We start from the raw sequence: 44,960 nt of genomic DNA, 5'->3' as shown, positions 1-44,960 counted from the left end.
CCCGAGACGGTCCCGGGCTGACAATTTCGACTGTAATGGACGTTCTTAAATGACTAGTCGACACAAGGAGTGTCCCCAAATGCCGGCACATAAGGAACGTCCCTAAGTGCCGCTCGAACATAATAAGTTTGGTACCTTGACATTTATTTACCGTGCTCCTAAATTGGTTAGGCACAAAACAATTCAACTACCTAACTAAAGAAAGGAGCGAAGCTTAGATATGTGTGTTGAACCACTCGTCCTTCCGCATGAGCCCGGCGGTGACCCGTCGCAACCGGTAGACATACCCGAAGCGGTCAGCGCCGAAGACAAACTCGCCAAGCGCATCCTGAGCGGCCTGGGCTTTTGCGGCCATTACATGCATTTTCATGGCGGAGGCGTGTCCGGCAAGGCGCCCATCATCTGCCTGCTGGCCAAGCAGCCCGGCGGCGAGATGTCGCAGCAGGAGCTCGGCATGCACTTTGACCTCAAGCCGGGATCGCTTTCCGAGATCCTGTCCAAGCTCGAGCTCAACGGCCTCATCGAGCGCAGCCGTAACCCCAAGGATCGACGGCAACTCACCATTCGCCTGACCGAAACCGGCCGGGAAAACGCCCGCATCGACCAGGCAGCCCGCATCCGCTTTAGAGAACGGGCCTTTAGCGCGCTCACCCACGACGAGCGCGAGGACCTCGCCGAAATGCTCGATAAAATCCGCGTAACCTGGGAGGAACTGGATGATTAAAACCCTCATGGGCAGCATCCGCGACTATATGAAAGTCACCGTTGCTACGCCGTTGCTCGTGCTTGGCGAGGTGCTCTGCGAGATGCTGATTCCATTTATCACTGCCAACCTGATCGACGCCATCAAAGACGGCGCCACCGTAGCCGAGATGCTTCCCACCGCAGGCTTTTTGGTGCTCATCGCGCTGACGTCGCTTGCTTTTGGCGCCGCGGCAGGCGTCACCTGCAGCCATGCGAGCTGCGGCTTCGCCAAGAACCTGCGTCACGACCTGTTCTACAAAATCCAGACGTTCAGCTTTGCCAACATCGATGAGTTCTCGAGCTCCTCGCTCGTCACGCGCCTGACCACCGACATCAACAACGTGCAGCAGGCCTTTATGATGATCATCCGCATCGCCGTGCGCGCGCCGCTGGTATTGATCTTCGCCTTTACCATGGCGTTTATCATGGGCGGCAGTGTTGCCATGGTCTACCTGGTCATCATTCCGCTGCTGGGCTTTGGACTGTTCTTTATCATCTTTAAGGTGCGCCCCATCTTCTCGCGCGTGTTCCACAAGTACGATGCCCTTAACGAGTCCGTCGAGGAAAACGTCACCGGCATGCGCGTGGTCAAGAGCTATGTGCGCGAAGACTTTGAGAAGGAGAAGTTCGCGACCGCCGCGCGCGACGTCCAGATGGACTTCACCCGCGCCGAGAAGCTGCTCGCCTTTAACAACCCCATGATGAACATCTGCGTCAACGGCGCGTTTGTCGTCATCATCTACCTGGGCTCCAAGCTCATCATCACGAGCCAGGGCACGCTGTTCGACGTGGGCCAGCTCTCCTCGACCTTTACCTATGGTTTCCAGATTCTCATGAGCCTGATGCAGCTGTCGATGATCTTTGTCATGGTGACCATGGCCGACGAATCGGCACACCGCATTGCCGAGGTGCTGGCCGCCGAGCCCACGATCGCCGATCCCGCCGAGCCCGTGCTCGAGGTTGCCGACGGTTCCATCGACTTTGACCACGTGAGCTTTAAGTATTCCGCGCATGCGAAACGCCAGGCGCTCGACGATATCGACCTGCACATTACGAGCGGCGAGACCATCGGCATCATCGGCGGCACTGGCTCGGCCAAGTCCACGCTCGTTAACCTCATCGCCCGCCTGTACGACACCACCGAAGGCGCTGTGCGCGTGGGCGGCGTGGACGTGCGCGACTACGACCTGGATGCGCTGCGTCACCAGGTCGCCATGGTGCTGCAGAAAAACGTGCTGTTTAGCGGCACCATCGCCGAGAACCTGCGTTGGGGCGACCCGAACGCCACCGACGAGGAAGTCCGCGAGGCAGCGCATCTGGCCTGCGCCGACGAGTTTGTCGACGGTTTCCCCAAGGGCTACGACACCTGGATCGAACAGGGCGGCTCTAATGTTTCGGGCGGTCAGAAACAGCGCCTGTGCATTGCACGCGCCCTGCTGCGTCGCCCCAAGATCTTGATCCTGGACGACTCCACCAGCGCCGTCGACACCAAGACTGACGCCAAGATTCGCGCAGGTCTGGCAAGCTATCTGCCCAACACGACCAAGATCATCATCGCCCAGCGCATCAGCTCCGTGCAGGACGCAGACCGCATCATTGTCATGGAGGGCGGCCGCATCGCACAGATCGGCAACCACGAAGAGCTGCTCAAGACGAGCGAGATCTACCGAGAGACCTTTACCTCGCAAAACAAGATGTCTGCCGAAGGTACGCAAGACGCCGACGACGTCTCTGGCGACGCGAACACGGCGGCAGACAACACCGACATGACCGCAACGCAAGCTCAGACCCAGGAAGGAGGCGAGGCACATGAGTAAGGCAACGACCGCCGAGCGCGCGCTCAACCGTAAGGGCGGCACCATGTCGCGCCTCATCAAGACGCTCTTTGGCTTCTATCCCGTGCTTTTGCCCCTTGTCGTCGCCGGCGTGGTGCTCTGCGCCATCATCAACTCCATCGGCGCGACCTTCCTGCAGAGCGCCCTGCAGATTATTAGCGAATCGTGGCAGTCGGGCGATTGGGAAGCCGCACGGCCCAAGATTCTGCAGCTCGTGACCACCCTCGCCTGCATTTACGGCGTCGGCGTCCTGTCCTCGCTCTTCTGGAACCGCGCCATGGCTATCGTCACGCAGGGCTCGTTGGAGAAGCTTCGCGAGATGATGTTCAACCGCATGCAGGACCTGCCGATCCGCTACTTTGACACGCACCAGCGCGGCGATACCATGAGCCACTACACCAACGACATCGACACGCTGCGTCAGATGATCAGCCAGTCGCTGCCCAACCTGCTCATGACGATCATCATCATCGTCACGGTGTTCTTTATCATGCTGTACTACAGCGTGTGGATGTGCCTGGTCATCATCGCCGGCGTCGTCTTTATGACCTTTATGACCAAGCTGCTCGGCTCCAACTCCGCGCGCTTCTTCATTGCGCAGCAGACCGAGCTCGGCGTGGTCGAGGGCCATATCGAGGAGGTCATGAACGGCCAGAAGGTCGTCAAGGCGTTCTGCCACGAGTCTGCCGCCGAGGCCGATTTTGACGAGCGCAACGAAAAGCTCTTTGAGGTCTCCCAGAAGGCCAACATGTACGCCAACATCCTCATGCCCATCCTTATGAACCTGGGCAACCTGCTCTACGTGCTGGTGGCCCTTGCCGGCGGCATTTTCCTTGCGCTGGGCGTGCCCAACCTGAGCATCTCGGGCATGGCGCTGTCCATCTCCGTCGTAGTGCCGTTCCTCAATATGACCAAGCAGTTCTGCGGACAGATTGGCCAGATCTCGCAGCAGATCAACGCCGTGGTCATGGGCCTTGCCGGCGCCGACCGCATCTTTGAGCTCATCGACGAGGAGCCCGAGGCCGACGAGGGCTACGTGACGCTCGTCAACGCGCAGGTGAACCCCGAGACTTGGGAGTTCGAGGAGGCGGACCACCACACCGGCATGTGGGCGTGGAAACATCCGCACCGCGCAACCGGCGAGATCGAGTACGTACCGCTGCGCGGCGACCTGGTCATGGACAACGTCGACTTTGGCTACACGCCCGACCACGAGGTGCTGCACGGCGTGTCCGTGTTTGCCAAGCCGGGCCAGAAGGTCGCGTTTGTCGGCGCCACCGGTGCCGGCAAGACGACCATCACCAACCTCATCAACCGCTTCTACGACATCGCCGACGGCAAGATCCGCTACGACGGCATCAACGTCAACAAGATCCGCAAGGCCGACCTGCGCCGAAGCCTGGGCGTCGTGCTGCAGGACGTGAACCTGTTCACCGGCACCGTGATGGATAACATCCGCTACGGCAACCTGGATGCCACCGACGAGGAGTGCATCGCGGCGGCCAAGCTTGCCGGCGCGGACGACTTTATCACACGCCTGCCCGACGGCTATGACACCATGCTCACCGGCAACGGCGCCCAACTGTCGCAGGGCCAGCGTCAGCTAATTTCGATCGCACGCGCCGCCGTCGCCGATCCGCCGGCGATGATCCTGGACGAGGCCACGAGCTCCATCGACACCCGCACCGAGGCCATCGTACAGGCGGGCATGGACAAGCTCATGGAGGGCCGCACGACGTTTGTCATCGCACACCGCCTGTCCACCGTGCGCAACTCCGACGCGATCATCTGTCTGGATCACGGCCGCATCATCGAGCGCGGCAACCACGACGAGCTGATCGCCAAGCGCGGGTATTACTACCAGCTGTACACGGGAGCGTTTGAGCTGGAGTAGGAACGGTTACTGACGGAGGGTTCCCCGGGGCGTCGGGGTAATTCCTCCGTGCTCAAACATTCTCGCTTCGCTGCGAAACTGCGCGCGGAGGAAATACCCCGCCGCCCCGGGGCACCCTCCTGCGCGCAATCAGCCCGTTGTTTAAAACGGAATAAAGGTTAGTGAGGCCCTGGCCGTTTGGCCAGGGCCTCGTTTTGTAGCCGTCCTCTGTTGCAGGCTTACCGGCCATCGCGTTGCGGACCGGCTGCCTCGGCCGTCTTTATGCGGTTCTTGTCGATGTACATGTTTTTGTCGGCCTGTGAAAAGAGCTCGCGCATCGTGGGCAGCTCATCAAAATCACTGGAAAGCGCATAGCCCACCGCGTAGCTGATAGGCATGTCGGAGTGAGCCTCGGAATACTCGTTCACGTTCGCACGGACCCGAGCGAGACGGGACTCCACGGCAGCTCGATCGGCATCCCACAGCACCGCGATAAACTCATCGCCGCCGTCGCGGCCCACAAAGCAGGCCTCGGACGCCACGCGCCCCAGCTGCTGGGCAAAAGAACGGATGTATTCGTCACCCTTCTCGTGGCCAAAGCGGTTATTGACCGTATGCAGATTATTAAGATCGAAGACACACAGCGCAACGGGCGCTTCAGCGGAAACGGGATGCTCCTGACCCAAGATTTCCTCGCATTTGTTCTTGTTGGGCAGTCCCGTAGCTTCGTCGAGATAAACTTTGCTCTGCAGCTCGCGATTGAGTGCGGCAGTGCGCACCGCGCGAACAAGTTCGACCGCAAAGGTCGTCACCAAGCCCACGATGTCGATGATCACCAAGCCCTCGAGATAGTTGAGCGCCGACGCCTTCTCCTGAGAGTAGTCCTCTGCGAGTCGCGTAGCATCGTCGCAAATACCAAAGAACTCCTCGCTCATGGCGATGATGTCGGTGTTCTCGTAGCCGACTTCGCGCACATGGATGATCTCGGCGCAAAGCTCATCATAATAGTTTGCAAGCTCGGTCATCTTTGCCTGATACTCGTCGTCGTCGAGACGGACGAGGTTGAGGTCATCACTTCCGTAACGCAAACCGTTGATGTATGAATCAACGGCTCTGAGCAGGTCATCTCGAGGCTGGCCCGCGTCCTCGAGCTTAACGATTCGCTGCGTAGTGCCGCGCACCAGACCGGCGTAGTTGACCACGCGCGCTGTGCCCTGGATATCGGAGACGAGCAGCATAACATTGATGAAAAAGAAGATGAGAACTGCCGTGAGCACCATCATGAGCAGGCGCACCGCCCGGCTGGCTTTCTTGGCGACAGAAGGATTCACAAGTTCACTCCTCAAATGACAAAAGTGCAGGTAGCACACAGTGTGCTGAAATTCACGTGAGGTCAACTCTACCAGATGATTTTTCTAGGACGGGGATTAAAGAATCATCGACACGATAGCTATTTGAGAAGTTGGACCATGGCGTTGACGAATTTTTGGACTTGGAGGGTGGGCTCAAGCGGGTAGTGCAAATAGACCGGCACCTCGCGGCCACATAGGAACGGTACGCCCACAAAGGCCGGGTGCACGCCCGACCACGCTCCGCAGGTGAGCACCGCATCGCCCTTTTCCTCCGCTTCGTTAAAGAGCGCAAAGTCAAAGCTGTCCACGTCGATCACGTCCACGCCGCCGTCGGCCAACAGGTCGATGCGCAGGCTGTCCATGGCGTCGTTGCCGTGACGAAGCACGCGCAGGCGCATGCCCTCCAAGTCGGCAACCGTGATGCGCGTCTTGCGCGCAAGCCGGCTTGTGCGCGGCACGTCGATATAAAACGGCACGGTAACGATGCGGAGCTTTTGGCAGGCGTCACCCCAGCGCGGGGTCGAAAAACTCGACTGCACTACATCCACCTCGCGCCCCAAGCTGCGCATGACGGATTCACGCTCGTCATAGAGGTCGTTCACCGGCACGATCTCGAAGCGCAGCGATGGTTCCAGCTCGTGTACGCCCGTCCACATCGACAGCGTCTGACGCCCCGGGCACATCATCGACACGCCCAGGCGCACGGCGCCGCCATCGCCCGCCGCGCGTCGGGCGCGACGCAGGGCATCCTCGGACTGGCGCATAATCGAGCGCGCGTCGTCCACCAGAAGCGCCCCCGCCGGCGTCACCTTGACGCCCGAATGCGAGCGCTCGAACAGCGTGATGCCAAACTCGGCCTCGAATCTTGACACCTGTTTGACGAGTGCCGGGGTCGACACGCGCAGTTTTGCCGCGGCGCGCGAGAAGCTTCCCAGCTCAGCGGCGGCCGCTATGGCCTCGAGTCGTCGATCGTACACGTCAATCTCCCGTTTCCAGACGTATGGACATGCGCTGCCGAAGGGGGTCGTTTTGGCAGGTCACACACTCAATTAAGAACAAATTGCCTTGCGTGCTGTAAACCATAGGTTTACGCCATTCTAACAAATATGCAATTCACCTGCGCAAATGCAAAGCATACGATAACCAGCGAAAACCACGTGGGTCGATTAATGGGAGCGACCCACCGGGAGGCACAAGAAGGGAAGTTCCTATGAGCAACTGGCTTAAGCTCGAGGGCGATGTCTGCGCTGTGACCGGCGCACTCGGCGGCATGGGCGTCGAGATCTGCCGCGAGTTCGCCCGCAACGGCGCCAACGTCGTCCTGCTCGACCTGGACGAGGAGAAGGTCAAGGCCGCGGCCGCCGACCTCGCCGCCGAGTTTGGCATCCACGCCGAGGGCTACAAGATGAACGCCACCGACGAGGCCGAGGTTCAGGCCGCTGTCGATGCCACCATCGCCGACTTCGGCCGCGTCGACGTCCTCGTCAACACTGCCGGCATCCTGCGCTTCGCAGCCATGGAAGACCTGCCGCTGAGTGACTGGAACGAGGTCCTCAACGTCAACCTCACCGGCTACTTCATCACCTCGCAGCGCTTTGGTCGCGAGATGATCAAGGCCGGCCATGGTCGCCTGGTGCACATCTCGACCGTTGCCAGCCACTCCCCCGAGACGTTCTCGGGCGTGTACAGCTCCACCAAGGCGGGCGTCAACATGATGTCGAAGATGTTGGCTGCCGAGTGGGGTCCCTACGGCGTGCGTTCCAATTGCGTCGAGCCCTGCTTTGTTAAGACCCCCATGTCGGCGAGCTTTTACGCCGACCCCGAGGTCGAGAAGAGCCGCAGCCGTCTCATCGCCACGCGCCGCATCGGCGAGGTCAGCGATATCGCCAACGCCGTCATGTTCCTGGCGTCCAAGCGCTCGGACTTTACCACCGGCGACGCCATCAAGGTCGACGGCGGCTTCTCCAATATGATGGGCGACCTCACCGCCAAGCCCGGCGGCCGTCGAGCCTTTGCCGACAACTACCTCAAGAACAAGGGTGTCGAGCTTTGGTCCGACGAGTCTGGCGTCGCAAAGCCCACTGACCAGTAAACCAGCCCGACAGGGAGGCCCCGCGGACGTGTCCGCCCCTCCCCCGCATCGATTAGAAAGAGTCCAATGGCTTCCACCAACTCCAACAAGGGTCGCGCCGTCGTGCTTTCCGCCGCGTGCGTCACCATGTTCTTTATCAGCTCCATCGCGCTGTATTCCGTCGTGAGCAAGAACCTGCTCGCCGTCTACCCCGAGTGGTCCAGCGCCCTTACCTGGGCTTTCCCGGTCTTTCAGACCATCATGGCCGTGACAGGCATCTTCGCCGGCCGCATCTCCGATAAGATCGGCCCCCGCAACGTCGTGATCGCCGCCGCCGTGTGCTACGGCCTGGGCTGGTTCATGTCTGGCACCGTCACCGAGCCGTGGCAGTTCTACCTGTGGTTCTCGCTCGTCGCCGCCATCGGCAACGGCCTGGGTTACAACCCGGCGCTCACCACCGGCCAAAAGTGGTTCATCGACAAGAAGGGCCTGGCTTCCGGCATCACCCTGGCCGCTTCGACCGCCGGCCCCGCCGTGCTGTCCCCGGTGCTCGCCTCGCTGCTCATCCCGAGCCTGGGCATCTTTGGCGCCCTCAAGGCACTCGGCGTCATCTTCTTTGCGATGATCGCCGCCTCCGCCCTGTTCCTGAAGGCCCCCGAGGCCGGTTGGCTGCCCGAGGGCTTCGAGGCCCCCAAGGGCGGCGCACACGCCGGCACCTTCGGCGACCTCACCCCGGGCGAGATGGTCAAAACCCCGCGCTTTTGGATCCTCATCGTCACCTTCGCCTTTGCTGCCACTGCAGGCACCCTGCTCGTGGGCAAGGTTGCCTCCATCGCCGCCGTCCAGCTCTTCGCCGACCCCACGTGCGCCGCAGCTGTCGCCCTCGGCGGTGTAGTGGTCTCCGTCAACACCTGCGCCAACCTGGTCGGTCGTCTGTCCTTTGGCCAGATCATTGACAAGCTCGGCGCCTACAAGTCGCTGCTCATCAGCCTTGTCGTCACCATCGTCGCGCTCGTCATCATGTCGATGAGCTTTACGCAGAGCATGTTCTTTGTGGCGCTCGCCCTGCTCGGCTTTAGCTTTGGCGCCCTGCTCGTCATCTACCCGCCGCTTACCGGTGGCGCCTTTGGTACCAGCAACATCGGCGTCAACTACGGCATCATGTTCCTGGGCTACGCCGCTTCCACCTGGATCAGCCAGCCCATCACCGCCGTGCTGTATCACGCCGAGGCCGGCAGCGCCGCCTACCAGCAGTCCTTCTACGGCGCCATCGTGATCGCCGCCATCGCCGTCGTACTCACCGTCTACATGATGGTCTCCGACAGCAAGAAGAAGTCCGCTTAGTTTTACCGATGTGACATGAGGGACCGTCCCTTTGTCACATTCCACCAGCCACCAGCATTAAGGAGTCGAAATGTCTGAGCTCAACCCCGTCCGCATTGCCGTCATCGGCGCCGGCGCCATGGGCCGCAACCACATCCGCTTTGTCACCGAGGAGCCCGAGGCCGAGCTCGTCGCCATCGCCGACGCCTTTGAGGGCGCCCGCGCCACGGCCGAGGCTGCCGGCGTGCCGTTCTTTACCGATCCCGCCCAGATGATGGACGAGGTCAAGCCCGAGGCCGTCATCATCGCCACCCCCAACGACCTGCATCTGGGCGTTGCCCGCGAGGCCGTGAAGCGCAACATCGTGCCGCTGGTCGAAAAGCCGATCTCCAATGACCTCGAGGATGCCCAGACCTTTGCCGCCGAGGCCGAGACCGCCGGCGTGCCCGTGCTCGTGGGCCAGCACCGTCGTCACAACCCCTTCGTCAACAAAGCCAAAGAGATCATCGAGTCCGGCGAGCTGGGCAAGCTCACCGTGTCGAGCTTCCACTACATGATCTATAAGAATGACGAGTACTTCGATGTCGAGTGGCGCCGCAAGAAGGGTGCCGGCCCGATCCTGGTTAACCTGGTTCACGACGTCGACCTGCTCCGCTATCTGCTGGGCGAGCCCGTCGCCGTCCAGGGTATGCAGTCCAGCGCCGCCCGCGGTTTTGAGACTGAGGACTCCGCCGTGGTCAACGTCCGTTTTGCCGATGGCGCGCTCGCAAGCATGACCATCTCCGATGCCACCGCCAGCCCCTGGAACTGGGAGGCCACCGCTCGCGAGGACCCGCAGTACCGTCCCTTCGACGCCGACGCCTACTTTATCGGCGGAACCTTGGGCGCCCTTTCGCTGCCCCGCCTGCACCAGTTCTCCTACAACGGTGCCTCCAACTGGCACAAGCCGCTGCAGATGGAGATCCCGGCCGTGGACCCGGCGCTGCCGCACAAGATGCAGCTCAAGCACTTTGTGAAGGTCGTCCGCCGCGAGGTCGAGCCCGTCGTGACCCCCGCCGACAACGTTAAGACGCTCACGCTGCTTAACGCCATCAAGGAGGCCGCCGAGACCGGCCAGCTCGTCGAGCTGTAATGCCTTAAGAGCGGCCGCGGCAGAAACCCCATGCCGAGTCCCTCGGTCCGCCACAAATAAGCCCCTCTTCTTTGCCCCACGAGCAGCCTCCTGCCCGCGGGGCTTTTCTTTGCAGCCGCGGCGCGCGGGCGGGTGGTAGACTGGGTGGCTCATGCACCTGTAACGTACTCACAGACAGGAATTCCCATGGATCTTATCGCCCAGCTCGCCCGCGAGCTCAACCTTAAGGCCGCCAATGTCGAGGCGACCGTCAAGCTCATCGACGAGGGCAACACCATCCCCTTTATCTCGCGCTACCGCAAGGAAACCACCGGCGGCATGGACGACGTCGCCCTGCGCGCACTCGACGAGCGCCTGTCCTACCTGCGCAATCTTGAGCAGCGCAAAGAGGACGTCATCCTGCTCATCGACGCACAGGGCAAGCTCACGCCCGAGCTCGAGCAGCAGATCCGCGAGGCCACACAGCTCCAGCGTGTCGAGGACCTCTATAAGCCCTACCGCAAAAAGCGCATGACCCGCGCGCAGAAGGCCCGCGAGGCAGGTCTGGAGCCGCTTGCCAACATGATCATCATGCAGGCCTCGGCCAAGGGCAGCGCGCTCGACGCCGCCGCGGAATACGTCAACGAGGAGGCCGGCTTCGACACACCTGAGAAGGCGCTTGCCGGCGCCGCCGACATCGTGGCCGAGACGGTGGCCGAGGACCCTGAGAACGTCGCCGACCTGCGCGCCTTTACGCAAAACACCGCCGATATCGTCGTCGAGGCCACCGACCCCGCGGAGAAGACTCCCTACGAGCCTTACTACAACTTTGACGAGCCGCTGCGCCGCATCCCTAACCACCGCGTGCTGGCTATCGACCGCGGTGAGCGCGAGGGTAAGCTCCGCGTGCGCGTGAACGTCGACGGCGCTGCCGCCACGGCGCGCCTCGGCAGCCGTTGGCCCCGACGCCAGGGCGTGTTTGCTCCCATCTTCGATGCCGCCATCGCCGATGGTTACAAGCGCCTCATGGCCCCCTCGCTGGAGCGCGAGGCCCGCGCCAAGCTCACCGTCCGCGCGCAGACCGAGGCCATCAACGTCTTTGCCAAGAATCTTGAGGGCCTGCTCTCGGCACGCCCCGTGCGCGGCGCCCGCGTGCTCGCGCTCGATCCGGGCTACCGCACTGGCTGCAAGGTCGCCGTCATGGACGAGACCGGCAAGCTGCTCGACCACGGCGTGGTCTACCCCACCAAGCCGCGCCACGACGTCGCCGGCACCAAGCGCGAGCTCGCCCGCCTCGTCAAGAAGGACGGCGTCAACACCATCGTCATCGGCAACGGCACCGCCAGCCGCGAGACCGAGGAAGTCGTCTCGGAGTTCATTGCCGAGCAGGCGCCCAGCCTTCGCTACACCATCGTCAACGAGGCCGGCGCATCGGTGTACTCCGCCTCCGAGCTCGCCAGCCAGGAATATCCCGACCTGGACGTCACCGTACGTGGCGCCATGAGCCTGGGCCGCCGCCTGCAAGACCCGCTGGCAGAGCTCGTCAAGATTCCGCCCCAGTCCATCGGCGTGGGTCAATACCAGCACGACCTTGACCAGGCCGAACTCTCGCGCACCCTGGGCCACGTGGTGGAGGACGTCGTTAACCGCGTGGGCGTCGACGTGAACACCGCGAGCGCGAGCCTGCTGGGATACGTATCGGGCATCACGCCGAGCGTGGCCAAAAACATCGTGGCTTTCCGCGAGGAAAACGGCGCCTTTACCGATCGCCGCCAGCTCAAGAAGGTCCCCAAGCTGGGACCCAAGGCGTACCTCAACGCCGCAGGTTTCCTGCGCATCAGCGGCGGCAAGAACCCGCTCGACGCGACAAGCGTCCACCCCGAAAGCTACGAGGTGGCCACGGCCGTCCTGGAGCGCGCCGGCGTTGCGGCAAGCGAGCTCAGCCGCGGCGGCGTGCCCGACATCGAGCGCCGCCTGGGCAGCATCTCGACGCTGGCAAGCGACCTGGACTGCGGTACCCTCACGCTCATCGACATTGTCAACGAGCTCAAGAAGCCCGGCCGCGACCCGCGAGACGACGCGCCCGAGGTGGTCTTTAGCCGCTCGGCACTTTCCATCGACGACCTGGAACCCGGCATGGAGCTCAAGGGCACGGTGCGCAACGTCGTCGACTTTGGCGCCTTCGTCGACGTGGGCGTGCACCAGGACGGCCTCGTGCACATCTCCAAACTGGCCAACCGCTTCGTCAAGCACCCAAGCGACGTGGTGCGCGTCGGCGACACGGTCAAGGTGTGGGTCGAAAAGGTCGATCGCGACCGCAAGAAGATCTCGCTCACCATGGTGCAGGGGAAATAAACCGCCAAAGCAAGGGTACCCCCTGTAGCAGCGTGCAAAATCGCGAGTATTCTGCAATTTCCGCCGCTCCGAACGCTCCTCAGAGGCAATAAAGTCACAAACAGCCCCCGTTTTAGCGTCGTCAGAGCCAAAACGGGGGCTGTTCCGTGCTTCAACCAGCTGGTAAAAGCCTTTACCTTGCTGAATACTCTCAATTTTGCACGTCGCAGGCGGGGGTACCTTTGCCTACGGCAGGATATGGAAGCCGAGTGCTAACTTGCCGGCAAGCTCGTGTCGGCAGCCCCGGCCTTTCCTTTACCTAGCGCGACCCTCGCGAAGCGCGTGAGCGATAGGGAAAGGAAAGGCCGGGGCGAACAACCCGCGGCGCAGCCAGTGTTCGCGTTACGGCAGGATATGGAAGCCCAAAGCGGCGATATCCTTGGCAAAGCCGCGCACGGTATCGAGCGAAACCTCATACGGGTCGCGCCCGATGTTCTTGCGCTTGGCCAGGATACTGTTGGGCACCGTGATGATCTGACAACCGCAGGCCTCGGCCTGGTAGATGTTGATGAGCTCGCGCGTGGATGCCCACAGGACCTCGCAGTTGGGCTTGGCGGCGGCCGTCTTGACCGACTCCGTCACAAACGGAATGGGATCGACGCCGGTGTCGGCGATGCGACCGGCAAAGAGCGAGATGATGGACGGCGTCTCGGCGTCAACGGCCTCGACCATCTCGTCGACCTGCGTAGGCGTAAAGATGGTGGTGACGTTGACCTTGATGCCGTCGGCCGAAAGCTTGTGCACCAGCTCGGCGGTGGACTCGCCCTTGGTGGTCACGCACGGAATCTTGACGTAGACGTTCTCGGCCCAGGCAGCAATCTCGCGGGCCTCGACCTCCATGGTCTCGACGTCGTCGGCAAAGACCTCAAACGACACGGACACATCGGTGATGTGGGCCAGGACCTCCTTGGCAAACGCGCGGTAATCCGTCACGCCGCCCTTCTTCATAAGGGACGGGTTGGTCGTGAAACCCTGAACGTTGCCGCTCTCGTACATGTCGAGCATGCCCTCGAGGTTTGCACCGTCAGCGAACACCTTGATTGCCATCTGCCTGATTCCTTTCGTTAGCATACGGCCGATAAACTGCTAAACACTTTATCTACGTTTATCAAGGCGTGAACTGCGGTTTTTTATCTTCTCGGCGAACGGTTTTGCAGATTTACCATTTTTATATCGACGCCCCAGCGGCAAAACGTTTTTGCCGATCATTGCGTTTGATTCCGTTCACGGAACAGAAGCAGCGCCTCGCCGGCTCATATTCACAATCGCTCCAAAGCAAAAAGCGGTGACGCCTCGATTGAGACGTCACCGCTTCCGTGTAGGAGCCGGTTATCGGAGCTCCGCCCGATTAGGGCTTAACGTATGCCTGGATTACTCTTCCTCAACGTGATTGATCACAGCACCCTTGGTGTGGATGAAGTTGGGGACGAAGGCAACGACCAGAAGGACAGCGAGAATCGCGTAGACACCGGTGGTACCGAAGGCCTCGGCAGCGCGGCCAAGCGTAATACCAATGACGGAGAAATCGAAGTCGCCGAACGTAGTGTTCTTGAAGCCAAAGACGTCAAGAACGGGCAGGAGCAGGGCCGGGGCAAAGGTGATGAGCAGGCCGTTGACGAAAGCGCCAAGAGCTGCGCCCTTGCGACCGCCGGTAGCATTGCCGTAGATGCCCGCGGTAGCACCGCAGAAGAAGTGGGGAACCATGCCCGGGATGATGAAGATGCCCAGGGTAGCGCCCACGATGAACATACCGACCACGCCACCGATAAAGGAAGCGACAAAGCCGAGGATGACGGCGGTGGGAGCATAGGGGAAGAAGACGGCGCAGTCGACGGCGGGGATGGCACCGGGGATCAGCTTGTTGGAGATGCCCTGGAAAGCCGGGACCAGGTCGGCAAGGATCATACGAACGCCGTTATAGACGATGGTGACACCAACGGCGAAAGACAGAGCGCAGGTCAGGGCATAGACAATCACGTTGTCGCCACCAGCGGTCTTGGTAACGACCGCAGGATCTGCAATGTAAGCGGCGAAAGCGGTAACCAGGTAGAAGAAGGCCATGGTAAGAGCCGTGGAGATGGTAGTGTCGCGCAGGAAGGCGAACTTCTCGGGAACCTCGATCTTCTCGGTGCTGTTCTCCTCGGCGTCCTTAGCAAAAAGCGTACCGACTGCAGCGGAGATGTAATAGGCGAGTGAACCGAAGTGGCCCATGGCGATTTCATCGCCATCGGTAACCTTCTCGGTGAAACGCTGACCAACGGCGGGAAGCATAGCGCTCACGAGGCCCAGGAACATGCCGCCCACGATGACAAGCTGGACATCCTGGAAGCCAGATGCCTGCAGAACGGCAGACAGCAGGCAGGCCATAAACATGCTGTGATGGCCCGTCAGGAAGATGTACTTAAACTTGGTAAAGCGGGCAATGATAATGTTCACGACATAGCCGAGAATCAGGATCATCATGGTCTGAACGCCGAGGACGCTCTGAGCCATCGAAACGACGACCTCGTTGTTGGGCACGACGCCGGTGATGTGGAAACCGGTCTCGATGAAGGTACCCAGCGGAGCAAGGTTCTCCTGAACAACAGCGGCGCCGGCAGACAGCATGATGTAACCAAGAATGGGCTTCAGGGTGCCCGTCATCACCTTGTGGGCAGGACGCTTAAGCGCGACAAGGCCCACAAAGGCAAATAGACCCATAATCCACGCTGGCTTGGTCAGAATCGATTGGATAAACTCAAGTATGGGAAGGATGGCTTGCATCTGCGCTTCCTTTCTCTCTAACGTGGGCGCGTTTCCCTCTTCCACAGGGAACCGCCCTTTTTTGTGCCGCTTTAGGCGTTAGCGGCGGCCGCCTTGATTGCCTCGAGGGCGTCTTCGCGGATCTTCTTCTTGTTCACATAGCTGCGAACGATCACAACGTTGCCGTGGAGCTCGGGGGCGAGTTCCTTAACGGTGATGAACAGATCCGGATTTGCGGAAGAAGCACCGTTCAGGTCCATAGACTCAACGTCGGCCTTGATGCCCTCCTCCTCGCAAAGCTCCTCGACTTTGCCAGCGAGCATCAGGCTGGACCCGATGCCGTTTCCGCATACGGTGATGATATGCATGGCAACCTTCCTCTCCTACACGTGACGGTTTTCCGTCTATCCAAAAGCGGCGACGCATCGCCGTGCCATTAAGGCCTAAAAGAATGAACGCATGGTCTCCAAAACCTGCTCGGGCGTATCGCATGCGCTGAGCTTGGCAACGCAGTCCTCGTCCTCGAACATCTGCGAAAGCTCCGCCAAGCAGCCAAGATGAGCCTTGGGGTCGGGTGCGCAAATACCCACGAGCACGTGAACCGGATCGAAATCCTCGTGTCCAAACGCAACGGCTGGGTCAAGCGTGACGATACAGATTCCCGCTTCGCTCACATTGCCATCTGCCTGAGCGTGGGGCATGGCGATGCCCTCTTCCAAGACCATATAGGGGCCGAATTTGTGAACCGATGAAATCATGGCGTCAACATAGCTCTGATCGCATTTGCCAGCGTCTACGAGCAACTTACCGCATGCCCTGATCGCTTCCTCCCAGTCGGAGGCCTCGACGTGGCAGGCAACAAGCTCGGGCTTAAGAAGATCGGTCAGCATGCTCGTCCCCTACTCCTCGGGCAGGATATGAAAACCAAGCGCCTGAATGTCGCGGGCAAAACCCTTGACCGTATCAAGCGAGTACTCAAGCAAATCTTTCCCGAAATTCTTGCGCTTGGCAAGAAGGGCATTGGGGACCGTAATGATCTGGCATCCAACGGACTCCGCCTGGAAGATATTGAGGACCTCGCGCGTAGACGCCCAGAGAACCTCGGCAGCAGGCTTAACGGCAGCCTTCTTTACGGACTCCGCCATGAGGGGCAGCGGATCGACGCCGGTATCGGCAATGCGACCGGCGAAGATGGACAGAATAGAGGGGGTCTCAGCAGAGACGGCATCGACAAACTCGTCGACCTGTTCGGGCGTGAAGATCGTGGTGACATTCACCTTGATGCCGTCGGCAGAAAGGCGCTTGACCAGCGCGGCAGTGGACTCACCCTTGGTGTTGAGCGCCGGGATCTTAACGTAGACGTTGTCTGCCCAGGTTGCGATCTCGCGAGCCTCGGCTTCCATACCTGCCTCGTCGTCGGCGAATACCTCAAAAGAGACCGACACATCAGTAATGTGCTCAAGAACCGTCTTGGCAAAAGCGCGGTAGTCGGTCACGCCGCCGGCCTTCATAAGGGAAGGATTGGTCGTGAAGCCCTGAACGTTGCCATTGTCATGCATGTCAAGCATGCCCTCGAGGTCAGCGCCGTCGGCAAACACCTTGATCGCCATGTTCGGTCCTTTCTCATCTAACACTATTGCTATCGAAAGCCTTCTTCTTTGTTTCAAAAGCTTTTCGGTTTTCTTTTATAAACTATTTCAAAAGCTATCGAAAGCTCAATTGTCAACTTTCCGTGAACGGTCGAATATCGGGCGTGAACGTACTTCTTTTGGGCGGCACCTTCAGAATGAGACTCTTTATAGCCCGTTTACGTGCGAACTATCTGCTACGCATGCATTTGTGACATGCCATTCCGTTCTTTTGATTCATTCGAATTTGCCTTGTTCTTTTCATATCGATACGTTATATTTCGATTACGAAAGGCGCATCTTTTACCTTTTGTTCAAAAGGAGCGGCATATGGCATCTACTTCAGACCTTTCACCGGCCGAGCGTCAGCGATTTATCATGAATTGGCTGGCCGAAAAGCCAAATATCTCGGTATCCGACATCGTTCGCCGTTTTTCGGTTTCGGAAGTCACCGCACGGCACGACCTCATCTCGCTGGAATCCGAAGGCAAGCTGCGTCGCGTACGCGGCGGAGCGGTATCGCTTTCTCGCTCCAACGCAATCTCGTATCCCGAGGAGCGCATCAATGTCCAAGTCGAGGCCAAGGAGGCCATCGCCGCAACCGCAGCAACTCTTGTTGATGATGGCGATGTTCTGGTAATTGATATCGGCACCACAGGCTTTTACTTCGCTAAGGCCCTCATGGACAAGCGTGAGATCACCATTATCACCGGCGATCTTGCAATCGCGAACTACGCCAGCTTCAATCTCCCCAATGCTTCGGTAGTGCTGCTGGGCGGCTCCGTGCGCAAGGGGCACCTCTATCTCGCGGGCGCACTGACGCTCGACTGCATGAGCAAACTACATGCCGACAAGGCGTTTGTCAGTGCCGACGGATTCCACCCCGACCACGGCTTTACCGTCGAGCACGACTTCTCGGCCATGATCAAGCATATGTACCTTACCAACTCAAACCAGGGCTACATGATGGTTGACCAGGGAAAGTTCAACAAAACCAGTTTTTATCAGTCCGCGCAGATCGATGACCTCGACGGCATCATCGTTGATGGAGACGACGAGGGCATCATGACGGCGGCGATCGAGAGCAGTCGCAGTCATCCCAAGCTCTATATTGCAAAATAGCTCAAATGGCCGGGTCGCCCCCACTGCGGGCGACCCGGCCATTTATTAAATCAACCCAAAATGCTGCATCGCTGTGACGGTACCGTCGTGTGCGACATCGTCGGTCACGTAGTCGGCGAGCGCCTTGACTTCGGGCATGGCGTTGCCCATGGCGACAGCTGTCTCGACCGCAGCGAGCATACCCAGGTCGTTGCCCGAATCGCCAAAGCCAAAGGTGCGCGCATTTCCCGCGCGACCCAGATACTCCAGCGCCCGCGCCACGCCCACGCCCTTGTCGATGCCCTTGGGGCTCAGCTCGCGATTCTGACCACCGGTGTTGCACAGCTCAAACTCGCGCTCGATAAAGCCGTCATCGTTGGCTACGCGAGCCAGGTCGCACGCGTTAATGCACACCTTGCCTACGCGCAAGCGGCCATCGACGCGCATCTGATCAACGCCATGCACCACGCCGGCGCCTAGCAGAAATGACTGTTCGACACCAACTGGCTCAAGTGAATAGGTGGCACTGTTCGTCTCGAACAACGCCTCGCCGCCCGCCACAGTAATGCGACGCGCGAGCTCCTCAACAATGTCCTCGTCAATGCAGTCCTCGTGTGCCACGCGGCCCTCGACCTCTAGCGTGGCCCCCGCCATGGCAACGATACCCGCCGGGTTCAGCGCGCGCAGGCCATCGGCAATCAGCCACAAGGGGCGACCCGTGCAGATAAATGCCTTGTGCCCCGCATCGCGCAAACGGTGAAATGCCTCGATAACCGCCCGCGAGGGACGCACCGCCGTAAAGTCCTTATCGGTCATATCGTCGGGATCGAACGACGTCAGCGTGCCGTCCACGTCAAAAAAGAGCACAGCGGGTTCGGGACACGCATCAATCATATGGGTTCCTTTCGAGGATAAGGGCAAACGAAGCATCCATCATATAATGGAGCGACGCAACCAGAGAGGTCACCCATGGAATTTTACGCAAGCTGCCCCGAGGGCTTTGAGTCCGCACTCGCCGATGAGCTTAAACGCCTCGGACTTTCGCATGTTCGCCGGCTGAAGGGCCGCGCTACATTTGAGGGCGAGCTCGAAGAAGGTTACCGCGCCTGTCTGTGGTCGCGCCTGGCGAGCCGCGTGTTCGTGGTGCTCAGGCGCTTTGAGGCGCAGAATGCCGATGAACTGTACGATGCCGTTTACGACATTGCCTGGGAAAACATCGTCCGCTGCGGCGCCACCATTGCCATCACTGCCCGTGGTGTGACCGAGCAGCTGCGCAACACGCGCTTCTCTGCCCTGCGCGCCAAGGACGCATTGTGCGATCGCCTGGCCGAGACCACAGGCCGTCGCGCCGATGTCGATGCTGCCGACCCCGATGTCCACCTGCTGCTTTCGCTACGCCAGCGCCGTGCGAGCATAAGCCTGGACCTTTCGGGCGACCCGCTGTTCAAGCGCCTGCCGCCCGCCGCGACTCGCGCCGGCGAGGGCGCGCACGTGCTACGCCCCGACTACGCCGCCCTGGTGTTGGCGCAGGTCGGCTGGACCGCGCTGTGCGAGCGCGAGCTGACGGCCGACGACTACGAAAACGAGGCCCTACCTACGCTGATCGACGCCTCGTGCGCCGGCGGCGGCCTGCTGCTGGAGGCCGTGAACATCCTGACCGACCGCGCCCCGGGCGCCGCACGCGAGCGCTGGGGCTTTGAGGGCTGGCAGCTGCACGATGCCGCCCTATGGGAGCAGTTGCTTGCCGAGGCACGAGAGCGCGAGGCGGCAGCGCGCGAGCGCCAGGCACGCATCGTCGCCGTGGACATTGACCCTGCCGCCCGCAAGACCGCCGAGCGCATGGCCAAGTGCGCCGGTTACAAGCGCTTTGTCGATTTTTGCGCCGCCAAGCCCGCCACCGTGCTGGACCATGCGGGCGCTGTCGCCGGCGCCGCCCTCGTCGCGGATACGACCGAGACACCGCTGTCGCTTATGCATGACGCCATGACGCTGGTCGGCGAGCTGCGCCGCGCGCCCGAGCTTGCTTCGGCACCGGTCGCCGCGCTCACCCGCGACGGCCTGCTGGCCCGCGCGCTCCATGCCGAGCCCGCGCGCTCCATTGCCGTCATGCCCAACAACGAAGAGGCGACTATCGAGGTTTGGCCCTCGCTCGACCACGCCGCCGCAGCGTTTGAGGCTGCGACCAGCGCGGATGCCGAGGCCGAGGTTGCGGATGCCAACGACGTCATCAGCGACGAAGCCGCCAGCACCCCCATGCCCGAACCTGCCGCCACGCTCGACCTGGGCGACGGCAAGCCGCTGCCCGTGCTCATCCCCGAATCCGAGCAGTTCGCCAACCGCCTGCGCAAGAACGCTCGCCTGCGCCGCAAGTGGGCCAAGCGCGAGGGCGTGAGCTGCTACCGCGTCTACGATGCCGACCTGCCCGACTACTCCGCCGCCATCGATCTGTACGAGGGTTGCCCGCAGACGCCGGGCCGCTGGCTCGTCATCGCCGAATACGCCGCGCCCAAGACCATCGACCCCGCACTGGCCCAGGCCCGCATGCTCGACATTCTGGCCATCGCGCCGCGCATCCTAGATGTTCCCGCCGAGCACGTGCACGCCAAGGCCCGCATGCGTTCGCGCGGCGGCTCGCAGTACGGTAAGCAGGGCGCCGGCAAGGGCGGCTCGGGCGAGCGCGCCAACATTGCGCGCCGTCGCCTACCGCTCATCGAGGAAGGCGGCCTCACCTTTGCCGTCAACTTTGACGACTACCTGGACGTGGGCATCTTCTTGGACCACCGCGTCACGCGCAATCTGGTGCGCGAGCACGCCAAGCAGGCGCGCCGCTTCCTCAACCTGTTTGCCTACACCGGCACTGCCACCTGCTATGCGGCAGACAGCGGCGTCGAGGAGACCGTGACGGTCGACCTCTCCAACACCTATCTGGACTGGGCCGAGCGCAACATGCGCCAGAACGGCTTTGTGGGGCCTCAGCATCATTTTGTGCGCGACGACGTGCTCGCCTGGATTCGCGACCAGCGCCAGACGCGCAACCGCTGGGACCTGATCTTTGTCGACCCGCCCACGTTCTCGAACTCGTCCAAGATGGGCCGTCGCACCTGGGATGTTCAGCGCGACCATGTTGAGCTTTTGGCCGGCGTATCGCGCCTGCTCGCGCAGGGCGGCCATGCCATCTTTAGCTGCAACCTGCGCGGTTTCCGCCCCGAGACGCGCAAGCTCGCGCGCGCAGGCGTGGTGCTGGAGGACATTACGGAGCAGACCATCCCCGAGGATTTCGCGCGCAACCAGAAGGTGCACCACTGCTACATCGTGCGCCGCCTGCCCATCGAGGACGCCATGGCCGAGGTCGGCTTTAGCGCCGAGGAAATTGCTGAGCGCGTCGAGGAACTGCGCAACCCCGGAGCCCGCAAGCCTCGCGCAGCATCGCCCGCGCACGCGCAGGCCGGCGTCCGAGGACCGCACGGCGACGACAAGCCCGCCTGCTCAGGCAAGCCCAAAAAGAAGAAGTTCTACGCCAGCAAGCCCAAGGGCAAATAAACAAAGTTGCGGTGGAATAGTCCCTAAAAATGCCTGGTAAAGGCCCAAACAGGAACTATTTCACCGCAACTCATATTGGGATGATGGTTGGCGATCTAGCCTTGGATGACCAGGCGGTAGCCGATGCCCACGTGCGTTTGGATATAGTGCGGGTGCGCGGGATCGGACTCGATCTTTTTGCGCAGCGTACCCATAAAGACGCGCAGGCTCGCCAGGTCGCTCTTGGTCGCCGTGCCCCAGATCTCGTGCAGGATAAATTGGTGCGTCAGCACCTTGTCGGCGTTGTGTGCCAGCAGGCACAAGAGCTTGTACTCGATCGGCGTCAGATGCAGTTCCTCGCCATCCATCGTGGCGATGCCGGCATCAAAATCGATATGCAACTCGCCGGTATCGAACGAGCCCTCGGAGACAACACCGCCCGCCTGCGCATACGAAAGGCGCCTGAGCGTGGTGCGAATGCGCGCGAGCAGCTCCTCGACCGAAAACGGCTTAGTCAGGTAGTCATCGGCGCCGGCATCGAGCGCTCGGATCTTGTCCGCGTCCTCGCTGCGTGCCGAGACCACGATGATCGGCATGCCCGACCACGCGCGCACCGACTCCACCACCTTGACGCCGTCCATATCGGGCAGGCCCAGATCGAGCAGCACAATGCTCGGCGCCTGCGACGAAGCGGCGGCGATGGCGGCGTGGGCGGTCTCCACAGCCATATGGCGCAAACCGTGCGCCTCGAGCGCGGCAACGATAAGGTTGCGGACGGCGGGATCGTCCTCAACGACCAAGATAAGCGGTTTCACAGCAGAGTTCGGCACAGTGTTACTCCTTATCAAACGAAACATCGGCGGCAGGAAGCTCAATCGTAAAGACAGAGCCGTGCGGGTCCGCCGCGGCAACCCCTATGCTACCGCCATGCGCCAGCGCAATGGAGCGGCAGAGCGAAAGCCCCAGACCCACACTGCGGCAGCTATCGGCTAGGCCATGGTTGGCGATATAGAACGACTCAAAGATTCGCTCGCGGTCCTCGGGCGCAATGCCCGGGCCGTCATCGGCAACCGAGCACGCCACGCATCCATCATGGACGCCAATCGAGATCACGATATGCGAGCCTGCGGGCGTATAGGTAATGGCGTTGTTCACCAGATTGACCACCAGCTGCACCATCAGGCGCGCGTCGACGTTGACGAGCGCCGGCTCATCGCACGCCACTACCTTAAGGTCGTGCTCACGTACGGCCGGGTTTACGTGGCGCAGCGCCTCCTCGACGATATCGTCCATGAGCTCGAGCGTGGTCGACAGATGCATGCCGCCGCCCTCGAGCTTGGTAATGGCGAGCAGGTTCTCGACGGTGGCGTTGAGCCATTGCGCGTCCGAGCGAATGGATAGGAGCAGGCCGCGGCGCGTCTGGTCGTCGAGCACGGCCGTGCCAGTCGAGCCCTGGTCGAGCAACACGTCGGCATTGCCCGAGATACTGGTAAGCGGCGTGCGCAGATCGTGCGAGATGGAGCGCAGCAAGTTGGCACGCAGCTGCTCGTTTTTAGCGAGCACCGCCGCCTCCTCGCGGGCCTCCATGGCGCGGGCGCGATCGAGAGCCAGCTCGCCTTCGCTCACGATGGCATCGGCAAGCGTCCGCTCCTCGGACGTCAGCGCATCGGGCTCGGCGACAATGGCGAGCACCCCCACCACCGAGGCGGGATCACCCGCGCGCACCATGGTGTCGCCCGAGTGCACGGTCAGGTATATGCCAAAGAACGCCGAGCCGCCATAGGTGGCATCGAGCGGCGTTCCCACATAGGCGGATGCCGAGAGCCGTGGCGGCATCTGCGGCGCCAGCTCGTGCACCGGCGCGGCATCGCCCACGGCCGTGTACATCGTGCGCGGCAGCAGGTCATCGTCGTCGACATCGGCGCTATACCACACGACCGGACAGTCCGAAAGACGCGCCAGTTGCGTTGCCATAGCATGCACAATCTGTTGCTGATCGCCGCACCGCTGCAGCATGCGGTTGGTCTCGAGCACCATCTGCGTGCGACGGTCGCTGGCGGCAGCCTGCGCCAAGGCGCGGCGCAGGGCCAGCGCAATCGAGCTCGACACGAGCGAGACCACAAACATGATAAAGAACATGCCGGGATAGACGCGGTCGATGAGCGACAGCGAGTAGCGCGGGTCGACAAACAAATAGTTGTAGAGCGCCACGGCGGCAGCCGAGCTCAGCAGGCAATACAGGCGGCTCCAGGTAAAGAATGCGCACAGCTGCACGGCAAACACATAGACGATCATGATGCTCGGCGCGAGACCCGGACGGTCGAGCAGCGCGCCCACAATCGTCGCCGCGACCAGCAGCCCCGCTGATACGCAGGCGTCATACAGAGGGCTGCGACGCGTCAGCGTCGTGCGCCGCCACCAAAAGTTCTCGGCAATATCGCCGTCCGTATGGACGTCCATCAGCGCACCGCCCCTCTCTCAAAAACAAAAACCACCACAAAGGGGACAGGCACCTTTGTGGTGGTGGCCTCCTTGTGGTGGTTTCAAGTGTATAGCCTTTGCAGCCCGCAGTCGCTAGACAAACAGCAGACGTCGACTACGGGCGCTCGTCGGGAGCCAGGCGCTGCATCTTGCTCACGGCCTTAAACTTGGTGAACAGCGGCACGTACTCAAAGCTCACGTTGGAGTTCTCCAGGCCGTACCAGCGCGCGGGAGTGCCGGCAGCGCGGCGGATGATGTACTTGAGCGTGATGGCCGTACGCTCGCTGGGCTCCACGTCGCTTTCGGGCGCCAGCAGCTTGCGGATCATGACGAACTTAAACGTGCCGATGTTGCCCGGATCCTTGTAGACCGAGTAGTCATGCGTCTGTGCCGGCAGCTCGCCGCTGGCAGCCAGATCCTGAACAACCTGACGCAGATAGGCATTGACGCGCTGGTTGATCTTGTAGCCCAGATACAGATGCACGCGGAACACGTAGTCGGTGCCGAACGTCTCGACCGAGTAGGCAAAGGTATGCGGCTCCTCCATGGTCTCGACATTCACGAACCACCAGGCGCGAGCGCGCTTGGGGTGCTTGTCCAAGATCGAGTAGACGATATCGCGGTCGATGTAGTCGGTATTGGTGTCCTTGGTCAGGTACACGATGTTGTCACTCATAAGCTCGTAGCGATCGTCGTCGCGCAGGCGCTTGAGCTGCGGCAGGTAGCTGCGCAGCGGCAGCAGCGTAAACTGGCGCTGCTCAACAGCCGTACCGTTGTACCAGCACACCATGATGCCCATGATGAGCGCGGCCATGAGGATGGTGAAATAGCCACCGTGGAAGAACTTGGTGAGTGAGCTCACGAAGAAGAAGCCTTCGAGCAAAAGGAAGAAGGCCGCGAAGATCCACGGAGCAACCTTGAGCTTGCGCTCCTCATGCAGGTAGAAGAAGAGCAGCAGCGTGGTGCACATCATAGTCAGCGTAATGGCAAGGCCGTAGGCGGCTTCCATATGCGCCGAGTTCTGGAACAGCAGCACCACGATGACGCAGCCGACAAGCATGACGTTGTTGACCATGGGGATGTAGAGCTGGCCCTTGGTCTCGGCAGGATAGAAGACCTGCATATGCGGCATGAGGTCCAGGCGGCTGGCCTCGGACACCAGCGAGAATGCGCCGGTGATGAGCGCCTGCGAAGCGATGATGGCCGCGACGGTGGAAAGGCCGACGGCAAAGGGACGCAGGCCCGGGGTGAGCATCTGGTAGAAGGGGTTGAGGTCGGCGATGCCCATGAGCTCCGGGTTGCCGGCGTTGTTGATAAGCCACGCGCCCTGGCCCATGTAGGACAGCAGCAGGCAGCACTTAACAAACGGCCAGGTGGCGTAGATGTTGCCGCGGCCCACATGGCCCATGTCGGAATAGAGCGCCTCGGCACCGGTGGTGGCCAGGAAGCAGCTGCCCAAGATCATGATGCCCGCATGGTTGTTGGGGCTCAGCAAAAAGCCGATGCCACGCAGCGGGTTGAGGCACAAAAGCACCGCGGGATACTGGAAGACAAAGAACAGACCCGTACCGCCCAGGAACAAAAACCACAGCGTCATGATGGGGCCAAAGGCGTGGCCAATCTTGGCCGTGCCGATGCGCTGCACCAAGAAGAGCGCGATGATGATGGCGAGCGTGATGGCGACAACGCGGCCCTGGTCGTCACCGAGCACGGCGTGGACCGCCGGAATGGTGCGCAGGCCCTCGATGGCCGTGGTCACGGTAACGGCCGGCGTCAGGATACCGTCGGCGAGCAGTGCCGCGCCGCCCAGCATGGCGGGGATGATAAGCCACTTGCCGCAGCGCTTGACCAGGCTGTACAGGGCAAAGATGCCGCCCTCGCCGTGGTTGTCGGCGCGCAGCGAGATCAGCACGTACTTGACGGTCGTCAGCAGCGTGACCGTCCACACGACAAGGGAGAGCGCGCCGAGCACGAACTCCTGCGTGACGCTTCCGATGCCGCCGTTGCCGGCAACGAGCGCCTTGGTTACATACATGGGGCTGGTGCCGATATCGCCGTACACCACGCCCAGCGTGACGAGCATCGCCGAGATGCTCACAGGAATCGCAGCGTGCGAGGCTACTTCCTTTGCCTTTTGTTCCATAAGCCAGTTTCCTCCCAATTTTAACGTTCGACGGGATTATAGGTAATCAGCCCATGTTTGAATGGTACTGTTTTCCCAGCTAAATAAACATTTATGCGGCCTTTAGGCCACCGCGGCGATATGGAATGTGACAAAGGGACAGTCCCTTTGTCACATTCGTCATTTTCCGAGCCAGTTCTTGAACCACCACTCCATGGAGCGGCTCATCTCGGCCATAAAGGGACTCGTGTGCTTACGGGTGTAGATATCGACGACGCGCTCGCCCACCTCGCGGGCGTGCGGGCGAAACATCGCGTCCATCTCGGCCACCTGCGCATCCAAGGTCGCGGCGTCGGCGCGACAATAACGCTCCTCATGCACCAGGTTCACCACGGGATGCGCGATCGCCGGGCGCTCCTTGCGGGGCGTGCCGATGATGAGCATCGACAGCGGCATGGTATAGGGAGGCAAGTCCAGCAGCGCGGCGACTTCCTCGGCGTTCTCGACGACATCGCCGATATAGCAGCTCCCCAGCCCCAGGGCCTCGGCGGCAACCACGGCGTTTTGAGCGGCGATCATGGCATCCTGTGCCGCGATGGCAAAGTCGCCCAGGCCCGGCGCACGACGGGGCGACTTGCCCGTGCGCTCGACAAACTCGGGCTCAAAGCAACCCACATGCTCAAACAGATCGATCCACTTGGCATAGTCGACTACAAATATGAGTGCCCAGGGCGCCTTGGCGATCATGGGCTGATGATCGCACAGGTCGGCCAGGCGGTCCAATGTGGCCTGCTCACGAATGCTCACGATGGAATACATCATCATGGCGCCTGCCGACGGCGCACGGCTCGCCGCATGCAGAATCGCCGCCCGCTGTTCGTCGGTCACCGCCACGGGACGGTCATCGTCATCACGCGCGAAGGCACGCGTAGACGAGCGATGCTCCAAGATGTCCAGCACCGCGTTGCCCGTAGTCTCGACCGGATAGCCGTATGTATCCACGACCGCAGCTCCGTCGCTGCCCATGTCCGCCTTGCAAACCTGCTCGCTCATCGCCCTACCCTCGCCATTTCTTTAAGAAGCCTTTACGTTTCCGTGTAATTCCCGTCCATTATCGCGCAGGTCGCCGCTACATTGCGCAACACCGCCACGCACGCGCGTTATTATGGCTGGTTGTTGTGCGCAGTCACCAAATGCAGCGCATATCTTGGTAACAATCGGGTAAACCCCCGCTTTCGTAGGTTTTAGTTTGTGAGGAGTCTCAGCATGTTCGCTGCCGCCATCTCGCTCGTCGGTCTTGCGGCGACCGTCTACCTTGTCTTGCGCGAGGCCAAGGCCATTCGCGCTCAGTCGGGCACCGTTGCCAAAAGCGCTCTTGGATGGAGCGTCGCCTTCGGCCTGTTCCAGCTCTTTTTGACCGTCTGGGGCGCCATTGGCCTCGTCGCCCAAAACGAGCCGCTCGCCTTTGTGATGCTCATCCTGACCAACGCCATCCTCACCGGCTGCGCTTGGGCCAGCATCGCCCGCGACCGTATCGCCCCGCGCGTCTTTGCGTTTGCCGCGCCCGATGCCCCCGCCCTCACCGGCAAGCTCGCCCGCCTGCGCGGCGCCTTTGTGGGCAAACCGCTCGTCGCCGCCGTCTTGTGCCTACTGCTCGCCGGCGTCTTTGCGCTGCTGGGCATGGAGGTCTCGTCCAACCACGACTTTACCTGGATCTACCCCCTGTGCATTCTGCTCGAATGGGCCATTATCACCGTGCTCATGGTCGGCTTGTTCTTCCTATTCCAGCGCCACGGCGCAGCTCCCGCGGTCCTGGCCTTCGCCCTCTTTGTCCTGGGCATTGCCGAGTTTTTCGTCATCACGTTTAAATCCATGCCCATCCAGCCGGGCGACCTTTCGGCCATCTCCACCGCCGCCGCGGTCGCCGGCAACGGCTACACCTTCTCGATCTCGCTGTTCTGCGTGCTGTCCATGGGCTTTACCGCCATCGCCATGCTGCTGTGCGAGTACGCCGGCCTGGTGGCACCGCACCGTCAGAAGGGTGCCGCCAACGCCAAGCGCATGCTGCTCACCAACCTGCTCGTGGCAGTGCTGTGCCTGGGCGGCGTAACCGCGCATGTCACGCTCATCGACTACTACAACACCCTCGGCATCACCGTCTACACCTGGCGCCCGCTCGAGAGCTACTGGCGCGAGGGCTACCTGCCCGCTTTCATTAGCGCAGCGCAGTCCATCAAGCCGCCCAAACCCGCCGACTACTCCGTCGACGATGCCAAGGCCACGCTCAAAAAGTACGCCAAGGCCTACGACAAGTCCGACGCGGCCAAGAGCGACGAGCGCGCCGCCGCAAAGGAGCAGTTCGACAGCGAGAAGCCCACGGTCATCGCCATCATGAACGAGACCTTCTCGGATCTGTCAATCTACCAGAACATGCGCGCCGGCTACGAGGGCCCGCAGTACTTTAAGAGCCTGTCCAACTGCCTCAGCCGTGGCAAGCTCTACGTGAGCGCCTACGGCGGCGGTACCGCCAATACCGAGTTTGAGTTTATGACCGGCAACTCCATGGCCAACCTGGGCTCGGGCGTGTACCCCTACACCATCTACAACATGGAAACGACCGGGAACCTGGCAGAGCAGTTCAAGTCGCTCGGATATTCCACCACGGCCATGCACCCCAACCACGCGACCAACTGGAACCGCGAGAACGTCTACAAGGACTTTGGCTTTGACCAGTTCCTGTCCATCAACGACTTCCAGGGTGCCGACACCCTGCGCGGCATGGTGACCGACCAGGCGACATACGACAAGATTCTTGAGCTGCTCGACCAGAACGCCGACCCGCAGTTCATCTTCGACGTGACCATGCAGAACCACTCGGGCTACGACACGGGCCTGCTGCCGGTCGACAAGCAGATGCACCTGAACATCGACACGACCGACCTGGATGCCAAGACCGTCGAGGATGGCACGCTGTCCGATGTCGACGAGTATGTCTCGTGCATCGAGCAGTCCGATCAGGCGCTGCGCTACTTCCTCAACGCCCTGAGCAAGCTCGACCGTAAGGTGGTCGTGGTGTTCTGGGGCGACCATCAGCCGTTCTTCCCGTCCAAGTTCAACGATAAGTGGTTTACCGGCGAGGACGACGCCACCCACCAGGAACGCTTGTGGCAGACCGACTACATCATCTGGGCTAACTACGACGTTGCCGGTTGCGACCAGACGAGTGAGGTCGACGACCTGTCCACCAACTATCTGTCCACCCAGCTGATGCAGCTGATCGGCGCACCGCTGACCGACTACCAGAAGGCGCATATGACATTGCGCGAGTCGCTGCCCGCCATCAACTCCGTCGGCTACGAGGACGCCAGCCTGCGCTGGGCGCTCTCCTCCAACGTCACCGGTGATGACGCCGTCGCCGCTGCTGCCACCAAGGCGCGCGAGGATTACGCCAAGATGCAGTATTACGAAATGTTCCGCGACGGCAAGAACGTCTACACCGAGCACTTCCAGACCGAGGCCAACGAAACCGACCCTAACTTGGCACCGGGTACGACCAAGATCAAATAGCGGCTAGCTGCGAGTTCATAACTGAAACGTCTGTCCGGGCGGAGGCATATAAGGTTCCCTGCTCGGACAGTCCTGCGCAAGACGAAGGCCACATTAAGTGGCCTTCTTTGTATTCGGAAAGTGTGTCCCGGAATCTGCCTTCGGAATGGGACGCAGTTTCCGCTTGAGGGCCTGTTGGGAAAGCGCATCCCACTTCAAGAGTAAATTCCGGGTCGCACTTTCCGCTAAGGCTCTCAACCGGAAAGTGCATCCCATTCCAAGCCTTAATTCCGGGACATAGTTTCCGGACAAGACATCAACCGGAAAGTGGGGACCACTCTGAGCGCCGATTCTGGGACACACTTTCCGAAACACCGCCCATCCGGAAAGCCCGTCCCACTCCGAATACATCCAGGCATAAAATCATCAGCTTATTAGGCCTTCTATCAATAAAGAGACACCCTCCCGAGCGGCGGGCTCGAAGTTCATCGCGAGTTCCGCACGCAAAGAAGGCCACTTAATGTGGCCTTCGTCTTGCGCAGGACTGTAGAGCAGGGAACTTCGTGCCAGCCGCCCGGGAGGGCGTTGCGTTTAGAAGATGGACCTAGTACTTATCCCTCCGGGACAAAAGTAGCGCGGCTATAAAAGCGATGCTGGCAAGAGTTAGCAAAACTAAAAGCAACGTGAGCGTGTTGTCGCCCGTTGCCGCCAGACCAAGCAAGCCGGGCTTCTTGCTGTCAGCAGACTGCACGGGAATCTTCTCGCCATCGTCCTCGGCGGTAATCTCCCAGCGAATGGTCTTGTTTGCGTCGGCAAGCTCGTTGCCCACCGACGTCGGAACGCTTAGCTGCAGATTAAGCACCGTGCTGTCATCGCTCGTAAACGTGGCGATTTGCGTGGGATAGGCGAACACGCTGCCCGGTGTTCCTGTCTGGAGCCAACCTGCAGAGGCATCGCCCACAGTCGCCGTTAAGGTGATGGGCGATAGCAGATGTGCCGTCTCGTGATCGACAACAGCCCGCACAAACACACGTACCTGGGACTTTACACCCGTGGTACGAACCCCAATCTGTTGCTCGCGTACATCGCCGGGCATTAGATCTTTAAAGGCTGGAAACAGATCGGGCTCCCCCGAGGAGTCCGTCGCTCCCGATACCGTTAGCTGGCGTGCATTTCCGTCATAGGCAATCGTGGGAACGTCAGCAAACGCACGTGCAGGAACGGCAAGCGCGATAAGGCAGACGATTGCCGCCATCACGCAGCGCAAGGAACACACAACGTCTTTACGAATCGGAGAAGCCATACCTACGCACCTCCATGCGGCGGCACCAGCACGCCATCCTTGACTGTACAGCCCCATGCCTCTGCAACTGCATCGTCGGGCGTGGATTGAATTGCTTGGGTCGAAATGTCAACGACCAGGTTCTTCCCATCTGCCTTCTGCTCAGTCACGCTCTTGATGAGCACATCGGTTTTGCCCATCGGAGCAACGGGAGACGTCCAGTAGTAGTACCCGTCGGACGCGACAACCCAAGACGAGGCGGTGTTGGAAGCAGATGCCTTGGACACACTGCCCCAGTCAATGACGTAGTCGGTGCCGGCAACTGGCTCATCCCACAGGCGTGCGCCATCCTGGTCCTGCCAGTAGATATCCACTGCAGCACGAATATAGGCGGGCGCAGTACCCGTGTTCTTCGCCTTGACATCGCTTTTCACTTTGCCGTTGAGCGTTTCCTGAACCGATGGCGTCACCGATCCGATGCCGAACTGGTTGACCAGCACGCCCGTAACCGAAAGCCAGGCCAACGTGCCTGCCGTACCGGCCAGGAGGATAACCCCCACCAGCAAGGCGATGATGCGCTTGCGCTTGGACATGCTAATCCTCCTTCTTTGCTACGTTGCCGTTGCTCCAAACGTTATGGGCACGATCGCTGCCGTCGATCCATTTGTCGTTCACACGCGTGTTCGTGCAGGTGAACGTGGCATCGTTCGCGCTCGATGCAGACGAAATCGTCAGCTCGGCAGTTTTACCGGGCGCCTTGCCCGGCGTGCTCAGCTCACCCTGGTAGCGCCATGCCCAAGCCGTATCTTCCTCGACGGTATAGATGCCAGCCGGAGCGGCGAACTGCACGCTGCCGACATAGCAAGTTTCACCGTTTTCGTCGCGCTGCTCGCTAACTTTCACCTCGACCATGCGCGTCTCGGCAGGAGAATCCTGCGACATCTTTCGCGTTACCTTAAAGCGGAACGTTTGCCCCATAGCGCTGGCATCGGTCGTCTTTTTAACGATCGTCAGCGCATGAGTCTGGGCAAAGTTGAACACGGCTTTGCCGGGGCCCTGATCGCCCTCGCCCGTCTTCTTGGACTCCAGACGGTTGGCCAGGTCGAACGAGCCGTCACCCGAACCAAGGCTGTAGAGCGAGACAAACTTGCCGTTTACGGGCTCTTCCGCCACAGAAACACCCTCTGTACCAGGCCCGTAGCTTGCCCGCATTACCGTAACGGTCAGCCGCGTTCCCATAAACGGCTTGGCAAAGCAGACCTTAAACGGCGCCTTGTCGGCACTGTCATCGACGGTGTTGGCGGCGGCGGGATCGAGCAGCCACTTAAGCTGGGCGGTCATGGTTTCGGACTTCGCGGGATCAGACGTATCTTTGGCAACCACGCGATATGTAACGGGATACAGGTCCATGTCGCCCTTAATTGGCTCGTCCTTAAACACATCCCAAGGCTTCGTATCACCATCGGCGCCCACATATCGCCACTCCAAGAAGAGCTCACGCATATCGCCATTGGCGGCCGCACGCTCATCGAGCAGCGCGACGATCTTGGAATGGGCGTCCGGGTCGTATGCCACGGACTTTTGCTCCATCATGGGATTCCCGCTGTTGTCATAGACGGGGCGGCCGTTCTCATCCATTTTGGGAACATCAACCGTATAGACGAAGCCGGACTTGCCGTCCTGCGCACGCTCGTCGCCCGAGTCGACCGTCGCCGTAAAGAGAACCGACCCGTCGACACCGTGATAGCGCACCTTATGCGGCGCAATCTTGTACACCGCAGTGTACATCGCGCTCTTAAAGGGCTCATTGCCCTCGAGGGGATACTTGTCGTCACCGGTCATCAGGGTGTACTTGTTATCGGATTCATAGTCACGCGACCAGCAGACAAAGTCGTACTTGGTGCCATCCTTGCCGACAACCTCAGTTGCAGCTTTTACCTCCAGCGAAATTTGATCACCAGAGTCGGTCCGCGAAAGATAACGCACAGAACCGGGGTCATCCAGATTGGCATCGATATTCGATTGAACACGCACCGCGCTGGCGCGGTAGACCGGATACAACTCCATGGGGGCCTTGACCACGGTGCTTTTATTCACCATGGAAACGTCGTCCGACCAAACGACATAACCGTTGCCAGCTACCGGCTTAGTTTCCGTCCAGCCCACGAAGGCATTGTATGCGTTTGTTGCAGCATCGATATCGCCGACGTTATACGTTGGCAGCGGGATGCCGTCCTTAAGGCTGCCGAGAGAATCGCCCTGCTGGGCTACCTTACCGTCCACATCCCTGGCATTGAGATGGTACACAACCGCCAACGGCGAATAGTACGCCACGAATGTATAGGCTCCGCCAGGTTCCACCGGATAAGAGCAAGTACCATGCTCCACATCGTAGGGAAGCGTCTTGATCTCGCCGTTCGGAAGCTCGATCTCAACCTTCTGCAACTTATACAGCTCACCGCCTGCTTTATAAACCGGCGTCGTAACGTCAGGGGTCACCGTTGCCGTAGCAGGATTGGTGTCCGCGTTGATAACGGGAGCGATGTTGTAGCTAGGCACATTGACCTTGTCCGTACCCTCAAAACCTGCGCGATGCAGGTTGGTGGTGTAGCTGACGTCGTACTTTGCGTAGACGGGATAGGCATCCTGCCACTGGGTGACCTTGGACTCGTCGGTCGCCAGATACGGCTCTGCCTTATCCGGATCACTCGTCACATAGGAGTCGCCGGCGACGTCGTAGATATACTTCCAGACGTCAGAATCCTTCTGAACCTCGGCGGTCGAAATCCAGCCCAGGAACTTATAGCCCGGCACGGCCATGTCGGCATCGGTCGGGGAAGCTTCGAGGGTCAGGGGGCTCTCATACGATCCCTTCTCACCATCTTCTGGCTTTTCGGCCACTTTAACCGACTTATTAACATGCGGGTAGTAATACGTGAACGTCGGATCCGCCCCGTTCACCTTGGTCTGCAGCAAGTTACTCTCATAGCGCCGCGTGGCAGTCCTCACGACATTATCGCCCTTGTTGTAGAAATTAACGTCCGTGGTAATCATCGCGCGAACGTAGTACTTCTTATCTGTACGCACCATGCTCTCGATGGGATTTTTCACATATGTCCAATATTCACCATCGCGCTCAAGCGTCCAGAAATTCAGGCGATAGCGATCATTCACCGGTTTGACCGTTACGTTCAGCGAAGCCGAAGTCCAAGTATCGCTTAGCGTTGCAGCGCCTGGAAAATCGGTATCGGCATAGAGGTTTTTTAGAGTATCGGCTCCCGTATCGTTTTTAACGTTGTGCGAGTACGCGTTAAGGGGACTCACGACAAGGGTTTCCTTCGTGAAGCGCGTGCCACACGTTTCATAACTATCCTTTATACCGTGGTCAACATGCTCCGGGCCCCAGTGGACGACGTTTTCACGCACGAAGGTACTACCGACGTTTTCCTCAAAGGGCGTTTGATAGCGATTCCAAACGGAACAAAGTAGCTTGCTGTCCGTAAACTCATGGTTGGTATAAGCCCGAACGTAATAATCCACTCGGTACTCAAAGCGGGCGATGTAGGTATGCGGCGCGGTTAAATCGACATCGGCGGGGAGCGTATAGCTGGGGTCGCGGCTTACGCGCACCTCGAGCGGGGCATCCTCGGTTCCCTTGTTTTCATACCAACCCAGGAAACGATAGCCGTCGGGCAGCTGGCCCTCCTCGGATATAGCTTTACCGGATACGTCGAGCACCCGTACGGTATACGCGCTTGTGCCATCCTCGGCAGTCTCAACCTTAACGTCAGTTTTGCCCACACCGTCGCGCCGAGTCTGATCGTCGGTTGCATCCTGCTCATTGCCCTCAAACACCGTCATGATGTTCGACACATAGTCGGTGTACACCGGATAAAAATCGGTAGGACCAAGCACAGTGATCTCGGTGCCGGCAGGATAGAACGCACCGGCGTTTTTTAGCTCGGCAAGCTTAGGCGAGGTGATGGCCGCGTAACCGCCATGCATCCCGGCCTCGCCACTCGGCTGCGTCGTCCAACCGATAAAGGTGGCGCTGGCGGAAAGAGTGCCGCGGTCCGCAGGGGCAGCCGGCGTTAAACCGACGCCATAGCGGTACCAGTCCGTCGACTTGTCGTGCTCCTCGCCGCTCTGCCACGCGAGCGTCTCGCCCTTGACGTTATAGAACAGTACCTGCGCCTCGTACGAAGCAATAAACAGGTCGTTGCCCTTAAAGGCCTCGGCCCCCTTCGCGTTATCGGCGGTATAGGTCGACGTTATCTCGTGCGCTTCGTTCTTCTGGACCTGCTTGCCAGCCTTAACGGCATCGGCATCGGTCTTGCCGTTAAACCAGGCGTTATCGGCATCGATACGGTTCACATTGACTCCGGACTCGCGGAACCAGCCCATGAAGCGATAACCGCCGTTGGCATCGGTCAAGCCCTTGGGCTTTGCGGAGGTATCCTGCCTAAACGTCACCGATGTATCGCCCTGGGCCAAGCCCTGGGCCGTTCCCGCCAGCACGGCGCTCACGGCAAAGGCGTACGGATCCGAGGTCGCTTGATCAATACCGAGTTTGGTTGCCGTAATTGTCGCGGTACCCGCACCGGGAAAATCGATCGTCGCCTTAACGCTCTGGCCATGCACAGGAATATTCAGCTTGTAATCCATCGCCCACTCATTGGGGTGCGGGCCATCCAGGGTCCCGTCGTTAGCAGTCGAGCGCATGGTGCCGGCACAGAAGTCGTAGTCGTGCTCTTCCCACAGCTCGCGCGTGGTGTAGCGCTCGTCGTCCCATGGACCATAGCTGTCGCCCTTGGTGGTACCGTCGCCGCCAAAAGAGGGGATCTTTTTCTTAGCCGCGGTACCCTGGCTGCTGCCTTTTAGGCTCACGCTCGGCTTAAAGTAGCACTCGGTGACCGTGGCATCATCCTTGTTGGCACGCGCGGCAATACCGCCCAGGTTCACATCGTTTTGAATGATGGGGATCACGGCGATGGGATTGTACTGACGCGAGCTCAAGTCACCCGCAAAATGGCTTCGAACGAGCTCGTTGCCCTTTTCGGTTAGAATACGACCCGCCAAGCCACCCGTCCACGCACGCGTCACGGCGACGACGCCCACATATGACGCGGCATAGCTGTAGCACTGCGCCGTCGAGAAGCAGTCGATAATCTTGGCCTCGCCCGCCATGCAGCCCACAAAACCCGAGGCGTACACGTTGTTGCCGCCCAGGGCGCCAATGGCCACGTCGTACTTATTGGTGACGTCGGTCATGCCAATCGAGCCATCATCTTTGCGCGTAGGCGTAACGCGGCAGTACTCAATCGTCGAATTTGTAACGTAGCCGGCAAACGCCGCCATATACAGACCCTCACCGCCGAGCGCCTGCACGCCCGAGGTCGTGTTGTTAACGGCGCGGCCACCACGTACCTCGCAGTTATAGAGGGTACAGCCGTCGAGCTCGCCGGCGATGAGACCGCCCTCAAAGCCTGCGTTGGTAATGAGGTTGAGAGCATTGTTGGCGCAGGTCACGTGCAGCGTGCTCTCCATGACCATAACGTTTTCGAAACGCGTTTTGACGGCCTTGCCCACGATAATGCCACCGCGGAAGTCCGCCCACACGTTGGCGTCCTTGACCAGGAAGTTTTTGATGGTGGCGCCGTTGGTCTCGGCAAAAAATCCCGTATCGCGCTCGGGGTCAAAAGCGTCTTTATCGTAGTTCAGGCCCTCAACGGCGTGGTTTTGACCATCGAACACGCCCTTAAACGGATGCTCCTTGTTGCCAAACGACAGATGCTTAACGGTGTCTGCAACGATGGTTTTCATGTCGTCGCTGTCGAGCTCAATGTCGTTATCGAGATAAACGTGCCAGCCGGACGTATCGCGCTCGCGCGACAGCGCCACACACGACAAAAAGTCAGCCTCGTTTTTGATGTGGAATTCGATTTTGGCCTCGGGCACATCCTCGGCATGCACCACCGTTGGCAGCGCCATAACGCAGCAAAGGGCAATCGCTGCGACGGCAACCAGCCTGCTAAGCATACCCCGGTTCATATTCTTGATCTTCATAGGCTAGTTCGCCTCCGGCCAACCCACAACGTCAAGTACGTCGAGGGCGGTATCGCTTGTCTGCTGGTTTTTGGCCTGCACGGCCTGAACATCGATATCGAGCTTGAATGAGCCGCCGCGCGCGGCATCGTGGTAGTCGCCCACAAATCGCAGCGAGTCCATAAGGCTTTCCGTCATGGCGCCGGGGTCGAGCATGCCGCCACGCCCGGCCAATCCACGGTAGTAGTACCACCCATCGCCGCCGTCGATCCACGGGGACCCCTCGTCCGCGTTCACATGAAACGCAACGCTGCCCGAGGCATCCGCACTCGAACCGTCGGGTGCCACTGACGTCATGCGTAGACGAGCGCGAACGTACTCAGGCTGCGCGCCGGCGTTCTCCACGCGTACAATGCGGCTGATGTCAGAGCCCCCGGCCTTGGTGTCGGGATAGTCCCCGCGCTCGTTGGCCTCAAACGGAATCTCCTCGCCCCGCTCGTTGAGGGTGTATTCGCAGACTCGTACCTTCACGCTGCCAAACGATAGGACGTTGTTCGCCGGAACCATATCAACGGTAAAAGCCAGCGTGCCACACATGCACGCCAGGGCCAACAGCGCAATCGCGGCAAGCGCCAAGGTGCGTTTCTGATTGTCGGAAAGATTGTTGAGCATTACGTTCGCCAATCGTCGATAAAAAGGGGGACCGAGATCCCAGCCCGAATATAGGGGTGGGGGCGGGCCGGGATCTCAGTGGGGGGATTAAGCCTGAGCCTGAGTCTTAGCCCATTCCTTGGCCTGCTTAAGGGCATTCTGCGCGTCAGCATTTTCACCCTGCTCGGTGCCATTCTGGCCCGCGCCAAAGATGTAGGCAGAGACCGTCATCGTGGGAGCCTGTTTCGGGTCAGTAGTAGTCTCGACAACATCGGTGTTGTTCATGGCAGAGGGAATCGTCACGGCAGTGAAAAGCTCATCGGTATAAACGTCCTGCTCTGCTTTGTTGGCTTCGAGCTTTGCAGGCAGGTTCTCTGCGGCAGAGTTCTTGGAGTACATAAACAGACCGCTCACGTACTGGTTGCCAGAGTTGTCAGATTGGTTGGTCTTGACTTGACCCTCAACGGGCTTCCAATTCGTATTTTTGAGCGTAAAGTACGGGGTCTTTTCAAGGCTGGTGCCAGGCTTGACGATGGCATTCTTTACGTAAATGAATACGTATGCATCATCAGAGCCAGCCTTGATGCCGACATTGGGGTTCTTGGCCACAGTGGCGCCAGGAACCATCTTGGAGTTGGCAACCCACTGGGTCTCGAACAGGTAGGCCTTTTCAGTGTTCGGATTATCGGGGTCCGGTTTCTCGGGATCGGTCGGATCAGGCTTGTTTTCCGGGTGGCCAAAGCTACCCACCGTGAACACGTTGTCAATGTGCTCCTGCGCCGTCAGCCATGCATAGGTACCCACACCGGCGGCCATCACCAACAGCAGCAGGGCGGCAATGATGCCGTAGCGCTTTTTCTTCTTGTTTTCCATCGTTCTCTTCCTTTCGAAAATCGACTTCCCCGGCAACGGCCCTTGCCGTTGCCGACACCTCTCCCCTGCCGCTATGAACGCCGCTCCCTCGCATGCGCGCGGGCATGCTTGCCCGCAGGCTCGTCGGGAACCACCCGATCGAGCACTATCGACGCCGCGACCAGCAGCGCCAGAACGGCCACCACAACAAGCAAACCGGGCATCGTCGTGCAATATGCGTTAACGAAGCCCAGGTAAGGGACACAAAAAGAGACAGTGCCGATCACGCGTGAAAAAGGCGTCTGCTCGGCATCGTGCATGATGGTTCCATCTGCATTTTTGTTTGCGATTCCCTGCGTGCCGATCGTCTGCGCGGCAGGGTCGATCTCGTACACCTGGTGCGTCACCACGGCGCCGTCCGATCGGTAAAAGGTTGCATTGTCGCCCACGGTAATATCCGTTGGCTCAACCTGGCGGACAAACACCATGGAGCCAACGGGAAGATCGGGTTCCATAGAGCCCGAAAGCACAGCAAAGGGCATGTATCCAAATGCGCGAGGCACAAAAGAAACAACGGCAAGGGCTATGACAAGCGCGAACGCCAAGCTACTCAAAAGTGCAATAAATCGTTTGAGTCTACGCGCAGCCAAAGTGATAATTCATCCCCCTTGAGGACCTATTCGACCCATCCAAAGGTCAGCAAGTTTCAACAGGAACCGCAAGGCGCTTGAAAAGTGAGTCCGAAATAAGCCAATTTGGAATCTTTTCGTAATAAAAACATAGCGATGTGCTACACATTTTTCAATGTTTTGTCGCTAAATGCTACCTATTTTGGCGTAAGTGGTCATTTATCACCAAATTAGTCTGTTTTATCCAATATCTGTGACTAACCCCCTACGCAACTTCCCCATAGAGGGATCATTTTTTTGCGAAACTAAAATAATGGTACCCCCACCCCACATTAAAACAAACTGCTGGAAGCGCCATTTATTTCCGACCCCTTTTACTAGAGTTTTTATGACAACCTCATGTAGTTCGCAGCCCATAACCCTCTGAAAACCGTGTCCCAGAATTCCCGTCCGGAGTGGGATGCGGCTTCCGCTTGTGGCCCCGTTGGGAAGCCGTATCCCGCTTCGATCACAAATTCCGGGTCGCACTTTCCGCCAAGACCCTCAACCGGAAACTACATCCCATTTCTCGACCGAATGCTGGGATGTAGTTTCCACAGAGCCCTTCACCGGGAAACCGCATCCCATTCCAAAGGCAAATTCCGGGACGCAGCTTCCGCAACCCCACCCATCCGGAAATCCCATCCCACTCCGCACACATCCGGGCATAGAACAATCAGCTTATTAGGCCTTCCATCAATAAAGGGGCGCCCTCGTGTCATGAAAAAAGCCCCGAGAATCTCGAGGCTTTCACGTTTGTACGATTGAACGCGCGGCACCGCAAGCGGCGAAGTTATTCGCCCAAAACGGCCTTTTTTGCGGCTGCAGCCATGTTATCCATATCTTCCTTGGTGGGATGGTCCTTCGCGGCAACCCAGTTGTCGAGCAGCATCTTAAATCGGGCGTTTTCGGGATCTTGCTCGAGCATTGCCTCGTAGCGCTGCTTAACCGCGGGACCCATCTTGCCCTGGCACATCGCCCAGCCTACAAGCTCGGCATCATTGGCCAAATTGGAGGTCACGCGATCGATAATCTGCTGATAATAGCTCTGGTCGGCACCAAAGCCGCAGGTGCCAAACAGGAAGACGCGCTTACCGTGCAAGGCGGAGAGCAACGCCGCGACCGAAGGCGTGCACGCGCCCTTGTCGCACCAAAAACCGACGAGCACCGTGTCGGCCGCGCAGGCGCCCTGCGCCTCGAGCGCAACCTGATCTGCGTCCGCATCGTCGCTCAACGCCGCGGCGTGGACAAACTCAACGCCCGCAGCCTGCAGAGCGCGCTTGATCGCCCCCGTAACCATCCTGGTATTACCGCTCTTGCTGTTGACCACCATAGAGCATGTCATAGTCACGTTGCCTCGTTTCCCCCGAAACTCGAGCCATTAATGCAATTTGTTAGAAGCATATCTTAGTACTAACGGCGCAGATGTAAACCATCTGCCGCTAATCGGTATTCCCTACTGGGCGAATTGGCTGCGGTAGAGCTCGGCATAGAAGCCGCCTGCCGCTAGCAGCTCGTCGTGCGTGCCGCGCTCGATAATCTCGCCGTCGCGCATCACCAGAATGCAGTCGGCGTTGCGGATGGTGCTCAGGCGGTGCGCCACGACAAAGCTTGTGCGACCTGCCATGAGCTCGTCGAATGCCGCCTGAACCTGCAGCTCGGTGCGGGTATCGATGCTCGAGGTCGCCTCGTCCAGCAGCAAGATCGCCGGGTCGGTGAGCATGACGCGCGCGATGCACAGCAGTTGTTTTTGACCCTGGCTAAACGTGCCGCCGTCCTCGCCGATTACCGTATCGTAGCCGCCTGGCAGCTGCACGATAAACTTGTGCGCATGCGCGCGCTTGGCAGCCTCGATAACCTGCTCGCGCGTGGCATCCGGGCAACCGTAGGCAATGTTTTCGGCCACCGTGCCCTCGAACAGCCAGGTGTCCTGCAGCACCATGCCAAAGGCGCGGCGCAGGCTTGCGCGCGTGTAGTCACGCGAAGACCGGCCATCGACCGCAATGCGACCGGCATCGATATCGTAAAAGCGCAGCAGCAAATTGATGAGCGTCGTCTTGCCGCAGCCCGTGGGACCAACGAGGGCAAAGCGCATGCCGGGCTTGGCCTCGATGCAAATGTCCTGCAGCAGCTTGCGGTCGTGAACGTAGCTAAAGTCCACATGTTCAAAGGCGACCTCGCCCTTCGGGGCGGCAAGCTCCGCGGCATCCGTCGCATCGGGCTCCTGCTCGCGCGCATCGAGCAGCGCAAACATGCGGCGCGCCGAGGCGTACGCGGTCTGGATCTGCGTAATGACGTTGGTGACCTCGTTGAACGGCTTGGTGTACTGGTTGGCATAGGACAGGAAAATCTGCACGCCGCCCACCGTAAGCGCCGCGGGCACGCCCGTGATCACGCCCACGCAGCCGATCACAGCGACCACGGCATAGATGATGTTATTGATAAAGCGCGTGCCGGGGTTGGAGAGCGAACCCATAAACTGCGCACGCTCGCCCGCGGTGTAGAGCTCAGCGTTGAGGGCATCGAAGCGCTGCTGGGCGTTGGGACCATAGGCAAAGGCGTCGACAAGCTTTTGCTCGCCTACGTACTCCTCGATATGACCACCGAGCTGCCCTTGAATACGCTGCTGTGCCGTAAAGCTTTTGTTGGAGAGCTTGGCAATAGCACCGGCTGCAAAAATGGAAAGCGGCGTGACGAGCACCACCACGAGCGTCATGGTCAGGTTGATGGAGAGCATAAACGCGAGCGTGCCCACGATGGTAATAACACCGGTGAAGAGCTGCGTGAAGCCCTGCAGCAGACCGTCGCCCACCTGATCGACGTCGTTGACCACGCGGCTCATAAGGTCGCCGTGGGCGTGGCTGTCGATAAAGCTGAGCGGCATACGGCTGAGCTTGTCGCTTGCCTCCACCCGCATGTCGCGCACCGTCTCGTAGGACAGGCGGTTGACGCAATAGCCCTGCAACCACTGGAAGGCCGCGGCTCCCACCACAACGAGCGCGAGTTTGGTGACGAGCGGCAGCAGTGCATCGAAATCCACCTGGCTCGCGGCAACAATCAGGTCGATGCCCTCGCCAATGAGAATAGGTGTGTAGAGCTGCAAGATAACGGAGATGGCGGCACTCACAAACGACGCCGCAAACGAGACGCGGTGCGGGCGAACATAACCCATCAGGCGGCGGGTCACCGCGCCCACGGGATAGCGCTCGGGATCGCCGGGCTGGCGTGGGCCGTCACCCAGGTCGTTGAGGTTATCGTTACCGGACACGTTTGCCGCCATCGTGGCGACCGAACCGGAGGAAGTGTACGGATTCATTTAGCAGCCCTCCTTTGCGCAGACAGATGCGGGGACGGTCGGAGCGGACGCGGGTCTTGGGGTGGGCGTGGGCGTCGTGCTCCCCTGCTGGCCCTCGAGCTCCTCGCGGCGCAGCTGCGACTGGCAAATCTCACGATAGAGTTGGCAGCTTGCATACAACTCGTCATGCGTGCCCAGGCCCGCGACCGAGCCGTGGTCGAGTACGCAGATCATGTCGGCGTCGTGCACGGTCGATACGCGCTGGCTCACGATGACGGTTGTCAGCGGCAGCCCGCCCTCGGCGGCACCGCGCACGCTGCGCTCGCGGATGGCATGGCGAAGCGCCGTGTCGGTCTTAAAGTCGAGCGCCGAGGCGGAGTCGTCCATGATCAGAATCTGGGGCGAGCCCACCAGGGCACGCGCGATGGTCAGGCGCTGGCGCTGACCACCGCTAAAGTTCTTGCCGCCCGCCTCGACCGGGGCGTCGAGCCCCTGCGGCTTGTTGCGCACAAACTCGCTGGCCTGCGCCATATCGAGCGCCGCCCAGAGCTCATCGTCGGTCGCCGCCTCGTCGCGCCAGGTCAGGTTACTGCGGATGGTGCCACTCACCAGCGACGCACGCTGCGGAACGGTTGCGACCACATGGCGCAGCTGGTCGAGCGGCCAGGCGCGCACGTCGGCGCCCATCACGCTCACGCTGCCGGTGCCCGCATCGTACAGGCGCGGGATAAGCGAGACGAGCGTGGACTTGCCGCTACCCGTACCGCCGATAATGCCGAGCGTCTTGCCCAGCGGGAGTTCCAGCGTCACACCGTTGATGGCATTTGCCGCGCCCGCGCCAAAAGAGAAGCTCGCATGGCTCAAGCTCAGCGCAGGAACTGGAGCGACATTGCCCGGCTTGGGCAGCGCGACCGGCTGGTTGTCCCCGTCGGTGATGCTCGGCTCGCAATTGAGCACCTCGTTGATGCGCGACGCGCTGGCGCTCGCCTTGGTAAAGACCACGACCAGGTTGGCGACATACACGATGGAGGTGAGGGTCTGCGTCATGTAGTTCACAAACGCCATGACCTGACCCTGCGTGAGCTCGCCCACGTTGACCTGGATGCCGCCCACCCACAGGATGGCGCACACGCCCAGGTTCATCACCAAAAAGGTGACGGGGTTGAGAATCGACGAAAGCTTGCCCACCACGATGGCGGTATTGGCCTGGTCGTCGGCGGCCTGGGCAAAGCGCTCGCGCTCGTGGTCTTCGCGCACAAACGCACGAACCACGCGGGCGCCCGAAAGCCCCTCGCGGCAAATAAGCGCGATGCGGTCGAGCTTTGCCTGCAGCTGCCTGTAGTACGGAATGCAGCGCGCCATGACAAACCAAAACACCAGGCCAATGGCGGGCGTGCAAATCAAGAAAATCACGCCAAGCTTAAGGTCGATGGCAAGGGCCGCGACCATGGAGCCCACCGCCAGGAAAGGCCAGCGGATGAGCATGCGCACGCCCAGCGCCACGGCAAGCTGCACCTGGTTGACGTCGTTGGTAATGCGCGTGATGAGCGACGGCGTGCCAAAGCGATCGAGCTCAGCATAGCTCAGCTTGTTGATGTGCTGGTAGAGCGCACCACGGATATCGGTACCCATGCCCTGCGAGGTGAGCGCCGCCATCTTTTGGCAGACGAGCGTAAACGAGATGCCGATCACAGCCATGGCGCCAAGTACCATGCCGTAGTGGATAACGGCATTAACGTCGTGCGAGCCAATGCCCTTATCGATCATCTGGGCAATCACCAGCGGCGTCAGCAGGTCAAAGATCACTTCGATCAACTTGCACGCAGGGCCGATCACCATATATCGGCGAAACTTACCACCAAAACGCCTGAGCAGCTCAATCATAAAAAGGCGCTCCCTATCATCATCTCTCTTCAATCTGATTCATGATAGTACGGCGAACCCTGAAGATGCGTAAGCAACTCGTTACAGATGTAAGGGCAACGGCCGCTAGCGCCCAAGGCACGTAGCAGCCGATGTTTTGGCAACGCCAGCGAGCGACATAACGCCAGGGATTCAATTATCAGATAAATGTGACCCTGCCGGCACTCGCGGGTAGCCGCGGCACGAAAAAGCGCCTGCGCACTCGATGGATTCGGATGCCCGACAGAGGCTCCTTATGGCTGCTTCCTTCCGGACCTGACCAGATTCGGAACATGTCGTCATCCGAACCCATCGAACGCGCTAGGCGCTCGATATATCTTACCTGCTCCCGCCCGATGGGGCAAGACAGCTAATTTGGGACGTGTCTCTATGGTTTTGTCAACCGCGTGCTTCGCGCCATTT

31 protein-coding genes and 1 other RNA gene are annotated in these 44,960 nt (G+C 60.1%); 10 read left to right on the top strand and 22 right to left on the bottom strand.

Annotated features, from left to right (window positions below; translation table 11 throughout):
• Positions 1-220 precede the first annotated feature (220 nt).
• From DW037_RS08210 to DW037_RS08200, 3 genes are read left to right on the top strand one after another with little or no spacing between them, the layout of a single operon-like run.
• Positions 221-724, top strand: a complete 504-nt coding sequence (locus DW037_RS08210; RefSeq protein WP_117629816.1) for a MarR family winged helix-turn-helix transcriptional regulator — start codon at positions 221-223, stop codon at positions 722-724.
• The gene (locus tag DW037_RS08205) at positions 717-2,561 is read left to right on the top strand and encodes an ABC transporter ATP-binding protein (RefSeq protein WP_233505699.1); all 1,845 of its coding nucleotides are present in this window, start codon (positions 717-719) and stop codon (positions 2,559-2,561) included. The genes DW037_RS08210 and DW037_RS08205 overlap by 8 nt, the downstream gene beginning before the upstream one ends.
• On the top strand, positions 2,554-4,473 hold the full coding sequence (locus DW037_RS08200; protein WP_117629817.1) for an ABC transporter ATP-binding protein: 1,920 nt from the start codon (positions 2,554-2,556) through the stop codon (positions 4,471-4,473). Before DW037_RS08205 ends, DW037_RS08200 begins: the two co-directional genes overlap by 8 nt.
• 218 nt (positions 4,474-4,691) lie before the next feature.
• On the opposite strand, the gene DW037_RS08195 is transcribed toward DW037_RS08200, so the two are convergent.
• The gene (locus tag DW037_RS08195; RefSeq protein ID WP_199578354.1) at positions 4,692-5,783 is read right to left on the bottom strand and encodes a GGDEF domain-containing protein; all 1,092 of its coding nucleotides are present in this window, start codon (positions 5,781-5,783) and stop codon (positions 4,692-4,694) included.
• A gap of 119 nt (positions 5,784-5,902) precedes the next feature.
• Positions 5,903-6,781, bottom strand: coding sequence for a LysR family transcriptional regulator (locus DW037_RS08190; protein WP_117629818.1), 879 nt, complete (start codon positions 6,779-6,781; stop codon positions 5,903-5,905).
• Positions 6,782-7,014: 233 nt separating this feature from the next.
• Between DW037_RS08190 and DW037_RS08185 the strand changes: the two genes are divergently transcribed.
• The 4 genes from DW037_RS08185 (at position 7,015) to DW037_RS08170 (ending at position 12,664) form a co-directional block, all read left to right on the top strand.
• Entirely contained in the window at positions 7,015-7,896 is an 882-nt protein-coding gene (locus DW037_RS08185; RefSeq protein WP_117582973.1) for an SDR family NAD(P)-dependent oxidoreductase, read from the top strand.
• 66 nt (positions 7,897-7,962) lie between these two features.
• Entirely contained in the window at positions 7,963-9,219 is a 1,257-nt protein-coding gene (locus tag DW037_RS08180) for an MFS transporter (protein ID WP_117582972.1), read from the top strand.
• A 70-nt stretch (positions 9,220-9,289) separates the two neighbouring features.
• The gene (locus DW037_RS08175) at positions 9,290-10,330 is read left to right on the top strand and encodes a Gfo/Idh/MocA family protein (protein ID WP_117582971.1); all 1,041 of its coding nucleotides are present in this window, start codon (positions 9,290-9,292) and stop codon (positions 10,328-10,330) included.
• A gap of 186 nt (positions 10,331-10,516) precedes the next feature.
• Positions 10,517-12,664 (top strand): Tex family protein, encoded by a 2,148-nt coding sequence (locus DW037_RS08170; RefSeq protein WP_117582970.1) that lies wholly within the window; start codon positions 10,517-10,519, stop codon positions 12,662-12,664.
• Positions 12,665-13,045: 381 nt separating this feature from the next.
• Here the strand turns inward: DW037_RS08170 and DW037_RS08165 are convergent, their stop codons facing one another.
• From DW037_RS08165 to DW037_RS08145, 5 genes are all read right to left on the bottom strand, one after another.
• A complete protein-coding gene (locus tag DW037_RS08165) occupies positions 13,046-13,750 on the bottom strand; it encodes a transaldolase (RefSeq protein ID WP_233503772.1) in 705 nt (234 codons plus the stop codon).
• Between the two features lie 324 nt (positions 13,751-14,074).
• The gene (locus DW037_RS08160; protein WP_089573144.1) at positions 14,075-15,466 is read right to left on the bottom strand and encodes a PTS ascorbate transporter subunit IIC; all 1,392 of its coding nucleotides are present in this window, start codon (positions 15,464-15,466) and stop codon (positions 14,075-14,077) included.
• A gap of 71 nt (positions 15,467-15,537) precedes the next feature.
• Entirely contained in the window at positions 15,538-15,813 is a 276-nt protein-coding gene (locus DW037_RS08155; RefSeq protein WP_022094539.1) for a PTS sugar transporter subunit IIB, read from the bottom strand.
• A 75-nt stretch (positions 15,814-15,888) separates the two neighbouring features.
• The gene (locus tag DW037_RS08150; RefSeq protein WP_117582968.1) at positions 15,889-16,335 is read right to left on the bottom strand and encodes a PTS sugar transporter subunit IIA; all 447 of its coding nucleotides are present in this window, start codon (positions 16,333-16,335) and stop codon (positions 15,889-15,891) included.
• 9 nt (positions 16,336-16,344) lie between these two features.
• Complete coding sequence (locus DW037_RS08145) at positions 16,345-17,055, bottom strand: transaldolase (protein WP_117582967.1); 711 nt, start codon at positions 17,053-17,055, stop codon at positions 16,345-16,347.
• Between the two features lie 348 nt (positions 17,056-17,403).
• Between DW037_RS08145 and DW037_RS08140 the strand changes: the two genes are divergently transcribed.
• On the top strand, positions 17,404-18,195 hold the full coding sequence (locus DW037_RS08140; RefSeq protein ID WP_158548938.1) for a DeoR/GlpR family DNA-binding transcription regulator: 792 nt from the start codon (positions 17,404-17,406) through the stop codon (positions 18,193-18,195).
• 45 nt (positions 18,196-18,240) lie between these two features.
• Here DW037_RS08140 and DW037_RS08135 read toward each other — a convergent pair whose 3' ends face one another.
• Positions 18,241-19,068: an HAD-IIB family hydrolase gene (locus DW037_RS08135; protein ID WP_158551683.1), complete on the bottom strand. Its 828-nt coding sequence runs from the start codon at positions 19,066-19,068 to the stop codon at positions 18,241-18,243.
• Between the two features lie 75 nt (positions 19,069-19,143).
• Here DW037_RS08135 and rlmKL point away from each other — a divergent pair, with 75 nt between their 5' ends.
• Positions 19,144-21,714 carry a bifunctional 23S rRNA (guanine(2069)-N(7))-methyltransferase RlmK/23S rRNA (guanine(2445)-N(2))-methyltransferase RlmL gene (gene rlmKL / locus DW037_RS08130; RefSeq protein WP_117629820.1) on the top strand — a complete coding sequence of 857 codons (2,571 nt, stop codon included), beginning with the start codon at positions 19,144-19,146 and terminating at the stop codon, positions 21,712-21,714.
• A 95-nt stretch (positions 21,715-21,809) separates the two neighbouring features.
• Here the strand turns inward: rlmKL and DW037_RS08125 are convergent, their stop codons facing one another.
• The 4 genes from DW037_RS08125 to DW037_RS08110 form a co-directional block, all read right to left on the bottom strand.
• The gene (locus DW037_RS08125) at positions 21,810-22,523 is read right to left on the bottom strand and encodes a response regulator (RefSeq protein ID WP_233505700.1); all 714 of its coding nucleotides are present in this window, start codon (positions 22,521-22,523) and stop codon (positions 21,810-21,812) included.
• A gap of 4 nt (positions 22,524-22,527) precedes the next feature.
• Positions 22,528-24,153, bottom strand: coding sequence for an ATP-binding protein (locus DW037_RS08120; RefSeq protein WP_117629822.1), 1,626 nt, complete (start codon positions 24,151-24,153; stop codon positions 22,528-22,530).
• A 136-nt stretch (positions 24,154-24,289) separates the two neighbouring features.
• Positions 24,290-26,317 carry a KUP/HAK/KT family potassium transporter gene (locus DW037_RS08115; protein WP_117629823.1) on the bottom strand — a complete coding sequence of 676 codons (2,028 nt, stop codon included), beginning with the start codon at positions 26,315-26,317 and terminating at the stop codon, positions 24,290-24,292.
• A 159-nt stretch (positions 26,318-26,476) separates the two neighbouring features.
• On the bottom strand, positions 26,477-27,349 hold the full coding sequence (locus DW037_RS08110) for a nitroreductase family protein (RefSeq protein WP_117629824.1): 873 nt from the start codon (positions 27,347-27,349) through the stop codon (positions 26,477-26,479).
• 213 nt (positions 27,350-27,562) lie between these two features.
• Here DW037_RS08110 and DW037_RS08105 point away from each other — a divergent pair, with 213 nt between their 5' ends.
• Complete coding sequence (locus DW037_RS08105) at positions 27,563-29,863, top strand: LTA synthase family protein (protein WP_117629825.1); 2,301 nt, start codon at positions 27,563-27,565, stop codon at positions 29,861-29,863.
• A gap of 583 nt (positions 29,864-30,446) precedes the next feature.
• Here DW037_RS08105 and DW037_RS08100 read toward each other — a convergent pair.
• From DW037_RS08100 to ffs, 10 genes are all read right to left on the bottom strand, one after another.
• Complete coding sequence (locus tag DW037_RS08100) at positions 30,447-31,145, bottom strand: hypothetical protein (protein ID WP_117582959.1); 699 nt, start codon at positions 31,143-31,145, stop codon at positions 30,447-30,449.
• 2 nt (positions 31,146-31,147) lie between these two features.
• A complete protein-coding gene (locus tag DW037_RS08095; protein WP_117582958.1) occupies positions 31,148-31,717 on the bottom strand; it encodes a hypothetical protein in 570 nt (189 codons plus the stop codon).
• 1 nt (position 31,718) lies between these two features.
• The gene (locus DW037_RS08090) at positions 31,719-37,190 is read right to left on the bottom strand and encodes a hypothetical protein (protein ID WP_117629827.1); all 5,472 of its coding nucleotides are present in this window, start codon (positions 37,188-37,190) and stop codon (positions 31,719-31,721) included.
• A 3-nt stretch (positions 37,191-37,193) separates the two neighbouring features.
• The gene (locus DW037_RS08085) at positions 37,194-37,841 is read right to left on the bottom strand and encodes a hypothetical protein (RefSeq protein WP_117629828.1); all 648 of its coding nucleotides are present in this window, start codon (positions 37,839-37,841) and stop codon (positions 37,194-37,196) included.
• An 87-nt stretch (positions 37,842-37,928) separates the two neighbouring features.
• Positions 37,929-38,693, bottom strand: a complete 765-nt coding sequence (locus DW037_RS08080; protein ID WP_117629829.1) for a SipW-dependent-type signal peptide-containing protein — start codon at positions 38,691-38,693, stop codon at positions 37,929-37,931.
• Between the two features lie 71 nt (positions 38,694-38,764).
• The gene (locus DW037_RS08075; RefSeq protein WP_158571976.1) at positions 38,765-39,286 is read right to left on the bottom strand and encodes a signal peptidase I; all 522 of its coding nucleotides are present in this window, start codon (positions 39,284-39,286) and stop codon (positions 38,765-38,767) included.
• A gap of 847 nt (positions 39,287-40,133) precedes the next feature.
• Positions 40,134-40,685 (bottom strand): flavodoxin family protein BilS, encoded by a 552-nt coding sequence (gene bilS, locus DW037_RS08070; protein ID WP_117629831.1) that lies wholly within the window; start codon positions 40,683-40,685, stop codon positions 40,134-40,136.
• A gap of 111 nt (positions 40,686-40,796) precedes the next feature.
• On the bottom strand, positions 40,797-42,656 hold the full coding sequence (locus tag DW037_RS08065; RefSeq protein WP_117629832.1) for an ABC transporter ATP-binding protein: 1,860 nt from the start codon (positions 42,654-42,656) through the stop codon (positions 40,797-40,799).
• Positions 42,657-44,519 (bottom strand): ABC transporter ATP-binding protein, encoded by a 1,863-nt coding sequence (locus DW037_RS08060; protein ID WP_117629833.1) that lies wholly within the window; start codon positions 44,517-44,519, stop codon positions 42,657-42,659.
• Between the two features lie 238 nt (positions 44,520-44,757).
• An RNA gene (gene ffs, locus DW037_RS08055) (signal recognition particle sRNA small type) lies at positions 44,758-44,853 on the bottom strand.
• Positions 44,854-44,960 lie beyond the last annotated feature (107 nt).

It is taken from the genome of Collinsella sp. AF39-11AT, assembly GCF_003474585.1.
Lineage (GTDB): Bacteria > Actinomycetota > Coriobacteriia > Coriobacteriales > Coriobacteriaceae > Collinsella.
Note: the sequence above shows the minus strand (reverse complement) of the source record. Positions and strands in the feature narration are given on the sequence as shown.

What these genes read in the sequence shown, in the direction of transcription:
- DW037_RS08210 (WP_117629816.1), top strand. Translation starts at nt 221, where the DNA reads ATGTGTGTTGAACCACTCGTCCTTCCGCATGAGCCCGGCGGTGACCCG.
- DW037_RS08205 (WP_233505699.1), top strand. Translation starts at nt 717, where the DNA reads ATGATTAAAACCCTCATGGGCAGCATCCGCGACTATATGAAAGTCACC.
- DW037_RS08200 (WP_117629817.1), top strand. Translation starts at nt 2,554, where the DNA reads ATGAGTAAGGCAACGACCGCCGAGCGCGCGCTCAACCGTAAGGGCGGC.
- DW037_RS08185 (WP_117582973.1), top strand. Translation starts at nt 7,015, where the DNA reads ATGAGCAACTGGCTTAAGCTCGAGGGCGATGTCTGCGCTGTGACCGGC.
- DW037_RS08180 (WP_117582972.1), top strand. Translation starts at nt 7,963, where the DNA reads ATGGCTTCCACCAACTCCAACAAGGGTCGCGCCGTCGTGCTTTCCGCC.
- DW037_RS08175 (WP_117582971.1), top strand. Translation starts at nt 9,290, where the DNA reads ATGTCTGAGCTCAACCCCGTCCGCATTGCCGTCATCGGCGCCGGCGCC.
- DW037_RS08170 (WP_117582970.1), top strand. Translation starts at nt 10,517, where the DNA reads ATGGATCTTATCGCCCAGCTCGCCCGCGAGCTCAACCTTAAGGCCGCC.
- DW037_RS08165 (WP_233503772.1), bottom strand. Translation starts at nt 13,750, where the DNA reads ATGGCAATCAAGGTGTTCGCTGACGGTGCAAACCTCGAGGGCATGCTC.
- DW037_RS08160 (WP_089573144.1), bottom strand. Translation starts at nt 15,466, where the DNA reads ATGCAAGCCATCCTTCCCATACTTGAGTTTATCCAATCGATTCTGACC.
- DW037_RS08155 (WP_022094539.1), bottom strand. Translation starts at nt 15,813, where the DNA reads ATGCATATCATCACCGTATGCGGAAACGGCATCGGGTCCAGCCTGATG.
- DW037_RS08150 (WP_117582968.1), bottom strand. Translation starts at nt 16,335, where the DNA reads ATGCTGACCGATCTTCTTAAGCCCGAGCTTGTTGCCTGCCACGTCGAG.
- DW037_RS08145 (WP_117582967.1), bottom strand. Translation starts at nt 17,055, where the DNA reads ATGGCGATCAAGGTGTTTGCCGACGGCGCTGACCTCGAGGGCATGCTT.
- DW037_RS08140 (WP_158548938.1), top strand. Translation starts at nt 17,404, where the DNA reads ATGGCATCTACTTCAGACCTTTCACCGGCCGAGCGTCAGCGATTTATC.
- DW037_RS08135 (WP_158551683.1), bottom strand. Translation starts at nt 19,068, where the DNA reads ATGATTGATGCGTGTCCCGAACCCGCTGTGCTCTTTTTTGACGTGGAC.
- rlmKL (WP_117629820.1), top strand. Translation starts at nt 19,144, where the DNA reads ATGGAATTTTACGCAAGCTGCCCCGAGGGCTTTGAGTCCGCACTCGCC.
- DW037_RS08120 (WP_117629822.1), bottom strand. Translation starts at nt 24,153, where the DNA reads ATGGACGTCCATACGGACGGCGATATTGCCGAGAACTTTTGGTGGCGG.
- DW037_RS08115 (WP_117629823.1), bottom strand. Translation starts at nt 26,317, where the DNA reads ATGGAACAAAAGGCAAAGGAAGTAGCCTCGCACGCTGCGATTCCTGTG.
- DW037_RS08110 (WP_117629824.1), bottom strand. Translation starts at nt 27,349, where the DNA reads ATGAGCGAGCAGGTTTGCAAGGCGGACATGGGCAGCGACGGAGCTGCG.
- DW037_RS08105 (WP_117629825.1), top strand. Translation starts at nt 27,563, where the DNA reads ATGTTCGCTGCCGCCATCTCGCTCGTCGGTCTTGCGGCGACCGTCTAC.
- DW037_RS08100 (WP_117582959.1), bottom strand. Translation starts at nt 31,145, where the DNA reads ATGGCTTCTCCGATTCGTAAAGACGTTGTGTGTTCCTTGCGCTGCGTG.
- DW037_RS08095 (WP_117582958.1), bottom strand. Translation starts at nt 31,717, where the DNA reads ATGTCCAAGCGCAAGCGCATCATCGCCTTGCTGGTGGGGGTTATCCTC.
- DW037_RS08090 (WP_117629827.1), bottom strand. Translation starts at nt 37,190, where the DNA reads ATGAAGATCAAGAATATGAACCGGGGTATGCTTAGCAGGCTGGTTGCC.
- DW037_RS08085 (WP_117629828.1), bottom strand. Translation starts at nt 37,841, where the DNA reads ATGCTCAACAATCTTTCCGACAATCAGAAACGCACCTTGGCGCTTGCC.
- DW037_RS08080 (WP_117629829.1), bottom strand. Translation starts at nt 38,693, where the DNA reads ATGGAAAACAAGAAGAAAAAGCGCTACGGCATCATTGCCGCCCTGCTG.
- bilS (WP_117629831.1), bottom strand. Translation starts at nt 40,685, where the DNA reads ATGACATGCTCTATGGTGGTCAACAGCAAGAGCGGTAATACCAGGATG.
- DW037_RS08065 (WP_117629832.1), bottom strand. Translation starts at nt 42,656, where the DNA reads ATGAATCCGTACACTTCCTCCGGTTCGGTCGCCACGATGGCGGCAAAC.
- DW037_RS08060 (WP_117629833.1), bottom strand. Translation starts at nt 44,519, where the DNA reads ATGATTGAGCTGCTCAGGCGTTTTGGTGGTAAGTTTCGCCGATATATG.